Annotated in this window: 48 protein-coding genes (2 of these 48 running past the window's edge); 42 read left to right on the top strand and 6 right to left on the bottom strand. The window is 49.2% G+C overall.

Translation table 11 applies throughout. The features are described 5' to 3' along the window. The 4 genes from BN6628_RS14065 to BN6628_RS14050 all read left to right on the top strand — a co-directional run. A protein-coding gene (locus BN6628_RS14065; protein WP_148449279.1) for an S-layer homology domain-containing protein crosses the window boundary here: on the top strand, nucleotides 1-2,877 show its final stretch. 3,354 nt of this gene lie to the left of the window's left edge; 2,877 of the gene's 6,231 nt are visible here — the last part of the coding sequence; its start codon lies beyond the left edge, outside the window; it ends in the stop codon at nucleotides 2,875-2,877. Between the two features lie 155 nt (nucleotides 2,878-3,032). Further along, nucleotides 3,033-3,566 carry an RNA polymerase sigma factor gene (locus BN6628_RS14060; RefSeq protein ID WP_068618440.1) on the top strand — a complete coding sequence of 178 codons (534 nt, stop codon included), beginning with the start codon at nucleotides 3,033-3,035 and terminating at the stop codon, nucleotides 3,564-3,566. Continuing rightward, complete coding sequence (locus BN6628_RS14055; RefSeq protein ID WP_068618438.1) at nucleotides 3,553-4,689, top strand: DUF4179 domain-containing protein; 1,137 nt, start codon at nucleotides 3,553-3,555, stop codon at nucleotides 4,687-4,689. The genes BN6628_RS14060 and BN6628_RS14055 overlap by 14 nt, the downstream gene beginning before the upstream one ends. Then, a complete protein-coding gene (locus tag BN6628_RS14050; RefSeq protein WP_068618436.1) occupies nucleotides 4,686-5,261 on the top strand; it encodes a VanZ family protein in 576 nt (191 codons plus the stop codon). Before BN6628_RS14055 ends, BN6628_RS14050 begins: the two co-directional genes overlap by 4 nt. 79 nt (nucleotides 5,262-5,340) lie before the next feature. On the opposite strand, the gene BN6628_RS14045 is transcribed toward BN6628_RS14050, so the two are convergent. After that, nucleotides 5,341-5,664 (bottom strand): hypothetical protein, encoded by a 324-nt coding sequence (locus tag BN6628_RS14045; RefSeq protein ID WP_068618434.1) that lies wholly within the window; start codon nucleotides 5,662-5,664, stop codon nucleotides 5,341-5,343. Between the two features lie 188 nt (nucleotides 5,665-5,852). Here BN6628_RS14045 and BN6628_RS14040 point away from each other — a divergent pair, with 188 nt between their 5' ends. The 12 genes from BN6628_RS14040 (at nucleotide 5,853) to BN6628_RS13985 (ending at nucleotide 27,453) form a co-directional block, all read left to right on the top strand. Then, nucleotides 5,853-6,896 (top strand): ROK family transcriptional regulator, encoded by a 1,044-nt coding sequence (locus tag BN6628_RS14040; protein WP_392397663.1) that lies wholly within the window; start codon nucleotides 5,853-5,855, stop codon nucleotides 6,894-6,896. Nucleotides 6,897-6,914: 18 nt separating this feature from the next. Then, nucleotides 6,915-8,141: an MFS transporter gene (locus BN6628_RS14035; protein WP_068618431.1), complete on the top strand. Its 1,227-nt coding sequence runs from the start codon at nucleotides 6,915-6,917 to the stop codon at nucleotides 8,139-8,141. Between the two features lie 21 nt (nucleotides 8,142-8,162). After that, nucleotides 8,163-8,465 carry an ArsR/SmtB family transcription factor gene (locus BN6628_RS25935; RefSeq protein ID WP_068618428.1) on the top strand — a complete coding sequence of 101 codons (303 nt, stop codon included), beginning with the start codon at nucleotides 8,163-8,165 and terminating at the stop codon, nucleotides 8,463-8,465. 203 nt (nucleotides 8,466-8,668) lie between these two features. Continuing rightward, complete coding sequence (locus BN6628_RS14025; protein WP_068618426.1) at nucleotides 8,669-9,844, top strand: MFS transporter; 1,176 nt, start codon at nucleotides 8,669-8,671, stop codon at nucleotides 9,842-9,844. A gap of 127 nt (nucleotides 9,845-9,971) precedes the next feature. Then, nucleotides 9,972-11,474: a hypothetical protein gene (locus tag BN6628_RS14020; RefSeq protein WP_068618424.1), complete on the top strand. Its 1,503-nt coding sequence runs from the start codon at nucleotides 9,972-9,974 to the stop codon at nucleotides 11,472-11,474. Nucleotides 11,475-11,811: 337 nt separating this feature from the next. Further along, nucleotides 11,812-13,257, top strand: a complete 1,446-nt coding sequence (locus BN6628_RS14015; protein ID WP_068618423.1) for an exonuclease/endonuclease/phosphatase family protein — start codon at nucleotides 11,812-11,814, stop codon at nucleotides 13,255-13,257. 14 nt (nucleotides 13,258-13,271) lie between these two features. Beyond that, nucleotides 13,272-18,143 (top strand): DUF6603 domain-containing protein, encoded by a 4,872-nt coding sequence (locus BN6628_RS14010; RefSeq protein ID WP_068618421.1) that lies wholly within the window; start codon nucleotides 13,272-13,274, stop codon nucleotides 18,141-18,143. Between the two features lie 15 nt (nucleotides 18,144-18,158). Further along, nucleotides 18,159-20,567, top strand: a complete 2,409-nt coding sequence (locus BN6628_RS14005) for a hypothetical protein (RefSeq protein ID WP_068618420.1) — start codon at nucleotides 18,159-18,161, stop codon at nucleotides 20,565-20,567. Continuing rightward, a complete protein-coding gene (locus BN6628_RS14000) occupies nucleotides 20,560-24,345 on the top strand; it encodes a hypothetical protein (protein ID WP_068618418.1) in 3,786 nt (1,261 codons plus the stop codon). Before BN6628_RS14005 ends, BN6628_RS14000 begins: the two co-directional genes overlap by 8 nt. Before the next feature lie 5 nt (nucleotides 24,346-24,350). Next, nucleotides 24,351-26,153, top strand: coding sequence for a head GIN domain-containing protein (locus tag BN6628_RS13995; protein WP_068618416.1), 1,803 nt, complete (start codon nucleotides 24,351-24,353; stop codon nucleotides 26,151-26,153). A 169-nt stretch (nucleotides 26,154-26,322) separates the two neighbouring features. Continuing rightward, the gene (locus tag BN6628_RS13990; RefSeq protein WP_068622302.1) at nucleotides 26,323-26,685 is read left to right on the top strand and encodes a VOC family protein; all 363 of its coding nucleotides are present in this window, start codon (nucleotides 26,323-26,325) and stop codon (nucleotides 26,683-26,685) included. Between the two features lie 30 nt (nucleotides 26,686-26,715). After that, nucleotides 26,716-27,453, top strand: coding sequence for an aminoglycoside 3'-phosphotransferase (locus tag BN6628_RS13985; protein WP_068618413.1), 738 nt, complete (start codon nucleotides 26,716-26,718; stop codon nucleotides 27,451-27,453). Nucleotides 27,454-27,497: 44 nt separating this feature from the next. Here the strand turns inward: BN6628_RS13985 and BN6628_RS13980 are convergent, their stop codons facing one another. Beyond that, entirely contained in the window at nucleotides 27,498-28,265 is a 768-nt protein-coding gene (locus BN6628_RS13980) for an alpha/beta fold hydrolase (RefSeq protein WP_068618411.1), read from the bottom strand. Between the two features lie 384 nt (nucleotides 28,266-28,649). Between BN6628_RS13980 and BN6628_RS13975 the strand changes: the two genes are divergently transcribed. The 16 genes from BN6628_RS13975 (at nucleotide 28,650) to BN6628_RS13900 (ending at nucleotide 45,718) form a co-directional block, all read left to right on the top strand. Continuing rightward, nucleotides 28,650-30,353 (top strand): Hsp70 family protein, encoded by a 1,704-nt coding sequence (locus BN6628_RS13975; protein WP_068618409.1) that lies wholly within the window; start codon nucleotides 28,650-28,652, stop codon nucleotides 30,351-30,353. Then, nucleotides 30,353-33,043, top strand: a complete 2,691-nt coding sequence (locus BN6628_RS13970) for a J domain-containing protein (RefSeq protein WP_068618407.1) — start codon at nucleotides 30,353-30,355, stop codon at nucleotides 33,041-33,043. The genes BN6628_RS13975 and BN6628_RS13970 overlap by 1 nt, the downstream gene beginning before the upstream one ends. Continuing rightward, a complete protein-coding gene (locus tag BN6628_RS13965; protein WP_068618405.1) occupies nucleotides 33,027-33,683 on the top strand; it encodes a DUF1266 domain-containing protein in 657 nt (218 codons plus the stop codon). The genes BN6628_RS13970 and BN6628_RS13965 overlap by 17 nt, the downstream gene beginning before the upstream one ends. A gap of 263 nt (nucleotides 33,684-33,946) precedes the next feature. Next, nucleotides 33,947-34,879 carry a nucleoside hydrolase gene (locus BN6628_RS13960; RefSeq protein WP_068618403.1) on the top strand — a complete coding sequence of 311 codons (933 nt, stop codon included), beginning with the start codon at nucleotides 33,947-33,949 and terminating at the stop codon, nucleotides 34,877-34,879. 547 nt (nucleotides 34,880-35,426) lie between these two features. Continuing rightward, nucleotides 35,427-36,878: an amino acid ABC transporter substrate-binding protein/permease gene (locus tag BN6628_RS13955; protein ID WP_068618402.1), complete on the top strand. Its 1,452-nt coding sequence runs from the start codon at nucleotides 35,427-35,429 to the stop codon at nucleotides 36,876-36,878. Beyond that, the gene (locus tag BN6628_RS13950; protein ID WP_068618400.1) at nucleotides 36,871-37,599 is read left to right on the top strand and encodes an amino acid ABC transporter ATP-binding protein; all 729 of its coding nucleotides are present in this window, start codon (nucleotides 36,871-36,873) and stop codon (nucleotides 37,597-37,599) included. Before BN6628_RS13955 ends, BN6628_RS13950 begins: the two co-directional genes overlap by 8 nt. A 108-nt stretch (nucleotides 37,600-37,707) precedes the next feature. Next, nucleotides 37,708-38,229: a hypothetical protein gene (locus tag BN6628_RS13945; RefSeq protein ID WP_068618398.1), complete on the top strand. Its 522-nt coding sequence runs from the start codon at nucleotides 37,708-37,710 to the stop codon at nucleotides 38,227-38,229. Nucleotides 38,230-38,509: 280 nt separating this feature from the next. Then, nucleotides 38,510-39,067 (top strand): biotin transporter BioY, encoded by a 558-nt coding sequence (locus BN6628_RS13940; RefSeq protein WP_316245805.1) that lies wholly within the window; start codon nucleotides 38,510-38,512, stop codon nucleotides 39,065-39,067. Further along, nucleotides 39,067-40,590 (top strand): class I adenylate-forming enzyme family protein, encoded by a 1,524-nt coding sequence (locus BN6628_RS13935; protein ID WP_235847645.1) that lies wholly within the window; start codon nucleotides 39,067-39,069, stop codon nucleotides 40,588-40,590. Before BN6628_RS13940 ends, BN6628_RS13935 begins: the two co-directional genes overlap by 1 nt. 4 nt (nucleotides 40,591-40,594) lie before the next feature. After that, nucleotides 40,595-41,746, top strand: coding sequence for a thiolase family protein (locus BN6628_RS13930; RefSeq protein WP_068618393.1), 1,152 nt, complete (start codon nucleotides 40,595-40,597; stop codon nucleotides 41,744-41,746). After that, the gene (locus BN6628_RS13925; protein ID WP_068618391.1) at nucleotides 41,743-42,114 is read left to right on the top strand and encodes an FAS1-like dehydratase domain-containing protein; all 372 of its coding nucleotides are present in this window, start codon (nucleotides 41,743-41,745) and stop codon (nucleotides 42,112-42,114) included. The genes BN6628_RS13930 and BN6628_RS13925 overlap by 4 nt, the downstream gene beginning before the upstream one ends. Nucleotides 42,115-42,120: 6 nt before the next feature. Continuing rightward, nucleotides 42,121-42,480 carry a MaoC family dehydratase gene (locus BN6628_RS13920; protein WP_068618389.1) on the top strand — a complete coding sequence of 120 codons (360 nt, stop codon included), beginning with the start codon at nucleotides 42,121-42,123 and terminating at the stop codon, nucleotides 42,478-42,480. After that, nucleotides 42,462-43,268 carry an SDR family NAD(P)-dependent oxidoreductase gene (locus BN6628_RS13915; RefSeq protein ID WP_068618387.1) on the top strand — a complete coding sequence of 269 codons (807 nt, stop codon included), beginning with the start codon at nucleotides 42,462-42,464 and terminating at the stop codon, nucleotides 43,266-43,268. Before BN6628_RS13920 ends, BN6628_RS13915 begins: the two co-directional genes overlap by 19 nt. A gap of 14 nt (nucleotides 43,269-43,282) precedes the next feature. Continuing rightward, a complete protein-coding gene (locus tag BN6628_RS13910) occupies nucleotides 43,283-44,083 on the top strand; it encodes an energy-coupling factor transporter ATPase (RefSeq protein ID WP_068618384.1) in 801 nt (266 codons plus the stop codon). Next, complete coding sequence (locus tag BN6628_RS13905) at nucleotides 44,068-44,928, top strand: ATP-binding cassette domain-containing protein (protein ID WP_068618383.1); 861 nt, start codon at nucleotides 44,068-44,070, stop codon at nucleotides 44,926-44,928. The genes BN6628_RS13910 and BN6628_RS13905 overlap by 16 nt, the downstream gene beginning before the upstream one ends. Then, nucleotides 44,918-45,718 carry an energy-coupling factor transporter transmembrane component T family protein gene (locus tag BN6628_RS13900; protein WP_068618381.1) on the top strand — a complete coding sequence of 267 codons (801 nt, stop codon included), beginning with the start codon at nucleotides 44,918-44,920 and terminating at the stop codon, nucleotides 45,716-45,718. The genes BN6628_RS13905 and BN6628_RS13900 overlap by 11 nt, the downstream gene beginning before the upstream one ends. A gap of 14 nt (nucleotides 45,719-45,732) precedes the next feature. Here BN6628_RS13900 and BN6628_RS26430 read toward each other — a convergent pair whose 3' ends face one another. Continuing rightward, on the bottom strand, nucleotides 45,733-45,999 hold the full coding sequence (locus tag BN6628_RS26430; RefSeq protein WP_068618378.1) for an MFS transporter: 267 nt from the start codon (nucleotides 45,997-45,999) through the stop codon (nucleotides 45,733-45,735). Nucleotides 46,000-46,051: 52 nt separating this feature from the next. Then, nucleotides 46,052-46,942: a DHA2 family efflux MFS transporter permease subunit gene (locus BN6628_RS26425; protein WP_235847734.1), complete on the bottom strand. Its 891-nt coding sequence runs from the start codon at nucleotides 46,940-46,942 to the stop codon at nucleotides 46,052-46,054. Between BN6628_RS26425 and BN6628_RS13885 the strand changes: the two genes are divergently transcribed. The 6 genes from BN6628_RS13885 to BN6628_RS13860 all read left to right on the top strand — a co-directional run bounded on the left by BN6628_RS13885 (nucleotide 46,872) and on the right by BN6628_RS13860 (nucleotide 53,094). After that, nucleotides 46,872-47,453 carry a TetR/AcrR family transcriptional regulator gene (locus BN6628_RS13885; protein ID WP_082926911.1) on the top strand — a complete coding sequence of 194 codons (582 nt, stop codon included), beginning with the start codon at nucleotides 46,872-46,874 and terminating at the stop codon, nucleotides 47,451-47,453. The two genes, BN6628_RS26425 and BN6628_RS13885, sit on opposite strands and share 71 nt — an antisense overlap. Before the next feature lie 505 nt (nucleotides 47,454-47,958). Next, nucleotides 47,959-49,392, top strand: coding sequence for a DHA2 family efflux MFS transporter permease subunit (locus BN6628_RS13880; RefSeq protein WP_089153553.1), 1,434 nt, complete (start codon nucleotides 47,959-47,961; stop codon nucleotides 49,390-49,392). A 98-nt stretch (nucleotides 49,393-49,490) separates the two neighbouring features. Next, the gene (locus BN6628_RS13875) at nucleotides 49,491-50,369 is read left to right on the top strand and encodes an NAD-dependent epimerase/dehydratase family protein (protein ID WP_068618370.1); all 879 of its coding nucleotides are present in this window, start codon (nucleotides 49,491-49,493) and stop codon (nucleotides 50,367-50,369) included. 81 nt (nucleotides 50,370-50,450) lie between these two features. Continuing rightward, a complete protein-coding gene (locus tag BN6628_RS13870) occupies nucleotides 50,451-50,978 on the top strand; it encodes an SRPBCC family protein (protein ID WP_204249256.1) in 528 nt (175 codons plus the stop codon). Nucleotides 50,979-51,145: 167 nt separating this feature from the next. Continuing rightward, nucleotides 51,146-52,534: a multicopper oxidase family protein gene (locus BN6628_RS13865; protein WP_235847644.1), complete on the top strand. Its 1,389-nt coding sequence runs from the start codon at nucleotides 51,146-51,148 to the stop codon at nucleotides 52,532-52,534. A gap of 38 nt (nucleotides 52,535-52,572) precedes the next feature. Beyond that, a complete protein-coding gene (locus tag BN6628_RS13860; protein ID WP_068618366.1) occupies nucleotides 52,573-53,094 on the top strand; it encodes a TetR/AcrR family transcriptional regulator in 522 nt (173 codons plus the stop codon). Nucleotides 53,095-53,256: 162 nt separating this feature from the next. Here the strand turns inward: BN6628_RS13860 and BN6628_RS13855 are convergent, their stop codons facing one another. Beyond that, nucleotides 53,257-53,643, bottom strand: a complete 387-nt coding sequence (locus BN6628_RS13855) for a winged helix-turn-helix transcriptional regulator (protein WP_068618363.1) — start codon at nucleotides 53,641-53,643, stop codon at nucleotides 53,257-53,259. Nucleotides 53,644-53,857: 214 nt separating this feature from the next. Between BN6628_RS13855 and BN6628_RS13850 the strand changes: the two genes are divergently transcribed. Continuing rightward, on the top strand, nucleotides 53,858-54,442 hold the full coding sequence (locus tag BN6628_RS13850; protein WP_068618361.1) for an NAD(P)H oxidoreductase: 585 nt from the start codon (nucleotides 53,858-53,860) through the stop codon (nucleotides 54,440-54,442). Nucleotides 54,443-54,615: 173 nt separating this feature from the next. On the opposite strand, the gene BN6628_RS13845 is transcribed toward BN6628_RS13850, so the two are convergent. Next, the gene (locus tag BN6628_RS13845; RefSeq protein ID WP_068618359.1) at nucleotides 54,616-55,377 is read right to left on the bottom strand and encodes an SDR family NAD(P)-dependent oxidoreductase; all 762 of its coding nucleotides are present in this window, start codon (nucleotides 55,375-55,377) and stop codon (nucleotides 54,616-54,618) included. Nucleotides 55,378-55,490: 113 nt separating this feature from the next. On the opposite strand from BN6628_RS13845, the gene BN6628_RS13840 reads away from it, so the two are divergent. The 3 genes from BN6628_RS13840 to BN6628_RS13830 all read left to right on the top strand — a co-directional run. Then, on the top strand, nucleotides 55,491-55,847 hold the full coding sequence (locus tag BN6628_RS13840) for a MerR family transcriptional regulator (RefSeq protein ID WP_068618357.1): 357 nt from the start codon (nucleotides 55,491-55,493) through the stop codon (nucleotides 55,845-55,847). Between the two features lie 122 nt (nucleotides 55,848-55,969). Continuing rightward, entirely contained in the window at nucleotides 55,970-56,941 is a 972-nt protein-coding gene (locus tag BN6628_RS13835) for an NAD(P)H-dependent flavin oxidoreductase (protein WP_068618355.1), read from the top strand. 47 nt (nucleotides 56,942-56,988) lie between these two features. Then, on the top strand, nucleotides 56,989-57,671 hold the 5' end (the start) of the coding sequence (locus BN6628_RS13830) for a protein adenylyltransferase SelO (protein WP_068618353.1). Its footprint extends 793 nt past the window's final position; the window shows 683 of its 1,476 coding nt (coding positions 1-683); the start codon lies at nucleotides 56,989-56,991; the stop codon falls past the right edge of the window.

The following is a 57,671-nucleotide window of genomic DNA, read 5'->3' as shown; positions in this document are numbered from 1 at the left end:
AGTGCGAAGTTAACCGTCAAGGTGCAGGACCCGACAAACGACAAAATGAAGATCAGCTTCTATAAAGGGTTCAAATATGACGCTAACCGCACTGAAGGATTTACGGGTTATAAGAATGCGTCCGTAACCGAGCCACCGAAAGACAAGATTCCAGCAGGAGAGCAGGCCATGACGGCTGAAGAATACGCTCAAATCAGCAAAGTGGATGGTAAGTATCTGATTAATGATTCTGATGAGCAATTTCCTTACCAGCGGTTTGAGGTTAAGCTTGATCCTTCGGTGAAGCCTAGCGATCAGGTAGAGATCGAATGGAAGGGCAAGTCGTTCGAAGGTCGGAAAGTGAGCTTGTATGCCTGGAGCAAATCTTCCGGCAAATGGGAGCAGCTTGATCATGTAATTGCCGGAACTGAGGATTTCCAGCTTAAAGCTACAGTTAACGCCGGCAAATATGCTGACGGGCAAGTCATTCAAGTGTTGGTGCAGGACGAGATCGCCTCCCCAGCCGCCGCTAAATCAGGACCTATTTCCGAAGATCCGTATGATTTCTCGTTTGTATGGATGTCCGATACCCAATATTACTCCCAAAGCTTCCCTTATATTTATCAGAAGAATGTAAAGTGGATTGCGGACAATAAAGACAAGATTAATTTGAAATATGTGATCCATACAGGGGATATTGTTGATAAATCGTATCAGGAATATCAATGGCAGGAAGCCGACAAAGACATGAAAGTGCTTGAAGATGCCGGAATTTCCTATGGAGTCCTTGCGGGAAATCATGACGTGAACCATCAGGAGAACGACTATACGAAATACTGGGAGTATTTTGGTGATGCCCGTTTCAAGAATATGCCTACCTTCGCCGGTTCATACGAGAACAACCGGGGTCACTATGATCTCGTGTCTGCTGGAGGAAATGATTTTATTATCGTCTATATGGGTTGGGGACTTGGAGACAAAGAAATTGAATGGATGAATGAAGTCGTATCCAAGTATCCAGAACGAAAGGCCATTCTATGTCTGCATGAGTATATGCTGGTCTCGAACAACCGGGCACCTATTGCGGATAAGATCTATGAGAAAGTGGTTATTCCGAATAAAAATGTGTTTGCGACGCTATCCGGACATTATCATGATGCCCAGCTTAAAGTGGATGAAATTGATGACAACGGGGACAAAGTGCCCGACCGCAAAGTCTATCAAATGCTGGCCGATTATCAAGGCGCGCCGGAAGGCGGGCTTGGGTATATTCGCCTGATGCAGTTTGATATGAAGAATAACAAGCTTCACATTAAGACGTATTCTCCGTATCTGGATAAATATAATTTCTATGATCCGGCTGAGGATCCAAAGTATCAAGGCAAGGATGAATTCTCACTGGACCTGGATCTTCAGCCGCGTACCAAACGCGTGGCTACCGATTATTTTGGCGTAAGAGTCTATACGGACCAGCTGATTGGAAGCAACCAGAATGTAGAGAGCGGTAATCAGACTTCGGTGATTTGGAACGCTCTTAACCCGAACAGCTACTTGCAATGGTACGTAAAAGCGGAAGATGATCACACGGGTAGTACGCTGTCTGATATCTGGGGATTCTACAGCGGTACCGCGAATGATGCTGGAGGACAACCGAGCAATCCTGGGAACAGCTCATCCGAAGGCAAGCCGCAGGTTCCGGTTCCCCCTGTAAAGCCTACCACGCCTGAAGCTAAGCCAGGTGTAATTGAGGTAGGGCCAGCAGCGGACGGGACTTACACCGTTACTAATGAAGCATTGAAGAAAGCCGCAGTGGAAGCAGCTGACGGGAAAGTTCAGATTCAGTTGAAAGGTACATCTGGTGCACTTCAGAGTTCGAAATTACAAGTGGATTCGGCGGCGATGCAGGATGTCAAAGACCGTAAGCTGACCATTGAGATCCTCTCACCTTTAGCCGTAGTAACACTGCCAAGCTCATCCTTGCCTGAGAGCATCGCGGGAGCCGATAAGCTAGTCGTAAACATTGACACTACCGTGAATCCAAGTATCAAGACTAGCTTGGAGCAGGCATCCGGCAGCCGTGGGGAGTTCACTTCTAACGGACTGGTCTTCACTCTGGGAATGACGCTGATCAAGGGACAGTCCGAGACCGTGCTCCGTGAAATGAGAGGACCGATTACGATCATACGGACGTTGACCGATGAACAGAAGAAACAGCTGAATCCGGATTATGCTGGTGTATACAAGTTGAATGCTGGAAAAGCCGAATATATCGGTGGTCAGTTTAACGGATCCACCGTAAGCTTCTCAACCGAACAACTTGCTGAATTCGTCATTATGGAATATCACAAGCAGTTCGTAGATTTGACCGGTGGCTGGGCAGATGGATTCATCACCAAACTGGCAGCCAAACATATCATTACCGGCATCGATGAAACACATTTCGGGCCTAATCAAGATATTACCCGTGCGGATTTTGCAATTCTGGCGGTACGGTCATTAACGAAGGAAACCTCCCAGGCTGGCACCACTTTTGCAGATGTAGCGTCAAATGCTTACTATTCCGCATTTGTTGCCAAAGCAGCAGAGCTGGGAATTATGCAGGGCAGCGGCGGTAAGTTCCGCCCTGGTGACCGCATTACCCGTGAAGAAGCGGCAGTTGTCCTGGTCAAGCTGGCAGCGCAGATGAAGAAGACATCGGCGACAGGAGTGAGCCCGGCAGCTTTTGCCGACGCAGCTCAAGTCTCCGACTGGGCTGAAGCTGCCGTAGGCCAAGCCAAAGCGCTGGGCTTGATTAACGGCAAGGGTGGCAACCGCTTTGACCCGAAAGGTCCAGTAACCCGTGCAGAGCTGGCTAAAATGCTCTACAAATTGCTTGAACATCCGGTAATTACAAACTAATATCATAGAGTGCAAAAGAGACCCTGCGGGGTCTTTTTTGTTTGTATTTTATCGTGAAAAAACATTTTCTTAATGAATCAAGTGACCAAACTGATACCTGGGCGGTCTAATCCATATACAACATCACAGAATAGAGGGAGGAGGAAAGGATCGGTATGGATATCACCAAGGAAATCAAGCTGGCACAGCAAGGAGACCGGGATGCTTTCATCGGCCTTTTCCGGCAGATCGAGTCCGGGCTTTACGGTACTGCACGAGCCATGGTCAAGAAAGAAGAGGATATTGCGGATGCGCTCCAGGAGACAATCATGAAGGCTTATAAATCCTTGGATACACTACGTGAACCGGAATTCTTCCAGACCTGGGTTTACCGGATTCTTATTAACGAGTGCAGCAACATACTAAAGAAGAGAAGCCGCAGTGTAATTATGGATAAGCTGCCGGAGGCCACAGCTGCGCCTCATGCTTCAGATTCCGTTGAGATGCGGATGTTGGTCGATAAGCTGGAAGAGCAGCTGAGGATTGTAACTGTGCTGTATTATTTCCAGGACATGCCCCTGAAGCAGGTTGCGGATACACTGCAAATTACAGAAGGTGCGGTCAAGACCAGGCTCTACCGCGCCAGAAAATTATTGATGGAGGAATTAACCTGCTCGGAGGAAGGGAGTATGAAATATGAATCACTTTGAGATAGATAAACAATTAAAAGCCGAGAAATACAATGAGCCGCCAATTTCCAGCTACGTGAGAGGAAGATTGGAGGATGCGTATGCGGCCCTTCCAGCGAAGATCACGGAGCCCACGGCAGAGACTAAGCGAGGATGGAAGAAGCGGAGAGTTTGGGTTCCGGCTGCCGCTGCGCTTCTCGGAATCAGCATATTTGGCTCTGGATTTGTCTCACCTGTTATGGCAGACTCGATCCGCCAGATTCCTGTGATCGGCAGCTTGTTCAGCTCGCTTGAAACCGATTGGGGCTTAAGGAACGCGGCACAAGAAGGTCTTACCCAAGCAGTGGACAGCCATATCGCTTATCAGGATGTGAAGCTTCAGGTGTCGGAAACGGTGTACGATGGAAGGCGTGCTGTTTATGCCCTTCATATCTCCGCCCCGAACTTGAAGGATGGGATGTATGATACAGGCAAGAAGAAGGTTAAACTGAGCAATGCTATAGAGGATATCCGATTCCAGGTGAGTACCATGGATGGCCGCAATACAGGCGAATCCCTTAATCAGGGCTTCGGTCAATATTGGGGAGGGGGCAAGGATCATCCCGATACGATAATATATGAGCAGACGTTAACCCAAGCTTCCGGCAATACACAGTCGGTGCCGGATACTTTTGCAGCCCGGGTGGAAGTGAAGCTCGCTGGGTTGGATCATACTTTTGAATTGGATGTGCCATTCACCAAAACGACGGATAGCACAGTTCATCTACAGCCGGGTGTCATCAAGACAGCGGGTGAACTGAAATTTAAAGTGAAACAGATTGAGGTAACACCTGTTACCAGCACATTGACTTATTCACTGGAGAAGTTAGGGGAAGCCCCTTTAACGGAGAAGGGGCAAGACGAACTGATCCACACCAATATCGCCGTTTATGATGATCAGGGACACCTGCTTGACCGTTTGAGTGGGCAAGGGGAAATTAAGGGGAACACCTTTGAGAATACGGCTCATTATGCTACGGTAAGCATGAATACAAAATATCTTGTTTTGAAGCCATATAATAGTAATGGAGATTCGCCGGATGAAGTGAGTCAAGACCAGCTGGTTCGCGGGCTGGAAGTCCGGATTGATATTCCGGGCAGATGAGTGATCTCGATATCCGGTTTACGATCGGACCGTTCCCTGCGCTCATCCTCTTATTCGGAGTTCTACTTGCTGTACTTTTATTGAAATACAGATTTTCTGCCGCAAATCTAAAGTCTTGGAGGCAGCTGTTGTTCTCTACCTGCCTAAGTTTGTATTTAACAGGTGCAGCTTATTTTGTATTCTTCCCAATCGATGTAAATATAGGGCGATATGCATCACAAAATCCTTGGTATAGCTCTATAAATTGGATTCCTGTCCTCACCATCGATATCAAGTCCTTTGTTCTAAATATAATTCTCTTTATACCTTTCGGGGTTCTGGCCCCGCTGGCCGCAGGGAGATTGGGAAGCTGGAGAGGTATGGTCAAGGCGTCCTTACTCCTAAGCTTGTCAATTGAAGTTATCCAGTTTATTGTTGGACAGGCATTGGGAAGCTACAGAAGCACTGATATTAATGATCTTCTTGCGAATACCCTTGGAGGGGGAGCCGGATATATGGTGCTATTTCTTGTGGTCAAGAACACATCATTCAGAAGGCTGCTATTTAGAAAGGACAGCAGTATGAATTCTTAGAAGGCCAATATACATTAAAAGGAGTGCCCCATCTGCCAAGGGAGCTTGGCTCGGTGGGGCACTTCTGTCTTTGTTTGGATTATTGACGGTGCAGGTTAGGGAAACCCATGGAGTTGTTCTGGTTATCCATGAAGCTAGATACAGGTTGGGACATGGAGTTGGCCATTTGCTGTGCCAAGTTGGAGATCTGCTGAAGCTGCTGCAATGCAGTCTGATGGCCTTGAAGGGCATTCTGAATCATTTGTGCCGCTTGATGCTCACGCTGAGCGATTTGCTCCAACTGCATGGCGTTGTTCTGCTCCTGTTTAAGCAGTTGTTGATAGGCAAGAGAAGCTTGATGGGTTTGTTGGGTCAGTTGATGGATAATTTGGTTAATTTGCTGGCTTTGGGAAAAGTGATTCATGTGTATAACCTCCTAATTTGTCCATATGGGTTGCCCTGAGGTATTATGGCTGAAAGCTGACAGTACTATGCAACCATTCGGCATCAGTTGGATTCGGCCAATTTATATTGCGTAATTGGTAAAAGTCTGATATTCTCTCAGTGACTTATTAAACACGTTTAATAAGGTCGGGAACGAGGTGATTTCACATAAACCACAAACAAATTACTGCGCCTAAAGAACTGAGAACTGTCATTGTCCGCGGCATCCGGTCGGCTCTTCTAGAACTGGGCAGCGCAACAAAGGCAGAACTCTGCCAACACTTGGGAATCAGCTTTCCTACGGCAAGTAAATTTCTGGCTCAACTGCAGAAGAGGGGGGAACTGATTGCTGTAGGATACGACGATTCCAGCGGCGGCCGAAGAGCCAAGCGATACGCCTATCATGCGGATTATATGCTGGGTCTTGCCATATTTATGGAGAAGACGGAGACCAATTATGTTATCTTCAATTGTCTGGGCGAGATTAAAGACGAAGGTACTACAGCAGGCGCTTTGGAGTCTGATGCTGAGCATTTAACTCAGCAAATTGCAGGGATGATAGCGAAATATCCCAAGATTAGTTCAATAGCGATTGGAGTACCGGGTGCGGTTAATAACGGCAGGATTATTTACATACCAGGTTATGAGCACTTTCGTGATCTTAATTTAAAGCTGCACCTTGAATCAAGGTTTGCCATCCCTGTTGTCGTTGAGAATGACATGAATGCGGCCGTACTTGGTTACAGCAGGAACGGAGCTGCCGGAAATTCTTTGCTGGTTTATATATGTTTTGGTCAAAATGGACCGGGTGCCGGCCTCCTCATCAATGGCGATGTGGTGCGGGGGAAGAGCTTCTTCACCGGGGAGGTTTCATTCCTTCCCCAATATGAACATCTTAACTTTGGGCAGGCATTAAGCAGACAGGGGCGGGATAAGGCCAGTAGCCTGCTTACCGATGCCCAGGTTGACGCAATCAGCCGCTTGGTAGCTGCCTTCACCGCAATCATTAATCCGCACACGATCATATTCAGTCGTGATGAGGTAGAGATATCCTCATTGGAGCGGATCACGAACAGAAGTGCGGACTATATACCGGGTGAGCATTTGCCGAAGCTGAGCCTAGGCAATCTGAAGAAGGACTACTTGGATGGCCTGCAGTATCTTGGACTCGAGCTTATGATTTCTGGAGCAGGAGAATCGCCGTTACTATAACATTGGGGGATAGCGCAGATGGCAACATTTTTTCTAATCATTATTTATTTGGCATTTATAAGTCTAGGCTTGCCGGATTCATTGCTCGGCTCGGCATGGCCGGTCATGCAGCCGGAATTCCATGCCCCGCTGAGTACAGCCGGCATGTTATTTATGATCGTCGCGGCGGGCACGATTGTATCCAGCTTGGCCAGCGGCAGGATGCTGAACCGGTTTGGGACCGGAAAAGTAACTCTGATCAGCTGTATAATGACCGCTGGGGCTCTGCTTGGTTATGCAGTGTCCCCTTCATTAATATGGCTGATCTTGTTCGCAATCCCACTTGGTCTTGGGGCGGGATCTGTAGATGCGGGATTGAACCATTATGTAGCGGCGCATTACAAAGCTCATCACATGAGCTGGCTGCACTGTTTCTGGGGAGTTGGGGCTACACTTAGCCCCCTCATTATGGGGCACTTCATTTCGGGCGGGAACGCCTGGAGACAAGGTTACCTTACTGTAGCCGGAATTCAGTTTGGCCTGGTGGTTATTCTGTTCCTGACACTTCCTTTGTGGGATAAAGTGGCGAAGATCAGCCAGAGAAGCCAACAGGAGGAACCAGAAATCCTGGGTTCTGGTCATCTTGAGGAAGCGGCCCAATCAGCTAGACCTTTGGGGATCAAAGGGGTTAAGCTTGCCTTGTTCTCCTTCTTATTCTATTGCGGTGTGGAAGCAACGGTCGGATTGTGGGGAAGCAGCTTCCTTGTGAGCATGAAGGGGCTTCCAGCCGCAACTGCGGCTCAGTGGGTTTCGTTCTATTATGGCGGGATTACCGTTGGGAGATTTATTACCGGCTTTATCACATTTAAGCTCAGCAACCGGACGTTAATTCGGGGAGGGCAGCTGCTGGCTCTTGCAGGAGCCGTTCTGCTCGTTCTTCCTCTGCCAGCCGGTTTTTCTCTTGCGGGGCTGCTGATCACAGGCCTTGGCTTGGCACCCATATATCCATGCATGCTGCATGAGACACCAGTGCGTTTCGGTAAGAAACACGCTCAGACCATCATGGGCTATCAAATGGCTGTGGCCTACACGGGCAGCACGCTGATGCCGCCACTTCTTGGTTTCCTTGCTTCATCTATATCGATCAGTCTATTTCCATTCTATATTGCGGTTTCTGCCGCGGCCATGCTCCTGCTGTCCGAGAGGCTGAATCGTGTTCTGACAAGAAGAGCGGCGATTTCAAGTTCATCCATTGACATATCGTAAATTATCAATATAATAAACAGTATGAAACCCATTGAAGTATTTAAAGCATTGTCGAATGAGTCGAGAATACAGATTTTGCAATGGTTGAAAGAGCCAGACGTTTATTTTACACCTCATGAAGGGATTGATATGACCGAGACAGGGGTATGCGTAAGCCAAATTACCGATAAGTTGAATATGACCCAGTCCACGGCATCCCAGTATTTATCCATTCTGCAAAGAGCGGGGCTTATTACAACCAAACGAATTGGCAAGTATACGTATTACCAAAGAAATGAGGAGGCTTTGCGGAGTCTGGCTCAATTCATTGAAACTGAAATGTAGTTTATGAAAGACTGAATTTCTGTTTAAGAATTCAGTTTTTCTTCCCGTAAACAATTCGATAATTCGCGATTTATCTGTATATCGTTCTGCTTATTATTCAGTTTATCATTTTATGCAGTTTTTTCACTTAATCATATCGGTAATTCGCGAATTATCTTTATATAGATCTAAAACATAAATTAATTACAGGAGTGATTGAAAACATGTCTTTTCGCTGGAAAGTATATATTTTGGCTCTAGTCTCCTTCTTGGTGGGGACCTCTGAATATATAATATCCGGAATTCTTGATAAGGTAGCAGTATCCTTCGGGGTTTCCATAGCTGCGGCAGGTCAGTTAATTACCGCCTTCTCTCTTGTTTATGGAATCTTTACACCGATTACCATGGCTTTGACGGCCAAGATGGACCGGCGCAGGCTATTGCTGGGAGGTTTGGGCTTGTTCGCCGCAGCCAATCTTTTAGCATTTGTGCTGCCTGGATACGGCTTGTTTGTTGCGGCTAGAATGATTATGGCGCTTGGTGCTGGTGTGGTTGTGGTGACAGCGCTTAATATCGCAGCCAAACTTACCCCGGAAGGCAAAAAGGCGAGTTCCATTGCTTCGGTAATCACAGGTTTCACCGCATCCTTGATTATCGGTGTTCCGCTTGGCCGGATGATAGCGGATGTGCTTGGCTGGAAGTCCATTTTTGCTGGAATTGCACTGCTCTCCATTGCGGCCATACTTATTCTTAGACTGACCATTCCACAGCTTCAAGGCGATAAGCCTATCCCGCTTCGGGAACAATTGGCTTTGCTCAAACGGCCGGAAATTGCGCTTGGTTTGTCGATTACATTTTTCTGGCTGGGCGGATATTCGATTGCCTACACATATCTGTCTCCGTACCTGCTTAAAGTTTCGGGACTTGGCGACAGTTATATCAGTGCGGCGCTGCTGATTTTCGGTATTGCAAGTATGATCGGTTCGAAACTTGGCGGGTACAGCACAGACCGCTGGGGCGTTCACCGTACTTTATTCGGGGGAATGACTCTCCATATCGCCATGCTGCTGCTGTTGTCTTTTGTCGTAAATGCCTGGGTGGCCGTGTTCGCTGTATTGCTGTTCTGGTCCTTGGCGGCATGGTCCACGGGCCCTACGCAGCAGTATCATATAACCACGCTTGCTCCTGAAGCATCCGGAGTTATGCTTGGACTGAATCAGTCAATGATGCAGCTTGCGATGGCGGCGGGAGCCGGGGTTGGGGGAATAGTGGTTCAGCGGATTTCACTGTCTTCTATAACCTGGTTTGGAGTAGCTGGTGTTGCCATTGCTATTCTCGCGACTTTGCTGCTCTATCGTCTAGGAGCGGCCCGGAAGCTGGAGGTACAGCAGTCCATGTGATTTAAATGATTCATAGAAATGCATCGAACCTCATAGGCAGATTGAGCTGATTGTACCTGTTAGAACTGATGGGTATCAGGGACAATGTTCATGATGTTTCACCAATTTAAAGGAGTGATGCAGATCTATGATGATTTTACGGAAAAAAATGAAAATGCTCATCTTTCTCTGGGCAGCGATTGGCCTCTGGACAGCTCAGTCTCACACTAGCTCCGCAGCGGCCCCCTTATCCGGTCTTGAGAAGGAATGGTCCCGGCTGTATGGGAATCCCACGAATTACAATGAACCTCGGAGTATTGCGCCAACAGCCGATGGGGGCTTGGTTATTCTTGGAGAGTCAACGCCGCGTGACGGGTATATTACGAAACTCCACGTGATCAAGACGGATAAAGAAGGACGGGTGGAGTGGGAGAATGAATATTTTGATGATAAATATGATACAGAAGCGCTTCATGCTTATAATATACAGCAATTAGAAGATGGCAGTTACATGATTGGTGGTGCTGTCAAGGATGATAGCGGGGGCAAGTTCGTCTATCGCGCTTACCTGCTTAAGCTAACTTCTGCAGGCCAGGTTGAGTGGGGCCAAATGTACGGCAATTCGCTTGATAACCCGGTCAATCATGTAAAGAGAACAAGCGACGGAGGTTTTATCGCAACGTCATCCACCTACAACGTTTCGGGGACCGCACGAGCTTACATCCTAAGGACGGACCAGAATGGTGCAAAGTTATGGGAACACTATCTAGCATATAATGAAAATGTCCCATTCAGTGACGACCAGCGGTATTACGCTGCGGTGGAAGCTTCAGATGGAGGGTTCTGGGCAGTAGGCAGCACAAGTAAATTCGAGTCTTCCAAGTCATATCCATTATTAGTTAAATACGATCGTTCAGGAAAGGTACAATTTAAGCGGATCAAGGACACGGAAGATTGGGGAATGCAGACTTATACTCACATCGTGCAGGCATCTGAACGAGACGGGTATGTGATGCTGAATGCGTCTGGTCTGTGGAAGGTTAACGAATCGGGACAGACTTTATGGTCCAAGAAACTGGCGGACACCACACCTGAGCTGGCTAACATCGTCTTATATGATCTCAGGTACGCTTCGGACGGTTATTTGATCCAGGGAAAAGTAAGAGATACGGGGACATTTGTAACCTTAAAGGTAAATTCCAAGGGGACTATCCTTGATACCATTCGTCAGGAGATTCCCGGTTATCCTGCATCCGATAAGAATACAGCAGCGAGGCAACTGCCGGATGGGAGTATTGCTGTGTTAAGCGGGACGGTCAATGCCGAGCATTTGGAGCTTTCCAAATGGGGCCAAGAATCAACAGAGAATCCAGGGGGAAGCGAAGGCTCTTTAATTCTGGATTCAGATGAGTACTCTCTCACTATGAATGACACCATTGATATAAATGCTTATTTTAAGACTAAGGACGGTTCAGTTGTTCCGGTTACCGCGGAGACTAAGTTCACCACTCTGCATCCGGAAGTTGCCTCGGTTGATACCTTGGGCAATGTTACCGGCCTGGCTCCGGGACTGACCCAGCTAATTGCGGAGTATCAGGGGTATACCTGCTCGGTGCCGCTGCTTATAGTACGTCCTTACGTACCTAATTAACGGAAATACATGAACCCGATGTACATGATTAGATGATGTGCATCGGGTTATTTTCATATAAACAAATCGACACTCTTTAACCCCCGGTGATATAATTACCATTAGATTACTTCTAAGGGATTTATATGCCCCAAATCCAATGAGACACTGATGCATTTCCTCTTACTACTCTTCATCTAGAATGCAGCCGCCAACATTTAAATTAACTTGCGTACCGTATTGTGATCCGCTGCTAGACCCATTTCTCTACTAATTCTGCTAGTCTTCACTTACCCCACTGTACACGCATAATCCAGCCAATCTGTTAAAAATTGAATCTATAGGAGGGATACTCCGGATGCCCAATCTCCGCATCATGAACTGGAACATTGAAGTACTCAGCTGGACTAAAATTAATGTTCCAGGGATGGCCGCGGCAATCGCCCGAACTATTGTCAGCCAGGACATCGACATCGTCATTATTGTGGAAGTCAGACTCACCCGGGTCTATCGTGTTATGTCTCTGCTCTCGGCCGCACTTAATAACGAGGCGGTAGCCATTAATCCCCTCCGTGTGAATGACTATAAGGGGTTCTTCCTTTCCTACAGCACAGGTTCAGAGCGTTACGGCTTCATTGTAAAAGATCTGGATACCATTCGGCCTGTGGGACTGGTAGCCGGGAATGGGCAGGACGGAAGTGCTAACTATCCGGTCTCCAATCTTAAGAAGAACAGCTGGACGGTGTGGCCGAGTAATGATTGGACAACTACAGCTTATCCGGTACAAGCTGGCAGACCTATGATTCCGCTAGTGGACTTATATGCTGTTTCTCCGCGCCGTAATAACCCAGCCCGCTTCAGAGGACAGGCCCAAGGAAATGGACCAAACGGAGGCAGCGGGTACTCTCTTGGAAGAGGGTTCCGCATGCCATGTCTGGCCATGTTCATGGTACATACTGCCGCCGGAGAATACCTTCTCCCAATTGTGTGCTGCCATTATGCGGCCGTCCGGTCAGGACGGAATTTTCTTGGACAAGGGCAGGTGAACCAGTTGATGTTCCTGCATATTTGTCAAATGTTTGATGACACAGTTGCGGTGCTGGCCGGAGGGCCACACAGCCATTTCATTGAGGTGGATGGCAACGCTGTCAGGGTTGAAGAGCTATTTTTTACCGGTGATTTTAATATGGATTTCTTAGAGAACGACCCTAACGGTACTAATATTCAGATGACCAACCATTCATCATACCGTGCACTCACGCCTACCCTTGAGCAGGGGGGATCCGCTGCTCCGGCCGCTTTGCCCGCACCCCCAGAAGCGCCTGTGCCTGCGGTTCCTTACACGCCTCCCTTTAGCAATGGCCCCTTAACCAACACGATCAATCAGCAGCAGCTAAAAGCTGCGGTGACCACTCAGGGAACAATATTAAAGAAATACAATGCAGGTGTGGTTCCTGCTTCAACCGATGCTCTAAAAGGTGCCGCTTTTGACAACTTCTTGTATGGCGGAACGGTTGCAAGCACGGCTGCTATTAATTTTGGAACCGGAGGTGTAGATGCCGGAGATGTTATTGACGTACCCGCAAACATAGTCCAGACCGGCGGAGTAGCTAACAATTCGGATATCGATGTATCCGGCGTGGCCGCTTATTATGCTGCCCGCACGAAGAAAAAGGCGCATCTTGCGCCGAGTCTGCAGGCGAATCAGGCTGTAGGGCCAGCTCTAACGGTGAATGACCGGTTAATTGGCGCCAGGCTGATCAGCGATCATCTGCCAGTTATTATTGATTTCATCTGTCCATAAAAGGGGGATAAAATATGGATTTTGCCAGCTTGAAGCAGTTCGTGCAGCATGCGCTGGAAACCTCTCCGTTTGAAATCTCCGGAGGAGAGCTGATCTCGAGGGCAGTAACGGCCATGCTCAGCCGCAGCTTTGGTACAGATAAGTTCAGCTTAAGCGGAGCCAAGGTCAGCGGACAGACGGACAGATCTATTACTGTTCAAGGTGCTGTCCTCGAATCCTACTCGGGATTTAGCGGACTTCAGGGGGAGATTGTTTTTACCGCAGCTGAAGAAGCTGTTCAGGTGGTCATACGGCTCTCCGGATTCCAGCCTGGCTGGAAACTTTCCGATCTGTACCCTCAGTTAGCTGGCGGCGTATTCGATCTGTTCAATTATTCAGGGCCGGTTATTCAACTGGATTCGATGGGCGGAGCGGCATTTCCAGACAGCTATCCCGAGGTGTATGGATATGTGCCAATCTCTGACACGATGAAGAAAGGGCTGGCACAAAGCATAGGCTTTGAGGCAGCGTTAACTTTAGCTAAGAAGGCGAGCGGACTTGAATGGCTGCTTGCTGCAGAAAGCTGGGGACTGTCGGGGCAGATTGCCAATTTCCAAGATCAGACGGCCGCTGTGCTGGCTTCTGTCCCGCAGAAACCTCTTGAAATCGCAGGTTTCAAGCTTCCATTCAAGCTTAACCTAGTCTCTGTCATCCTGGAACCGGTCAGCCCTGGTGATCCCTATACCACCGCGTGCTTGCTTCAACTTGAGGCAGATATTGAAAGAGACATCGGCAGAGCGCAGCCGCTAGTGATTCCCGTGTATATCCGCGAATACTCCGGCCGGATGAATATTGTGGCTGTCGAAAGCCGCCTTTCAGGACCGACGTCGATCCGAATGAGTGAACTCCCCAGTCTGATAGGCAGCGGCAGCTTGGATACACAAGTCCCTGGCTTGCTGCCCGCTTTGGATGATATTCAGTTGGAGCAGGTCGCTCTGACCCTCTCCGCAGCCAACCGCGAGCTGCTGAGCGCCAGCGCCACCATATCCTATAAGAATGACAGAGGCTGGGCCGTTCTTGACAATATCCTTGTGTTCAAGGGCATGCAGGTTACGTTCGATTATGCACCCGGCCAGGAAATGGCACTGGAGACCACGGTAGCGTGTACTGCCGTATTGTCTGGAGGAACTTTGGATGCATCCATTCTTCTGCCGGATCTGATCTTTACGTGTGAATTAACTGATGGTGTTATTGATATCGGCAGCATGATTGAGCATGCGGCTGGGGACCTGAAATGGCTGCCTCAGATTCAATGTTCTGATCTTAAAATCTTCGGGAACATCAAAGAGGGGAGCTACCGCTTCCAAGTCACGGTAGACAGTGATTGGAGCTTTCAGATAGGCCAGAAGAAGCTTGTGTTTACGGAAATCAGCTTGGATATTTCGAAGACCAGCCAAGCGGTCAGTGGTGAAATTACGGGGAAGTTTACCGTTGCAGAGCTTCCGCTCTACGTGATGGCGGAATACGAGACGGGTGCTGGCGCGACTTTGACAGGAGGGATAGGCGGCAGAGCAATTGGACAAGGTCTTTCCCTTACGAAGCTGACAGGTGAGATTCTGTCCTTGTTCAGTGTTTCTCTACCGGCACATGCTCCTGAGCTTACCCTAACAGGGCTGAATTTGAGCTTTAACACCAAAACTCATGATTTCAGTTTTATGTGCTCAAGCGGGTTAACCCTTGCCGAAATCCACTTTGACCTCGTAGTGGAAGTTAGCGTCGTTCATCAAAATGATAACCCCGATGTTACGTTTAAAGGTTATTTCTGGGTTGAAGATTCTGAATTTGAGCTTGATTTCATGTCAACGGAGATGAGCAAAGTCATCCAGGCCAGCTGGAGTCTGGCGAAGAAGCCGCATGATGATGCTGACGGGGATCAGGCCAAGCCGCTTGGACTCGATACACTCGCGCGTGCTTTTGGGCTGGATGCTGAACTTATTCCAGAAGGGCTGGATTTGGCCTTGGCCCGTGCATCGTTCCGTTATGATCTGTCAAGTGGTGATTTGGTATTAACAGCGGAATCAGCTCATTACGGCAATGCCGTATTTATTTCCAAGAGAATATCGGACACATCTTCAATTCAGGGCTTTCAGAGTGGTCAGAAGGAGCAGAACGGCCAAAGCGAGCAAGATGAACAGGATAAGCAGGATGAATTCAATCCTCTGAATGGACTGAATGAGCTGAATTCGCCGGGAATGATCCGGGTGTTCGCGTTCGGTCTTGACATCCCAACGGCTGTACGGCTCGCGGATTTGCCGCTTGTCGGCAGCAAGCTGCCGGAAGCGGAGCAGCTTCAGATCCGGGACTTCGGTTTCTGGTACGTGTCTCATGCTGTATCCAAGCAAGTTGTGGAGCAGTTAAACGGGCTCGTTACACAAAGCGGAACAACCAGACTTCCGAAGCTCCAAGATGCGGAGCTAAGTGCTCCAATCTGCTTGCAGGCAACACTTCAGCTTGGCGAGGACAGCACGCTGCTGCAGCTTCCGCTAAGCGGGCAATCGGTCAAGAAACCTAAACCTGTGTCCCATACTCAGCCCCTTGCTGCTGACATCCCGGGAACCAGTATTTCAAAGACCAGTAATTATCCTGCTCCAGCTAAAACAAGGGATACCCTAGCCCCTGCTGTTGATCCGACCAGCTGGTTCTCTATTCAGAGGACCTTTGGCATCTTTACGTTTAAAAGGATCGGCGTCAGATACGAGGGAGGCTCATTGACCTTTGTCCTGGATGCCTCCATTGCTCTTGGCCCCTTGAGCTTCTCCTTGGATGGATTGTCCATCTCTTCCCCATTGACCCGGTTTGCTCCTGTGTTCGGACTCAGCGGTCTTGGCCTCGAATATAACCAGGCTCCAATTGAGATATCGGGGGCGCTAATGAGAGTTCCAGGCAGTCAGCTGTCCGAGGACGTCAAGTTTATGTTCAATGGAACGGCTGTAGTCAAAGCGGAGGGATTTGCCCTGGCGGCGATCGGGTCCTACGCCCAGATGACCTCGGGTGATCCATCGCTGTTCATTTTTGCGGAGCTGGATGCGCCTTTAGGTGGACCTCCGGCTTTGTTCGTAACCGGACTTATGGGTGGATTTGGCTTCAACCGGATGCTTGAGGCTCCGGCCCAAGATGAGGTGTTGGGATTCCCGCTGCTTGCCCTTACCGAGCCTTCCCAGCCGGGGCGGGGTGATTCCCCCCGGGACCCTATGCATATTCTGGATGTTCTGCAAGGCAACGCCCCTATTGTTCCAAACGGCGAGAAGAAAGCTTGGATAGCACCTAAACCAGGAGAATACTGGTTGGCGGTGGGTGTTCAATTCACATCTTTTGAACTGGTCAGAACCAAGGCCCTGCTCATCGTTGATTTCGGCCGCGAGCTCCAATTTCTGCTTCTCGGGTTATCTTCCATGCAGCTGCCTCAACCGGAAGTAAACTCGCAGACTTATGTGAATCTGGAATTGCAGTTAAGGGCGGTGCTTCAGCCGAATGAAGGCTTCTTCGGATTGTCGGCTGTACTCGGCAGCTCTTCATATGTACTGTCCCGCGATTGCCATTTAACCGGAGGTTTTGCATTTTATTTCTGGTTCGGGGAGAACGATCATGCTGGACAATTCGTGTTGACTCTGGGCGGGTATCATCCAGCCTTTAAACCGCCGGAGTTCTACCCTCAGGAGCCTAGACTCGGGATTAACTGGGCGGTAAGCGACAAGGTATCCATCAAGGGCGGGGCTTATTTCGCCTTGACTCCTTCTTGTGTCATGACCGGGGGCGGACTTGAAGCGACCTTCCACGATGGAGATCTGCAGGCCTGGTTCACTGCTCATGCGGACCTGCTTGTGAACTGGCACCCGTTCAGCTTCCTTGCCCACATTGATGTTGGAATCGGCGTAAGCTACAGGCTGAACCTGTTGTTCTGCCACAAAACGATTTCCATTTCACTTGGGGCGACCGTTGATATGTGGGGGCCGCCAACAGGCGGGGAAGTTCATGTGAATCTCTCGGTAGTTTCGTTCACCGTCCATTTCGGCTCATCAGGAGCCGATCAGAGGCAAGACCCGCTGTTGTGGGATGAATTTACGAAGCTGCTCCCCAAACCAGAGGATATATGCAAGATCACGATTGCAAACGGGCTGTTTAAAACGCTGGAAAATGACGGGGAAGAGAGTGGACAGACTTGGGTGGTACGAGCGGGAAAATTCCGCTTTTTCACTCAATCAGCTATTCCAGCAAGTGAACTGCGCACAGGCAAGAATAGAGTCGAAACCACGGTTGAAACGCTGCATCATGCTGAATTAGACAACGGAGCCGTAGATCAGCCAACAATTTCTATAAGGCCAATGGATCTGACGGGGATTTCGTCGGTTCATACATTGAATGTTACCCATGTGGACTCGGGAGCACCGATGGATACCTGGGCATGGTCGCTTGTCCCGCGCTATCGGAACGTTCCTGAGTCGTTATGGGCTGTTCCACCCGAGCCATTTACCCAGGTGCCGGGTAGGCCGGAGGCGAAGGTGCTTAAAGACCAGCTGGTCGGATATGATGTTCAGCCTCCGATCTCACAGCTTGGATTCACCCGGGGTGCAGCGAATCTGGAGGTGCTTGGCGGGGAACAAGTGGCTGCTGGAGGATACCCCTTATCCCCGAATGCGGTGGAGGCTGGCACCTATAATCCGGCTGCTGCAGTAGATACGGTTGCTCAAGTGGCAGCGTTAATGAAGGATGAGGTCGTTCTGTCAAGGAATGCACTGCTGCAAGCGCTGCGGTCGTCAGGTCTGTACAATGGACCGTCCGGGTCGCTTGACCGGTATGCTGCGGAAGCCGCACATTCATTCAGTGATCCGCCCATGAGGCAATCTTGAGAGGAGGGGAAGATATTGCCGGAGATTAACACGAAGGCTGCAGGGGACGGTCAGATCATATTCTATGATAACTACACGCCTGGACTTGAAGCAGGACTCTGGAAAATCGAAGTATCCCACCAGCTGACCCACATGAATAAAGCTGTGAATACGGATCAACTGGGAGCAGTTCAGACCTTTGTGGTTAGCGCCCCACAGTTCTCATTAGATCCCTCACACATTGCTTCTGTCTATCCACCGGATGGCAGCAGCGGAAGATACGGGGAGGTGCTGCCGCATATCGTCCTGAGCGATCCCCATCTTCCTTGGGAACGCCGAATGCGGACCAAGGCATTACAGACCAGGAACGAGGGGGGGACCGATGTCGTCACGGATTCGAACGACCCCAAGGTTCCCTGGCTGGCTCTCCTTGTTCTATCTGAGCAGGAGCTGACAGCGGGTGTGGATGTCCATCTGCAGAACACTCTTACCCCCAATTTCAGCATAACGGCAACGGTGGGGGATTTTCTTAAAGAAGAAGCGGGTGTTCTCAAGCCCGCCATCGTAAAAGAAGCGGATGTTAGCCTGGCGGAGTCCTGCTCCTATATCCGGCTCCCTGTGCGGGTATTTCAGGACATTGCACCGAGGCTTGATGAGCTGCGATACTTCAGCCACTGCCGGCAGATCAGCGGAGTCGCACAAGGCTCCCCGGTTCAGAAAGAGGGAAGTGGGGATATGGTATCGGTCATTTGCTCGAATCGGTTCCCTGCCATGCTTCCACCTGAGTCGGACAGACCTGTAAGAAGTATCGTACACCTGGTCTCTATGGAGGGCTGGGAGGGGAAGTTGGCTGACGAAGCAGACTTTGCGGGCTATGACTACGTCTCGTTGTTATCGCTGGCGAGTTGGAGCTTTCAAACTCTTCCCGACCATTCGCAAGACTTCCATGGTCTGATGAACCACATTGCCGGGGTGGCCCCGGGTGACATGTGGCTGCGATTGCCACAGCCGCAAGGTGACGGTCCCGCCGGGAGTTCGGAAGAGAAGGAGATGACCCGAAGGATTCAGGAAGGCTTTGTTCCGCTTCCTTACCGGACGAGATCAGGGGAGGACACCTTTGCCTGGTACAGGGGGCCTCTGACACCACTGCTGCCGAAAATATTGGAGAAGCCATCTCCCTTCTTCACGGCTGACTCTGCCATCATTTATCAGGAGGCATTTGGTGTGTTCGATATGTCTTTGGCCAGCGCATTTGAGATCGGCCGGGCGATGGCTCTTTCAGATAAAGTGTTCGGTGCTAAGCTTCTGGATTTCCGAAGACGCGTTCACCGGCTGAGTGACAAGCAGTATTACCGGCTGAAGAGCAGCCTATTTGACAGGAGTCAAATCTCAACTGCCCGGCACGACAAGACACTGCAGGATACCTTGCTTGGAGTGCTGGACAATCAATTGGCCGGTCATATTGCGGAAGGTGTGCGTTTGACACGGGGGCTGGAACCTGAGGAGCTTGCCGAGCTACAGGAGATGGTTCCGTTACAATCGATACAGCAGTTCATGGCAATGCCGGAAGCGAAGCAGGCGATTGAAGATCAGGTCAGCAATGACCTGCTGCCGGTTGCCGAATGGCTTGCAGATCTTGTGCTGCTTCAGGGAATTCCTTTCGATTACCTTGTAGCAGACGAACGGATGCTGCCGGTTGAATCCCTGAGGTTCTTTTATATAGACAACAATTGGATAAGCGCAATGCTGGACGGGGCGTTAAGCATCGGTCTGGAGTCCAGCCGTCACACCAACTTCCATGATTTGACTCAGGACCTGATTCATGGGGCTGCTTATGAAATCACAGGCCGCTCCGCAGCTGATAAAGCCGGGACGCCAGCTGACGGTTCTTCATCTGAACGGATCAGCGGAATGCTGCTCCGCTCGGCTGTGGTCTCAGGCTGGCCGAATCTGGTCGTTCAGGCGTTCCATACAGACGGGTCTCCAATGAAGCTGCTGCGAATGGAAAGGTTATCGGCGAGTGTGCTTCTCTGCTTGATTGGCGGAATACCTGCATCCATCCAGATCAGTGAGCCTCGTGAGGGATTTGGCTTTGGTACGGATGACGACGGATGTATTGCCCTTCGCAATCTGCTCTCTCCACAGCATGATAGCGATCCGCAGCTTGGACAGCAGTTCGAGCAAGCGCCATTGTTTCAGGTAAGAGATCTGAAGGGAGAGAAAGCCTGCTGCATGAGGGGTTCAGACAGCCATGTGCTGAATTTGTCCCCGGAATCCGGGAACGGACTGCTCGGCATGTTAAAGGCCGGACTGCAGCCTTATATGAAGGGGCCGATTAATGCATTAGGACCGGCTGATTTTGCGCTGCTTATGATGAAGGAGCCGGAGTATGTCAAGCTAATCTGTCAACCGCAAGAGATGAAGGAGGAATCCCGGCGTGGCTGAGACTGAAATTATCGTGCCGGTGGAGCTTGATGCGCTTCTTGTCAACAAAGGTGTGTTGGCAAGAGACGGGTTCCGCCGCTGGCAGTATGACTACACGGCACTGGAGAAATTCCATAGTCCGGAACCTTTGGCCGGAGAACGCAATATCGGAGGAATGCAGGCAGGTGTGTACCTGCACTGGACACTTCCCCGTTCATTGAGGCATGGCGTGCAGCGGCAGGGGGAAGGGATCAGCTATCCGTTGGTGCCGAACCGTTGGCTGATTGTTCGCTTGAGCGGGCAGGAGCAGAGAAAAGCGGCAGCATGGGTGCTCGAAAGTGACTGTCCCTACACAGCTCATGTGAAGGGTGTTGGGACGGAGCAGACGAGCATGTACCTGGCGGATTCTAATTTGATCCGTATGTGGCAGAGCAGCCCGGACCCCTACCGCAGCAGCATTTCACTTACTCCAGATGCGGACAAGCCGCAGGTAGCCAATATAGGGATTCCGTTTCCTCTGGATTCAGGCTGGAGTGAACGGGCGGCGGATGCCATGTTTCTGACCGCTGTGGCACCAGGGAACTCTTTATTCGCATCATATGTTTCTCATAATGCAGGTGTATTCTCGTTCTATGACGATCTGGCGGGAATTAACCAGGATACTCTGAGTTATCAGGTTATTGGATGGTATTCCGACCCAGCCAAAGACATCATGGCATCCTGGAAAGAATCAGCTGGCTCGAGTTCCGATGAAGCATATGCCTCTTTATTGGACCAATTGGAGTGGACGTATAAAGGGTGTGGGGATCAGACCTCGCCTAGGGGCTCAGTCAGTCTTTATGAGGGCATGGTATTCAGTCTTGTCTGGGACCGCGACGGAGAGCCGCCGAAAGACGATCCCCTGAACGCGATCCGGGAGACCGGTAATCTTAACGTGGCCGTTGGCAATACAACCGCAGATGCTTTCTCGGCTCTGCTCTCTGTTCAGCTGGCCGCAAAGGGCTATGATACGAGAACAATCCCGCTCCTGAGAGCTCTGCAATATGACATGCTCCCTGCGCTCAATGAAGTGAACGGAGATGTGCTCTTAATGAACCGGATTCATGGGTCCTGGTTCGGTTCCAAATCTGGAGGATACAATTGGGCTATCGTTCAATCAGCCTCTGGTGAAGGCACAGAAGCGGAGCTGACACCGGAAGAGGCGGCTTGGCTTAGCCAACTGAATGCAGATCAAGCGGAGCTCGATGAATCGCTTCAAGCCTTGTACCGGCTGCAATGGGAGCTGAATGGGCTATGGCTCAAGAGAGGCCTTGATCCAGACAGCATGTGGCCTTCCTCTCCTCCCGGAGTCACGAATGCCAAGCTCGATCAGGAGCTTGATCCAGCCAATCCGGACAGCAAGGCAGGGCAGGCGGCTGCCCTGCTGCGAAAGGCAGCAGGCTTGCTCACCAAGGTGCCCGGACCATTGACCGGTGAGATGGGAACTGCTCAAGAAGCTTATCAGAAAGGTATCCAGCTCTTTGCCAAGAAGAAAGGGCTTGGCAGCGGCAAGATGCTGCTTGCGAAGGCTGCACCGAGGTTCTGGCTGGCGAATAACCCCGTGGTTGTCCTGTCAGGTGTGGAACCGCCGCCAGCCTTTGATCCTGACAAATCGCTTGTTGTCAGACTCCCGGAGGAGATTATCAGCGGGTTTCATGTGAAGGGAAAGCCCGTGGACAGCCGCACGGCCCGCTCGGCTGTGCCTCAGCTGAGCACGGGGGCGCTGCCTGCGGTCGTTCCTCAGCTGCTTGAAGAGTTTGTCTTCCTCGACCCGGCATCGGCTGCGGCTTTGGCGGCTGCCTGCGGGATTTCAGAAGCCGATGTGTTGGCGGTAATCAATAAGCGGAGCACTTCGGATTACACGGGGACGCTGCCTGCTCTGGCCGCTATGTGGCGTCAGCCCTGGAATCCGATGCTGATGGAATGGAAGGCCAATTATACGCATGTGCCTTATTTAAGCGGACAGACAAGGAACTGGATATTTGACGGACGTGAGTATAAGTATTCACCGGCAGCCGTTCAAACTTCACAAGTGGAGAACCGGGATATCGGAGGAATTTCCCTGCTTAGTCCGCATGCTCAGCTTATATTCGGCTCCAAGCTTAAGGATTTTATTCAGCATTATGATGACGATCATCAGTTAACGGAGCTTTATAATGAGATCGGCTCGGTTAGTGGATGGAAATATCTTGCCCAGGAGCTGACCGGATTCCAGGATATGATTGCGCTGCGGGATGGACGTGCATTCCGGCGTCCCACCACGAAGGACATACTCGGCACTGGCCCGGTCCAAGTGGGGGCCGGTCAGCTGATGGGCTACGAGGATATGTCGGTGCTCCCCGGCCCGTATTCCGGGCAGATTCATGATGTTCCATTCCTCCCGAATGGAACCACGCCCGGATTTCATGGTACAAGGCAGGGGGAGATGTACTTCGAGGAACTTCTGCTTTATGACAAGTTCGGACGAGTATTGCAGGTCATAGCTTCGGGCAAAGGTTCCGGGCTGTATAACGCGCAGAATTTTCCGCTTCTTAAAGATCAGGCGATGAGCGGGGACAACAAAATTAACAAGCAGATTGCTTCCGTCGTATCGCTTCCGCCCAGACTGCTGCAGCATGCCCGTCTTAACGCGCGGCTAGTTGATGGCATGTCAAGCAGCAAATCAGCCGCAGCTGCTGAACGATCTTCCTTGGGGTTAGCGAATCCGGTCTGCGGATGGGTCATCGCGAATCATCTTGACCACAGCCTGCTTCTCTATTCGCCGGAAGGTCTCGCACTTGGCGAATACAGATTGTTGGTTGAAGGGCAGGGAAAACGGAACGGGGAATGGTTGGCGCCGCCGCACAATGAAGTTGCGGTGCTTGATGATGTGGCCCGGTTCGCCCCGCACATTTATCAGATGATCACCTCGCCACAGCTTGCTGAGGAGGCGAACTTCAACGCTTTTCTCCGCGCCATTGATTCCACACTTTGGACTGTAGACCCACTAGGGAATCGGGATGACCAGAATCTGACCGTTCTGATCGGCCGGCCTTTAGCTCTGGTTCGGATGTGTCTGCAGCTGCAGCTGGAAGGTCCGCCTATCAGGGATGCAAGCTGGACTGCGACCTTTGATACGGCTGATCCTGAGTTTGTAGATTTCCCGTTCGATGTCCGGCTCGGCGATTTGGAGACAAGGCAGGATGGGGTTATTGGTTATTTCTTGGAAGACGATTACAGCACGTTCAACAGCTCGGCTGATCCAGAGGAGGAAGAATCAGATGAGCCGCAGTCTTATCTTCGACATATTGGAGCCGATCTAACGAATGGAACAAAGAACTATTTACAATTAAAGTTTCAATCGGGTAGTGAAGCCTTCGTCAGTCTCCTGGTTGATCCCAGGGCGGCTATTCATGTCTCGACCGGAATCCTGCCTGTGAAGGAAGTGACGATCCCGTCTGCCTTCACTGACCCAGCTCTTAGCAGCATGGAGACCACATTTCGCGTTGGGCCACTGCTCAGCCGGATAATACAGACTCCAGCCCAAGCAGAAAAGCCTCCTGTCTTCCCGCTGGCGGTCCGTTATCATTCGCCGGTTGAGCAGAACGGCTCCTGGTCATGGTGGGAGCGTAGTTCTGACAAGGATTGGAACGGTTACGAGCTGTTAAGTGCAGGAGATGAGGCCCGACTCGAAAGCGGGGCTGTTACCCTGCGCGACGGCGTCCTGCAGCTTGCAATCAAGCTGTCCGATCATCAATTCAATACCCCAAATAAGGAGTGACGATAATGGATAATCTGAATAATTCAATGGATCAGCCTTTCTTGGTGGATGAAGCGTGTCTTCTCACGTATCGCTTCTCGACGAATCCAGCTCCGCTTCAGACATCAACAGTTCAGTCCGCAGCTGCAGCAGTCATCAATCTAGGGGTATTCCGGGAGAACAGCTCCATCTATTGCAGTGCGATTGATATCGCCGTGCCGATAGGGGCAGCTTCGACTGATCTGTCGGAGAAGACACCCAGCCCATCTGTCAATACGGGCAAATGGACAGTAAATAGCACTGTGATTGTAACCGGGAGGGAGCTAGGGCTGGATGATGAAGGCAATTATGCCGTCTTCTCCTTTCAGTGCAGGGAGGCTTCTGATTATGATCTGGACTATAACTTGGTTCTCGGACTGGAAGTTATGGTCAATCAGCAGCCCGGGAACTTCGAATATTTAATCCGGGAGAAGTCTGGGACAACCAATAATCCTAATCAATTTACACCCAAGTCCAGCTCCTTTGTTCTAATGAAGAGTCCGCCGCAGTTTTATCTGCAGAATTTCATAACCACCGCAGCAGGATCTCCTACTGTGCCGACCACGTCTTTTGCGAATGGCAGCAGCATCCGGTTTGCCTGGGAGAGCAGCGGCACGTTCTTTCAGCTATTCCAAAGCGGTAGAACAGAACCAGTGTATAGCGGAACAGCAACAACCTGTACGCTGCAAAACGGTGTTCATACCGATACCACCTTTGTACTTGTTGCCTCAGTGACCGCTAATCCGGGGCAAGACAGTCCGGCGGGAGGTTATGAGCCTATCTACTTGTATGATGCCATCACTGTGACGGTAAGCAATCCGGACTTAACACCGAATACGCTTAAGGCCGCTGGGAATATTGCAAGCGACGGTCAAATCCACGGAAACTCTCTGGTTGTGGATAGCACTTCTGTTCTGACGGGAGCTGTAACAGTAGGAGACCCGAACCACCCGGCTATGGTTACCGTTAATGGAAGTGGATATGTGGGCGGAACTTGGGACGTCAGAGGGAGCAGTACTACGAGAAATTTGACAGTGTCCGGCACACTCAGTGTAAGTGGAGGTACAGTACTGGAGAATGTCAACGCCAATGTGATCAGTGCTGCTCAAGTATCTGCGGTAGGCTCGCTAACAGCAGCCGGCATCTCCGCTTCCGGTTATGCTCAGAGCTACGGGTTCACTACAAATGGAGGCCCCGTATATGTTAATAATGTAGGAAATAATAACGGCCTGCGTGTCTTCAATAACTCGTCGCAGTACTACTGTGCTGGATTTACGAATTCTGCTCAGCGGAAGGACAACTATATTACCGGGATTATTTCGAGGGTACATAACAGTAAGGACTACGGATTTGGTACCAATGGCCGTTGTGTAAGCCTCTCGTCCAGCGCGCTTCAGACCCACCTCCCTACCCGTCATGGATATAAGGTCGTAACTTCGCCCCTTTCTCCCTATGCCGAGGTGCATCTTAACGGGACCGGCAGACTTGAGAATGGGAAAGCTGTGATTTGGATCGGAGAACAGGAATCAGATATGGTCTTCCATGCTGAGGAAGCTACCTACCGGGTTCTGTTAACACCTACTGAGGGCTGTAACGGCTTGTTTGTCAGCAGCAAGGCCCAGGATTGTTTCACTGTTGAAGAATTAGGGCAGGGCCGCAGCAGTGCGGAGTTTGACTGGTTCCTGATTTCACGCAAGCCCGAAGGGCTGGGATCAGGTATCATGGAAGCATTACCAGAGGAACTGCCCCAGATGGCAGATGGAACGGAGCCAGAGGGGATTACAAACTAATTTATGCGCAAGCCCAAATATCCTGGAGAACAAAGCTTTTGTTCTCCGGGGTATTTGATTTTAGAGGTTTAATCTCTTTTATATCCCGCCTGTAGCTGTTATGTTAGGGAAGGGTTCGTATTTTTTAAAAAAAAGGGGAGCATGTTCAGTGAACAATGATCTGCTAGTTATGTCCCATTGTATATTTCCGGCTGCGGATATTTCAGCTACTGCCAGCTTTTATGAACATAAAATGGGTTTTCAAGCGGTTTCCTATTTGGATGCGGCGGAGCCTCATTTCTGTCTGTATCGTGACGCAACTGAGATTATATTAACTCAAACTCAGGGACAAAAGGTCATTCCTAACCGAGAGCAGTACGGATATGGGTATGATGCCTATTTTATAACCAAAAACCAAGTTGAGCTACAAGAGGAGTTTGTCAAATCTGGAGTTAAGATTATTAGGCCGCTAACGGTTACAGATTACAATAATCGTGAGTTTGTAGTGGAGGACATTGATCGTAGATGGATAGCTTTTGGAATTAAGGATTAGGGACTAGAGAGTAATCTGGGAGGAAGAATTATGAATCGAACACTGGTTTCTTGGGAAAATATCGGAACAGTTCCGAGCAGCATCAGATCGTATCTGAAGGGTGCCCAATTTTATGACAGCAGCTGCTCAGAGCAAGCCCAAACTCTGTATATCGAGGGAACCGAGCGTTTGTTCCTGAAAATAAGTAAAAAAGGCACGCTTGAGCGGGAGCGCATCATGACGGATTTTTTGCACAGCCACAAGCTTGCCCCTCAAGTCATTGCGTTTGATTCCGACAAAGATAAGGATTACTTATTACTAGAAGCACTGGATGGAGAAGATTGCACCGCAGAGATCCATCGTAAGCACCCGGATCGGTTAGCCGGAGCATTGGGCGGTTATTTAAGGAAGCTGCACGAACTGCCGCTGGCAGGCTGTCCTTTTCCAGAGAGAACGGCTGAACTGATTGGAGAAATGACAGATAAAGGAATATCCGCAGATGATCTCGATAAGTTCGGTTATATTCCAGAGGACCGTGTTGTAATTCACGGGGATTACTGCCTGCCGAATGTAATTATTATGGACCAGTTTGAATTGCAGGGCTTCATTGACCTGGGCAGCGGGGGGATTGGGGACAGGCACTACGATATTTATTGGGGACTGTGGACACTGAGGTATAACTTCAACACGGAGCGTCTCGAGGATCTGTTCCTGGATGCCTACGGGAGACAGGATGTTGATCCGGACGGCCTGAGGTATTTTGCCAAGTTGGTTGAACTTACAGATTAAATGCTCGGAAGTCGTAATAGTTAAAAAACAGGGGTTGGTCTATCTTATACAGACAGATCAGCCCTTGCCTGCTTTATACACTCGGTAATCGCTTTAGTTACAATATCAGGTTCAGAGAATTGTGGGAAGTGACCACTGCCGGCTGCAATGAGGTGTGTGGATTGTCCGCTTAGCTTAAGGAAATCCCGTTGATTAATTCTTCTAATTTCAAAAGCGCTCTCCGGCATGAACGGTGGTTTCTTACCACCTGATACAACGAACAAAGGCACCTGCGGAAAAGCCCCTGCTTTGGCAATTTGTTCAGCGGTTTCCTCAACATAATGGACTTCATTCCATTTACGGTGGGCCGGGAAAGCATCAAAAGCACCCAGCAGTTTGTTAATTCCCCGGATGATCGGGCCCTGTGCCGTATTGATGGATAAGTCCAGAGGATGGCTGGAGTCCAGTAGTACAACCCCAGCGGTCTGACCGGGATACAGCCGGGCGAACAGGTTCGCATACAAGCCGCCAAGGGAATGTCCCACCAGGATAAAGGGGGGAGCAATGTGAAGTTCTTGTAACAGCTCCTTTAGAGTGCTCACAACCGCCCGCCCATGCTGGGGAGCCGTTGGCTTGTCGCTGCCCCCAACTCCTAACCGGTTATATGCGACAACCCGGGTCATCTCCGCAATATCGTGGTAGATCCGAAGCCAACCCTCGATAGGTCCGCTGCCTCCATTAATTAGAACCACTGTAGGTGACCCCGCCCCAGACAAGGAATATTCCAGGGTTCCATACTTGGTCTGTACTTTGTTTTTTGAAAAAGACTTCATCTATACACCCCATTCGTTACGAAAATCTCCAGTGATGGAATTCAAATTGCTTTTCTAGTAAATATCTATGATCAATATAACTGACTAGGCTTTCCTGCGATCGAACGAAAAATAACTTTTACCTTAATCTTTACAGGAACATCGTGGAGATAGTTAAGAGAGTGGAAAGGTTTGATAATTCTACATGTTCCAGAGTAATTAATTACTTTAAAATCCATAAGCGTTGAAAGCGATATAGATCTTTAGAACTAGGCTGGATTGTCCGATATCTATAGGTATGCATACTAAATATGGAATTAAAACCAAACTATTCAGCTGAATCCAAGCCAATCAAACATCCGGCTGGATCACGGGTGCACGCATACTTATCGGGAGGTTCATACATTGACGATGATTGGGATTGATCTAGGAACAACTAACAGTGTGGTTGCCTGCTATACCAGTGATGGGGCCAAAATTATACCTAACGCGCTTGGAAGGAACTTGACTCCTTCGATCATCAGTATAGATGAGGATGGCCAGATTATTGTGGGAGAGGTTGCGAAGCAGCGGATGATTACTCATCCGCATTTGACAGCTTCACTATTTAAAAGATACATGGGCACCAACAAAATGATTCAGCTTGGTGAATATCGGTTCAGCCCTGAAGACTTGTCCTCCTTTGTGCTGCGCTCTCTGAAAGAGGATGCCGAAGCCTATCTCGGCTCATCAGTGACAGAGGCTGTCATTAGTGTTCCGGCCTATTTCAATGATGCCCAGCGCAAGGCAACCAAGCGGGCAGGACAGCTTGCCGGTTTGAAGGTAGAGAGACTGATCAATGAACCAACCGCCGCTGCGGTCGCATACGGACTACATTTAGAGCAGCCTAATACCCGCTTTCTTGTATTCGATTTAGGAGGGGGAACCTTTGACGTATCCATCCTTGAGAAATTCGAGGACTTGCTTGAGGTTCAAGCTGTGGCTGGTGACAATTACCTCGGGGGCGAAGATTTCACAGATTTGCTGATTCAAGAGTTTATGGCTGTCCAGAAAGCCGGTGCTGTAGATAAAGAGGATAATAAGCTCATGGCCGCAATTCGCAAACAGGCTGAAAGCGGCAAGCGAGAGCTTTCCAAGGGAAGGACTGTGGATCTGAATATTCATGCTAATGAGACGCTAAAGCCTGTTCGCATTACTCCAGAACGATACGAATCAATGGTTAAGCCGTTGCTGACGAAGCTGCGCCAACCGGTAGAAAGAGCCATCAGGGATGCGGCGGTCCGTCCTTCGGAATTGGATGCGATTCTATTGATTGGCGGCGCTACCCGGATGCCTGTCATCAGTTCATTTGTTGCACGGTTATTTGGGAGACTGCCATCCGCCCATATTGATCCGGATGAGACAGTGGCGATTGGAGCAGCCATTCAGGCCGGAATGAAAGCAAGAAACCAAACGCTGCATGATATTGTATTGACCGATGTATGTCCTTATACGCTGGGTATAAGCAGTTCCATAGAGATCAAGGATGGCCAGTACGAATCAGGACATTTCTCGCCGATTATCGAACGGAATACCGTAGTCCCTGTCAGTAAAGTAGAACGCTTCTGGACACTTTATGATCTGCAGCGTGTAATCCATGTCGAGGTCTACCAAGGGGAAAGCCGGCTGACGAAGAACAATATTCTACTTGGCGGACTTAAGCACAGCGTCCCACCAGCTCCAAAAGGTCAAGAGGCTATTGATGTTCGGTTTACATACGATATAAATGGCATTTTAGAGGTTGAGGTTACGGCTGTCAGCACAGGGGAAATATCCCGTATTGTGATTGAGGAGAATCCTGGTCAATATACAGCAGAGCAAATTGAGCAGCGTTTCTTAGAATTGTCTGATATCAAAATACACCCACGCGACCGGATGGAGAACAAGCTGCTGCTTGCGCGTGGTGAACGGATTTATGAGGAGAGCCTGGGAGAGACAAGGCATAGGGTTGCTTATTTGCTGAACCAATTCGAACAGGTGCTTGAGAGACAGGACGTGAAAGAAGTTCGGCTTGCCGCAGCTGAATTTAAAAAAATGTTAGAGGAACTAGAGAGGATGTCTGAATTCTGATGTGGATTTGGAGCCTGCTTGGAATAGAGCCAACGGATGACCTTGCAGCAATAAAACGGGCTTACGCGGCCAAGCTGAAAATCTACCACCCTGAAGACGATCCCGAGGGCTTTCAGAACCTCCGTCAGGCTTATGAACAAGCTATCCACGAAGCTAAACAGTTCCTCATTCGTGGAACAGTTCAAGCTGAGCCCGTAATAATGTGGGAGTTAGACGAGATGGAAGAACCAGAGGATCTTGCCCAATCCGAGGTAGAGCCCTTTCCGATCGTTTACCCGGATTATGAGGAGGATGAGGAGGGGGCTATTGAAGAGGCTCCTGAGGATCTCGAGTCACAGGTTATAACTCCTCCATGGCATATGCCAAGAGTGCTGGCCAACCAATTTCTGGCATGTGTCGCCCACCTTTATGATGATATTAAAACCAGGGTGGATCTGGATCAGTGGTCCATCCTGCTGCAGGATAATACTTATGAAGGTATAGAAACCCGCCAGCTGCTTCAAGTTGAAGTGCTGGGACTGTTTAAAGAAAGGGCATGGGCACCCGCTCCGGTATGGAGGCTCTTTAATGAAGCTTTTTCATGGGCAACTATTGAAATTGAGCTTCAGCGGATTTTTCCATTGGAGTATATCGAATTTATCCGGAAGCAGATTGAGCCTTATTGGGATCTGGAATATAACACTTTAGTCCGTTCGGATATCTCATTACAGGATATCGAGCACTTCTTGAAGTCAAGATTTACAGCGCAGATGGCATTAGCTGAAGGTGACTTGGAGGAAGCGGGCCGGTGGATAGGCGAGGCCAGAGAGATTATAACGAACGATCCGGATGCCAATCGCTTGAGCGGGGAGTACTGGATGCGTCTCGGTAATTATGAGGCTGCCCTACAGGCTTATCAGCAGACGGACCCGGATCCAATTACAGGGCCGCCGGATTTAAATACAGAGATTCATAAAGCTCAGGCCCTTCTTCAGCTGGGTTACGTTGAAGAGGCATTAGCTGCATTTGAGTTCGTTCTCACCTACCTTCCTGGGGATATCCACGCCTTTAGAGGCCAAGCCCAGTGCTTTGAGCAGCTTGATCGGTATGAGGAGGCCAAGCAAATTTATTTGCGTATCCTTGCGGAGTGTCCTTGGGATCTTGATGCCGATATCCGTTTGATTGTGCTTGAGAGAAGAATTGAACAACAATTGCAGTTGGAGGCACAGCATCCGGATAGTGCAATCCAAATCAAAGCCTTGCATGAATTAGCTGAATTATTTGCGGACAAGGGCAGACATATGGAGCTTGTCTCGGTATTGCAGCATCTGGAAGAGATATCACAGCTTACCCAGCGGCAAAGCTATCTTATGGCATATGCCCTTCACCAGCATGAGCAGTATGATCAAGCGGCTCCTTATTTCAAGACGGTGGTTGAACAGGAATGTGTTGACGACGGGGGATTAGCTGCAGAAGTCTGGTATCACGCCGCTACCAACGCGTTTATGCAGGATGACTATCATCTGGCCGAGCAGCGATATCACCAAGTGGTTCAGCTGGAGCCGGATCATTTAGATGCTCTAAACCGGATTGCAGACGTTTATTATAAATTAAAGAAGTATAAAGAAGCCATACACTATTACAAGCTCTTTCTTGAGCTCGAAGAAAGCCTGCAGATACATGCAGCGCTTGGGAGCTGTTATTATTATTTGGATTGTTATGAAGAGAGTGTGCATCATTTCTGCCACGCTAATCTCGATACCTGGGAAAGCTGCTATTACATTTATTATGAATATTATGGATACTCTCTTCGGAGATTAGGCAGGTTAAAGGAAGCGATTCTAGTACTTGATATTGCATGTGAATCCACTGAGCGCCCTTACGTTTTTTACAATAAGTGCTTTGCTCACTATGGTTTGAATCAATATGAACAAAGCTTTCAGAATGGCAGCAAGTTTTTAGAATTAGTTAACGATGAAGACGATCCATATATTTATATGATCCAAGGTCTAAACTGTATGAATCTTCAAAGATGGACAGAGGCAGCTGATTACTTTGCTGAAATGATCAACCGCATGGATTCGGAGACAAAGCAAAATGCCATCTATTACAAGCTGTATGCCGCCGCTTTATTGGCTGCACGCAGATTCCAGGATGCGCTTGATCCATTGAATGAGGTCCTTAAGCTGGACCAGAAGAACAAATGGGCGTATCTGCATATCCTGCGGGTTTTTGCTGAGCTGCAAGATTGGAACAGGCTGCTCAGAGCGGTGAAAATGTACTTGGAAGTGTTTAATAAAGTACTCGATGAGCGTTATGTAGGCTATTATGCCGGTATCTGTTTCTACTATTTGGGCGGCTACAGGAAGGCATCGGAATTCCTGGCGTATGCTTATGGGGAGGGACTGCGTGGAGACACGAGCAGCTACTACAGTCTCACGCTATGCAGTCTGGGGGAGTATGAGAAGGCTCTGACTTTATCCCGTGAGCTAATGGATAGCCATCCCACCCATCCACAGTACAAGTCTCGCCTTGAATATGTGGAACGACAAGTAAGCCGAAGTAAAAATTTGCTTAAAAGACTGGGGTCATCTTTATACAAAGATCCAAAGCCAGAGGCCATAAACCTGGACTTTCCCGATGTGTTAGATGATCCTCAACTGCGTGAAGAATTACCAGGGGTGGTGATTTCAAATGATACATCAACTTAGCATAGGACAGAAGTGGGCTCTTGCCATTGGCGAGACCTTGTTAAGCTTGAATGGCTATAGCTTTAATAATAACTATTATTTCATTATGGACGAGGAAGAAACTGCATCGGCTGCAGATAGACTCTATGATTATTGGGATATTAATGATAAAGAGTCGGCCTGGTCTACGCTGAATATCTTATATGAGGGCGGCCATAATACAAGATTTTTTAACTTGCACCGGGATAGGCTGTCCATCATGAGTCCAGATAAACAGGAGCAGTATATTTCCACATTTACTGAGCAAGAAAGTAAAAATGAATTATTAATCATCCAGCGCTATTATGATTGCTTGCCGCGATCCGGTATTCATGCTTGGGATTTGGGCAGGGCTTCATATGTGTGTTACACTTGCTTGCAGCTTAATTATATTGAACATGATAAGGCATGGTCGTATCTGATGAAGAATGCTGAGCTGGCCCAGCAATCCTACGCGAGCTGGCAGGAATTTGGCACAGCCTACATGGTTGGACGTCAGCTTTGGGCCGGGGAGCTGGATCAGGAAAGAACTGAGGAGCATCAATGGCTTATTCGAAATCAGTTCTCGGATCCGAATGGACCGTGGCTAATCCTGCCTTGGGATACGGACTTAAGAAATTGAACAGTAAGGATCAGACTGCCGGGAGCTTCCCGGCAGTTTTTGTGCGGGAATGATGCCTGGAGTATGGGGAATTTGATGGCTGTTGCCCACACGCTCCCCATAATGCGGCTTTGATGGATTGATTTATTGAGGGTAAGCAGCTTGTTAGTGCTGCCGCCTTTGACAGGAAGAGGTCTTCCTTCATGGAGGTTGTCCTATTGTCATCTGATAGAATATACTTGAAGTGTTTTATCTACATACATTTAAGCCAAGGAGAAGAGCTTATGAAGAAGATTATACTTGATGTAGACACTGGCATTGATGATTCACTCGCAATTGCCTATGCTGTACATTCACCGGAGCTTCAACTCTTGGGAATAACCACGTGTTTTGGGAATGTAAGTGTGGAAGAAGCTACGCGCAATACTCTGGTGGTATTAGAGCACCTAGACAGCACCGTGCCGGTTATACCGGGTGCCGGGAAGCCTTTTGCCAGGGAACCGATTAAAAAGAAAGCTGTCCATATTCACGGGGAGGACGGAATTGGAAATACGCTGACCTTGGAGCCAAACACCCAGGCACAGCGGGACCAGGCCGTGAATTTTATGATTCAACAGGTGAACAAGCAGCCGGGTGAAGTCACCCTTATTATGGTCGGACCACTTACCAACCTTGCGCTTGCCTTGAAGCAGGAGCCGGAACTGGTGAGCCGTGTGGAAAGAGTGGTTATTATGGGAGGGGCTGTGACGGTTCGTGGAAATGTCACTCCTCATGCAGAGGCTAATATATATGCAGATCCGGACGCTGCGGAGGCAGTATTCCGCTCAGGCATTCCAATCACTTTAGTGGGACTGGATGTTACGATGAAGACCCTGCTGCCGCTTGAGGAAGTAGTCAAGTGGAGGGAGAAGGGAACCAAGCTGGCCGATCTCCTGGCGGACATGACGGAATTCTACATTGGTGCCTACAAGTCCATCTATCCATCCATCAAGGGCTGTGCGCTGCATGACCCGCTGGCCGTGGCCGCTGTTACTGATCCAAGCTTTGTAAAGACCGTACCGATGCGGTTGAGTGTTGAGCTCCAAGATACCGAGTCGCTGGGTCATATTGAGGGAGTCCAGCTAGACGGGTCAGGCGAGGAACAAAGTGTGGACGTATGTATTGAAGTGGACGCGGAACGTTTCCTGGAGCATTTTTTAAGCAGAGTTATATTATAAATAACAGGAAAGTTGCTCATTCATACTGGTACCGGAACTGTCCGAGCGGCTCCTCTCCGGGTTCGGACTTGTGGTTTCCACGTATGGCTTCCTGTTTTCGCAGCTCTAGCTAACCGGCTTCTCGTTATACTTGAAGCAATTAATCTAATAGCAAAGCGTAAGCCTTGTCATCAGAGATGACAGGGTTTGCTTGAGTTGTTGTACGATGTCCAGGATAAAGATGCGGTTTGGGAACGAATTAATGAGGTAGAATAATGGAAAGCAGCTGAGCGCTGCGGATGGAACTAGTTTCAGCGTTACCGGCCAGGGACTGATCATGGTTGCTTAACAGGAATACATAGGAGCACCGTGCTGCGGAACCGGAATTCAAAATTTTGGATTGGTAATAAATTTAATAATATGATATATAAATTCGGGTGAAGGCAAATTTGTTTGTTGTCATTATCATAAATCACAGATTAAAGATTTAATTAACAGCTGTTTAAGAAAGAATGCTGAATGGGTAACTTTCTTAAGATGTTGTTTTATAACAAGAGGAGGACACCCTATGAGAAAACTGAGGACATTTATGTTTATTATGTCCCTGGTATGCTTATGCTTGGCAGGCATGCCCTATTTGACGACTGCGGTTCATGCGGAGCCCGCTTCGGTGAAAACATACCAGATCGGGACTGACGTGACGTTCGCCCCGTTTGAGTTTGAGGATGAAAACGGTAAATTCGTCGGAATTGATATGGACCTGATGGATGCCATTGCCAAGGATCAGAACTTTAAATACGTCATTAAACCGCTGGGATTCAATGCAGCCGTCCAGGCTCTGGAGGCTAATCAGGTGGATGGCGTTATCGCCGGAATGAGTATTACGGACGAGCGCAAGGCGAAGTTCGATTTCTCTGAGCCTTATTTTGACTCAGGTGTCGTTATGGCTGTTCGCAAAGGGCAGAACGAAGTTAAGTCATATGACGATCTGAAGGGCAAAAAGGTCGCGGTGAAGACCGGAACCGAAGGCTACAGATTCGCGGAATCGATTTCAGCCAAGATCGGCTTCACTATTGTGCCATTCGATGATTCCGCACAAATGTATGAGGATGTGAAAACCGGAAACTCGGTTGCTTGTTTTGACGACTTCCCGGTACTTGCTTACGGGGTGAACCAAAACAACGGCCTGGAGATCGTTACTCCTAAGGAAAAAGGGGCTTCTTACGGTTTTGCGGTCAGTAAGGGGAAGAACCAGGAGTTGCTTCAGAAATTTAATGCCGGCTTGGCCAACTTGAAGGCGAGCGGGGAGTATGACAAGATTACTGCTAAATATCTCGGTGAGAATGCCGCAGGACCAGCTAACCAAAGCCGTATAGGCTTGATGCTGAGCTCGCTGCCTTCCTTGCTCAAGGGACTGGGTTACACGGTCATGTATGCTATAATCTCGTTATTCTTCGCGTTCATCTTGGGACTGATCTTTGGGTTTATGAAGGTGGGACGCAACAAATGGCTTCGCGGCATTGCCACTGTATTTGTGGATCTGTTCCGTGGTATTCCGCTGATTGTGCTTGCTTTCTTCATCTATTTCGGAATCCCGCAGGCATTTGGCTTCACAATGCCGCTGTTCCTTGCTGTAATTCTGACGCTCAGCCTGAATGCGGGTGCTTATGTGACCGAAATTATCCGCGGAGGAATCCAGTCAATTGACCGCGGCCAGATGGAAGCAGCACGCTCACTGGGACTTCCTTACCGGAAGGCGATGACCAAGATCATTATCCCTCAGGCGATTCGGATCATGATTCCAGCATTTATCAACCAACTGGTGATCACGCTTAAGGATACGTCCATTCTGTCCGTTATCGGTCTGGTGGAGCTGACCCAATCCGGTAAAATTGTTATTGCCAGAACGTTCGCATCCTTCGATATCTGGCTTGAGGTTGCTATCTTATATCTGATCGTCATTACGGTTCTCACCAAAATTTCGAGCCGCTTGGAAAGGAAGGTGACACGCCATGGGTAAAGTCCGGGTTGAAGGTCTAAAGAAAAGCTTTGGAGCCAATCAGGTACTGAAGGGCATTGATATGCAGGTTCAAGAAGGCGAAGTGGTCTGTGTTATCGGACCCTCGGGCTCAGGGAAGAGTACGTTCCTGCGCTGCTTGAACCGGCTTGAGGATATCACCGAGGGGACTGTCATCGTTGATAACTTTGATATTAACGATCCAAAGACCGACATTAACAAGGTCCGTGAGAATATCGGCATGGTGTTCCAGCACTTCAATCTGTTCCCTCATTTCAGTGTGCTTAAGAATATCATGTTCGCACCTATGGAACTGGGCAAGCAGTCTGCGGAGGAGGCCCGCTCCACGGCGCTTCGGCTCCTGGAACAGGTCGGCCTGAAGGATAAGGCTGACGCGTATCCAAGCATGCTATCAGGCGGGCAGAAGCAGCGGGTTGCCATTGCCAGAGCACTCGCCATGAATCCGGATATCATGCTGTTCGACGAGCCAACTTCGGCGCTTGATCCTGAGATGGTCGGTGAAGTGCTTGGTGTTATGAATGACCTGGCTCACAAAGGTATGACTATGGTCATCGTTACCCACGAGATGGGCTTCGCCCGTGAGGTAGCAGACCGGGTTATTTTCATGGACGGTGGATATATCGTGGAAGAGGGCACGCCAGAGCAGGTATTCGGCAGTCCGAAGAATGAGCGTACCATCAGCTTCCTGGAGAAGGTTCTTTAATCTATCTCAGAGTACGATGGTTAGCTTAACAAAAGTCCCCTCAAAGCGGACAGTGACTTGAGTTCATGATAAAATGAATCAAGTGCTGATCGCTGGAGGGGATTTTTTGTGGAGAACGTCAAAGGAAAGCTGCACGCCGCCCTTATATGGGTGCTGATGGCTTTAGTTGTTGTTTCTGCTTTTTGCTACGTCTATAAGTTCCCCCAAGAGATTGACATGCAGTATCCCGCTGTAAAATATAAGGTGGGCCAACCGGCTACCGCTCAGCAGATTACGGTTAAAGCTAAAGGAACTCTGTATCGGCCCTTATTCAGGGACCCTTATTTCAGCGGTAAAATGATCATTGACACCTACGAATATACAAGCAAATATAATCTGTTGGATATCGTATTCCACCAGGATATCCAGCATGGGTATGGCGCCGTCGTTTATGAAACCGTGGAGAATGGAAGGCCTATTCTGGAAAGCCTCGGAGCTATGTGGATGAAAAATGACTTAGAACAATTCAATATTATTGCCTTTGAACCTATAGGAGAAGACAAAAAGATAGGTGGAGATTTAAGAGTGTCCGCACCTGCCCGCACGTATGAGGAAGCCATGATCATAAATCATGATTTATACAGGGAGTAGTGAATTATGAATGAGCGTCTGAGGTCCGTGCAGCAGCGGGCCTTTTTCTATTTTATTGAGGGAAGGAAGCCGGACGCCAAGCATTTTCACGGAAAAAATAAGCCTATTCAGCATACATAACTTCTTTGCAGTCAAGTTTACTGAGAGTGTATTTTAATGAATTGTAAACCTGAATTAAAATTTTGGGTTTACAATAAGAGGGCGCAAAGATATAATGACTTTACGTTAGATGTCGACACTAATAGTAAATCATAGATATGATCTATTGCGGAGGTAATTTGTGTTGAGAACTAAAGAAATGGTGCTTGCCGCGTTATTTGCGGCATTCATAGCGGTACTAGGCATGATCCCGCCCATCCCGTTAGGATTTATTCCCGTGCCTATCACCGCTCAGACTATGGGGGTTATGCTGGCCGGATGCTTTTTGGGCAGGAAGACGGCTACTCTCAGTATCATTCTATTTATTGTGTTGGTAGCTTTAGGACTGCCGATTCTGTCGGGAGGACGCGGCGGGCTTTCTGTCCTAGCCGGACCTACTGTAGGATACTTATTAAGCTGGCTGTTAGCCGCTTACTGTATCGGCGCATTAACGGAGAAGGTATGGCCAGCGCTAAGAGTATGGAAACTGGTAGTGATCAATATTATCTTTGGTGCAGTGCTGGTGAGCTTGATCGGTGCACCAATCATGGCCCTGATTACACATACACCGATCTGGGTGGGGTTGGTGAAAGCAGCCGCGTTTCTGCCTGGGGATTGTATTAAAGCAATTATTGCAGCGGTCATTGCGGTGCAGCTTAAAGCGATCAGCCCTATCGAGGATAAGGTGAACAACTCTTAATGGATACATATATGAGACAGTCTGGTGAGAATCCGGATCTGAATCTAAATGTCGTCTCCTATATCCTCCGCCAGGCAGCCGATAGGCCGGGCTTGGCAGCCTTGTCCCACAGCCAGGGCAATCTTACCTACTCAGATTTAGCCGAGCGAATCAAAAGAATCGCTCAAGGGCTGAAGCAGGCGGGGATAAACCGGGACAAGGTTGCAATCTTATCCACGAACCGGGTCGAATTCGTAGAGGTTTTCCTAGGGACCATTTATGCCGGATGTGTACCGGTACCTTTGGACCCGAAATGGAGTTCGAGAGAAGTTCATGCTGTACTTCATCAGTGCAAACCGGGCATTATCTTTACAGAAGCTTCCTTGGCGGATAGATTAAATATACTGAAGAGTGAGAGCATAGTTCTCACTTTTTCTGCTGATCACGCAGGCACGGGCTCGTATGACAGCTGGCTGGCCCGGTTCACCCCCGAAACCGAAATGGAGCCTGCGAATGAACTGCTGTTTATCGGCTTTACATCAGGCACAACGGGGTTGCCTAAGGGGTTCATGCGCTCGCATGCCTCCTGGATTTCAAGCTTTAGAGCAACCGAAGAAGCCTTCCGGCTGAGTCGAATGGAGCACATTACAGCGCCGGGGCCGTTTGTTCACTCGCTGTCCCTGTTTGCATTGATGCAGAGCCTATACAGCGGAGCAACTTTTCACATTGTCCCGCAGTTTGAGGCGGACGAGGTCCTCCGGCTGTGTGAGCGTGTTCCGGACATGATTCTGTTCGTGGTTCCAACGATGATTGAAGCTATGCTGCGGCTGGCCAAATCAGGTTCAACGAACATTCAGGCCATAATCAGCTCAGGCGGAAAATGGACCGAAGCCTCAAAGGAAGCCTGCAAGAAGGTATTTTGCGAGGCCAGGCTGTATGAATACTATGGTTCATCTGAAGCGAGCTATATCAGTTATATGGATGTTTATGACGATATTAAGCCAGGGGCGGTGGGCAGGGCCTTTCCAGGTGTTGAGGTCTCCATCCGGGACGAGCAGTTTAGCGAGGTTCCTATAGGCGTGGTTGGGCAGCTGTATATCCGCAGCCCGATGATGTTCCTGGGATATTATCAACGGCCTGAAGAGACCGCCGCCGTTTTCCGGGACGGATGGCTCGAACTGGGCGACTATGCGTCTTTGGACGAGGATGGTTATTTGCATCTGGCCGGCCGTTCCAAAAATCGAATGATCACCGGGGGACTGAATGTATTTCCCGAGGAAGTGGAAGCCGTTCTCCAACAGCTGCCTGATATCCAGGAGGTAATGGTGTTAGGTGTACCGGATGACTACTGGGGGGAGAAAATTACCGCGCTCGTCAAGTGGAGAGGAGAGGGACGTCTCAGCCTTGAAGAAATAAAAAGCTACTGCCGCCGTTATCTGGCCGCGTATAAAGCACCAAGGCAGATCATTACCGTGGATGAGTTCACTTATACAAGCAGCGGCAAAATCTCCCGTTATGTGATGAAGCAAATGGTGAAAGGGTGAGGTTATGACCGAAGCGGTCATTGTCATAGCGAAACGAACACCTATCGGCAGATTGGGTGGGCACTTAAGCACGCTCGAACCGGAAGGATTGCTGGCACCGCTAATCCGGCACATTGCCGCAGAAACCCAGCTGCCGCTGGACATGATTGATGATGTTATCATCGGCAATGTCGTGGGTCCTGGCGGCAATATCGCCCGGGTGGCGGCACTGGAAGCCGGGCTTCCCGTAACGGTGCCGGGGGTGACGGTTGACCGGCAGTGCGGCTCCGGCCTGGAGGCCATTAATATCGCGGCCCGGCTCATCCAGAGCGGGGCCGGCGAGGTGTACCTGGCGGGAGGCGTTGAGAGCACAAGCCGTGCACCTTGGAAGATGTACAAGCCGCAGAGCTTGGCCGGTACGCCGCAGCTGTACACACGAGCCCATTTCACGCCCGCATCCTATGGGGACCCTGACATGGGAATTGCGGCCGAGAATGTGGCCCGTAAATTTGCGGTTTCCCGTGAGGATCAGGACCTCTACACCCTTGAGAGCCATCAGAAGGCCGTTCATTCCCAGCAATCAGGGCGTTTCGAACAGGAGATTGTGCCTCTTCAGGCGAATGGAAAGTGGGTGCACGAAGATGAGTGTCCGCGGACAGATACGAGCCTGGAGAAGCTGCACCAGCTTCGGCCGATTTTCATGGAGGAGGGCACGGTAACTGCCGGGAATGCTTGTCCACTCAATGACGGAGCGGCGATCGTGCTCATCATGTCCAGACGGAAATGCCAGGAGCTTAAGCTTCGGCCGGTCCTTCGTGTAGTCGATGCCCAGGCAGCGGGAGTCGACCCAGAGTACTTGGGGATTGGCCCGGTTCCAGCGGTTCAGCGGTTGCTTCGCCGTCAGCAGCTTTCGGTGGACGATTTGGATGTCGTAGAGTTCAATGAAGCTTTTGCCGCCCAAGTGCTCGCCTCATTAAGAGAGCTCCGGATTCCGGTGGATAAGGTGAACCGCGGGGGCGGGGCACTGGCGCTCGGGCATCCCTACGGCGCATCGGGCGCTGTCTTAATGACGCGCCTCTACTCCGAAATGCTGCAGCAGCCATACCGTATTGGGCTTGCTGCCCTCGGCATAGGCGGTGGCATGGGCCTGGCCACCCTTGTGGAGGCTGCTGAATGAAGATAGTGAAATTCCGTGTACATGTCACGGATTCGTTAATAACCCAATTCGCAAACAGCATTGACGCGCCTTTACGCACCCAAGGCGGTGTTCTGACTGCTCCGCCCACCATGCCCGTTATTTTCTGGAAGATTGATGATGCTCCATGGATCGACACTGAGAGGACTTGGATTCATGGATCGCAGCGTTTCGAGTATCAGGCACCGATCGTGTCAGGCATGACCTTGGATTGTGAGCTGATCCTGACCAAGGTGGAGACAAAAAGAGGCAGACAAGGGGAGCTGACTTTGTATACTCATACTCTGGTCTGTTCGTGTTCCGGCAGCCTTATCGTTACAGCGGAAACGGTATTAATTTCAGGCGGGTGAGAAGATATGAGAAAACAAATCACGGCAGAAGATATTCGAAGGTATGCGGCCGCCTCCAAGGATATGGCGGACATTCATCTGGATGACGAGGCCGCGCAGAGAGCGGGCTACAAGCGGCCTATTGCCCATGGGATGTATATCATGGGATTGGCCCAGTCCATTTACGCCAAGGAGCATAAGGGAAAATGGATTCAGAGCTGCGGCATGAGATTTCAGGCGCCGTTACCCGTTGATACAGCTGTCGATTTTGTGTATGAAGAGCAAGGCGGGAGCGTCCTGGTTACAGTGACGACAGAGGATGGCGAGCGGATTGCGACGGGAACTCTTACGGTGAAAGAGGGAGTAACATGGCTAGATCAGCTTTGATCACCGGGGCCACCCGGGGAATAGGGCGCAGTATCGCTCTTGAACTCGCACGAAAAGGTTACCGGCTGATCGTTAACGGCACCAAGCCGGAGTTAATCGACAGCCTTGTACATGAAATCCGTCAAGCGGGTGGCATAGCGGTGGGTATCTGCGCTAATATCGCGGACCCCTCGGAGGTTACCCGAATGGTGGAATATGGTACAGCCAAGTATGGTTCTATTGATGTGCTGATCCACAATGCCGGTAATTTGCGTGACCGGAAATGTGTGGAGATGACCGATGAAGATTGGCACTCCGTCCTAGATGTGCATTTAAACGGCGCGTTTTACTGTGTTCAACGGGTTCTGCCCTACATGACGGAGGGGGGCGGCGATATCCTCCTAATGACCTCGACAGCCGGACTTAGCGGTTCCGCAGGTCAGTTGAATTACAGTGCTGCGAAGGCGGGTCTCCTTGGCATGGTCTGGACACTGGCTGCCGAGCTGCGGGGCAGCCTCATAAGGGTGAACGGCATAGCACCGGCAGCTTTAACGGATATGACCAGGCCTGTGATTGAGCATCTTGCCGATAAATACGCCAGACGCCAAGAGCCGTTTCCCGAGTTCTGGAAGGTGGGGAGCGCCGAGGATGTTGCCCGGTTCGTTGGCGATCTGCTGGATCAGCCGGACCCGGAGCTGACAGGTGAAGTATTCGGGGTGAATGGGCGCAAGATCACCCTGTGGCAGAAGCCGAGTCCTGTCTTCTCGGAAGACGGCGCGGAGTCGTTCTTCTCGGCTTGGAAGCGTTAGAGGAGCGTTAATCAATGTTAACATTCAACCAGGTCCATTATTATTATAAAAAAGGGCATCCCCTTATCGACAACATGAGCTTTACTATTCAGCCGGGTGAATTTGTTGCCATTATTGGTCCTAACGGTTGTGGGAAGTCCACGCTGGCGCGGCTGATGAATGGTCTGATTCTACCGAAGGAAGGCCATGTGCGGTTTAAGCATTTGGACACCTCAAAACCTGCGGATCTTGCAGAAATCTATAAGAGGATCGGCTTGATATTCCAGAACCCGGAGGACCAGTTCATCACCACCACTGTGATGGATGAGGTGCTGTTTGGCATGGAGAATATCCGGGTGCCTAGAGAGGAGATGGCAGCCCGTTTGCAGCATGTTCTGCGGGCGGTTCACATGGAAGAATATATGCATGCGTTGCCCCATGAGCTGTCCGGCGGTCAAAAGCAGCGAGTTGCGATTGCCTCGATCTTGGCGATGCGGCCGGAATGCATTATTTTTGATGAAGCCACGTCCATGCTTGATCCTCAGGGGCGCGAAGAAATCATGTCCATGATGCATGAGCTCCACCGTCAGGGTATGACGGTGATTCACATTACCCATCACATGGAGGAGGTACTGCATGTGCAGCGCGTACTTCTTATTCAGGACGGACGAATTGAGTTCGATGGGGACCCGCTCCATTTTTTTGAAAACGTATCTCTGGAGGATTATCAATTAGAAGCCCCTTTTGCCGTAAGACTGCATAAGAAGCTTGGTCTCAAGTCATCATTGATGGCCAATTGGAAGGAGATGATTCGTTCCCAATGGTCCTCGAGCTAAACCATGTGAGTGTGAACCTCGCAGGCAAGAGTGTTCTGAAGGATATCAGCTGCACCATCCATGATAACCGGTGGATCTCGATCATTGGACAGACCGGGGCTGGCAAATCCACATTTGTGAAAGTGTTGAAAGGGCTGATACCAGATATTCAAGGGGAAATTAGGATTAATGAGCAGCCTGTGCCGACTGACCGTAAAGGATTCATTCAAGTGAATCCGGATATCGGTTTCGTATTTCAGTTTCCGGAGCATCAAATCTTTGAAACGACGGTGTATAAAGAGCTTGCTTTTGCCCCCAAGATTCGGGGTTATTCCCCTAGTCAGATTACAGAGGCAATCCATCAGATCCTTCCCCAGGTCGGGCTAAGTCAAGAGATTCTGCAGTACGCCCCTTTTCAATTAAGCGGGGGACAGCGAAGACGAATCGCCATCGCTTCGGTGCTGCTGATGAACCCTAAGGTGCTCATCCTGGATGAACCTACCGTCGGCCTTGACCCTCAGAGCCGGGCTGCGCTGCTGCGCATGTTCAAGACCTGGCAGCAGCAGGAGGGACGCACCATTCTGTTCGTCTCTCACCATATCGGCGATGTGGCTGACTACTCGGACGAGGTGATGCTCTTCCACGAAGGCAAGCTTTTGGAGCATCTGGACGCCCGCACTTTGTTTCTTCAACGGGCCGAACTGCTGGAGAAGGCCGGACTGCCTCTTCCGGAGCCGATATCGCTGCTGAAGCTGCTTGAAGAGCTAACGGGCAGAACTATTGAGGTCGAAAGCTGCCGGGAGCAGGACATTTTTACCAGGATATTACCCATTTGGAACGACCGGAGAAATACATATGACCAATAATATATTATTAGGACAATATATAGAGACAGGATCGATACTGCACCGGTTGGACCCGCGAACCAAGCTCGCAAGCCTGTTTGTCATTATCCTGGGCTTCTTTACGCTGGATTCCTTCCTGAGTTATGTCTTCGCGGCCGCCCTTGTTGTTGCCCTCATGATTTTGTCGGAAATACCGCTTCGGTTGTTCGTCCGAGGCTTAAAACCGATCCTTTTTATCCTGATGTTTACGTTTTTCTATCACGCTTTCGTGACAGAGGGCACTGTGATCTGTTCATGGGGGGCCATCCACGTGACCGTGGAAGGCTTGCAGAATGGAGCGAAGTTTGTTGTCCGCATAGTTCTGCTGATCTTGCTCGCCTCTGTGCTGACGCTGACAACGAAGCCTTTGACCTTGGCGCGTGGCTTGGAGAAGCTGCTTGCGCCTCTCTCAAAATTGAAGGTGCCTGTGGAACAATTCTCCTTAATGATTGTGATTGCGATTCGTTTCATTCCAACGATCATGCAGGAGCTGGACCGGATTCTGTTGGCCCAGAAGGCCAGGGGATACGATGTCCAAGCTCTCAGGCTGCCAAAACGTGTTTTTGCCTACATTCCGATTCTAATTCCCCTGTTCTTCACTACGATTCAGCGCGCGGAACAGCTGACCCTGGCCATCGATGCACGGGGTTATGGCAACGGCAGGGGAAGAACGGCGTACCATCAACTTAGCTTGAGCCGTGCAGATTATTTTGCGGGCCTGAGTGCTGTCTTTGCCTTGGTGATTCTCCTGTTCATCCGAATAGCGGAATGATGTGGTGGACTATATTATGATTTTTTATTAGGCAAGAAGGCTATAAAAATAAGTGAGATTAAAGTGAAGCCGACTGTCCACATAAATGTATGATTAAAAGCCGTGTTCCGCATCGAAATATTAATAACAGATGTAGAGGTCAATTGATTTTGCAGGATGATGGCAAGCACCGAAGCACCAAAAGCTCCACCGATTTGCTGTAGAATCCGAGTGGCGCTGCTGGCATGCGGGACCTGTTCCTTACTTAATCCTTCATAAGCTGTTGCCATAATAGGGAGCATAACACCTCCAAGTCCTCCACCACGCACAACGAGGGCGACGGCAAGCAGAAGTTCACTGGTATGGGTTCCGCAAAAGGCAAATGGGAGGGTTCCGAGTATGGTTAGAAGGGTACCGAAGAGCACCGAAGAGCACAATCCATCGAGAGCCAATTGTATCTGTAAGTTTGCCTGCTAATGATCGCGTCAATAACATCCCTATACCTTGAGGAATCAATAATAACCCTGAAGCGAGAACACTCTCTCCGCGAACCTGTTGATAATAGAGAGGTAATAATAACATGCCACCATATGAAGACAGACCTGATAAGAACAAAAGACAAGAAGATGCGGTAAAGGACGTGCTTTTAAATATGCGTATGTCTATGACGGGATTGTGGGATTTTCTTAATGCATATAGGCAGAAGACCATTAGAAATAAAACTCCTATGACAATAGGGAGGATGACTGAGCTTTGAAAAAAGCCGTGATCTGAGCTGACTTTGGTTAGCCCATAAATAATCAGCACGATACTAGGTGATACTAAGAATAAACCGAGGATATCCAGTTTTTGAGACTGATTTGTGACTTTATCTTTGGGTAAACCCCATGCGGCTAGAATTAGAGCAATTAAACAAATAGGAAGATTGACATAAAAAATCCAACGCCAGTTAAGATAATTAATGATAACCCCGCCTAATACAGGTCCAAGAATAGGCCCGATAAGTACAGGTAAACCCACAATAGCCATTAATTTACCTAAGTTCACTCCGCCAGCCGCCCGCACAATCATGGTCTGCATGATGGGCATCATCAAACCACCGCCCATTCCTTGAACTACTCTAAAGACGATGAGACTTCCCACATTCCATGACAAACTTGATAAAACAGACCCAATGAAAAATAAACTTAAAGCCAATATCCATATCTTTTTACCGCCAAAACGATCAAGTGCCCATCCAGAAATAGGAATAACAATACCGAGGGCGATTAAGGTTGGTTTTCCAAGTCTAACTATAGAAGGGGTTGCTGCTCGGGCACAAACAAGTAAACCGGTTATTTATCGGCGTTGGCCAAATCGCGAGGAGCTTGTCTTGGCAGCAATTCAGAGAATTTTACCGGCGCCGCCGAACGAAGTACCTAATACGGGCGATCTGCGAAGCGATGTCATCATCGTACTGAATCGTTTGAATGAAATGCTCCGTCAAATTGGGCCAGAAACGATTAATGGATTAATGTCTGTTCTAACAGGTATCCCTTTATCTGAACTGATCAGTTTTCGAAGAACCAGTACCATGCAAACTATTCTGAATCGGGCAGTAGAGCGTGGAGAAGTTAGGCGCGAAAAAATAACCCTGCGAATTTCAAGGCTGCCTGTTGATCTTGTCAGACATGAGGTGTTGATTACCTATGAACCTGTGTCACAGGACACAATTGCTGAAATTGTAGATGAGATTTTTTTACCCCTAATAAGATGAAGGGATTCCATAACAAATAAGCTTGAGCGAAATCAGGTAAGTACTTGGGTCCGAATCTGGTGCTGCATGATTGCTGTATAATTTCGGAAACTGATATTTCCGTTTGTTGAATGGTGACATGAAGGGAATTATTATTCCAAGATGGCCATGCTTCTGCTTGTTGAATCCGGCGGAAGCTTGGGATTTTGTGATGTCGCACAATTGCCGGAAAAGATCTGTCTGATGTTGGATATTTATACGGATTCGGACCGGGAATAAGGTGATTGAAGGAGCACTGCACTTTTTTAAAGTTTGTTATTGACCAATCAATAACAAACTGATATAGTGAAATCATCAAGTTAGTAATTGATCAATCACAATTGATGAAAGCGGTGGTGAAAAATGCTCGACCTGTTGGTCACAGACGCGAACAACAATAGTTAGAGGAGCTATACTTATAACAGTTGCAGGGCGGATTTTCTTAAAAGGGTTGTAATTGATCAATCAATAATTGGAGGAGATTCTTATGAGTTCCATGGTTCAATCGGCAAAAGCGAATTCTCGTGCTATACCGTATCGGTGGTGGGCGCTGATCGCACTGGCGTTAGCTCAATTCCTAGTCGTTCTTGATGCATCCATCGTTAATATCGCGCTTCCCTCTCTTGGCTCAGAGCTTCACTTAAGTACCAATACGCTGAGCTGGGTCATTACGGCTTATGTACTGCCTTTTGGAGGTTTGCTGCTTCTAGGCGGAAGGCTGTCGGATCGATTCGGGCATCGAAAATTGTTCATGACTGGAGTCGCTGGATTTGCACTTGCTTCAACCGCAGCAGGAATGGCTACCACGGGAGCCTGGCTGCTCACAGCGAGAGCGATTCAAGGAGCCTCAGCTGCTCTGCTCGCACCGGCAGCGCTCGCTCTCGTTACCAAGTTGTTTGCAGATCCACAAGATCGTGCTAAGGCGCTCGGCATATGGGGCGCAGTTGCGGGTACCGGCAGTGCAGCGGGCGTCTTGCTGGGAGGTATGCTGACGGCTTCGTTTGGCTGGTCTGCGGTGTTTTATGTGAATGTTCCTATAGCAGGATTAATTCTAATTGCGGTTCCTTTCCTCATCGGCAGGGATTCACTCGGCGAACGCGTAACTCTGGATATGTCGGGCTCGGTAGTGGTAACGGCAGGCATTGTAGCTCTTGTAGCCGCGCTTTCCGGAACAGAGCAGGTCGGCTGGACGTCCCCGCAGACGCTGATTCTGGCAGGATTGGCGGTTGTATTGCTCGGGTCGTTCATCTTCCTTGAGAAGCGTGCTTCAAATCCGCTTATGCCGCTGAGCATCTTCCGCAACAAGTCGGTTACGGGTGGGAATCTCGCGATGTTCCTCATCGGAGGAGCGACGACGGGGCTATTCTTCGCACTATCGGTTTATATGCAGCAAGTGCTTCATTACGATGCATTAAAAGCAGGGCTCACCCAGCTCCCGCTGGCCGGTGCGCTGGTCTTAATCGCCGGAGTAGTTCCCGCACTGGTTAAGGCAATTGGTCAGAGCAGGACACTGGCGACATCGCTGATCCTGATGGCCGGAGGGCTAGTTTGGCTATCTTTATCGCCTAGTGACGCAACGTTTGTAGCCAATTTGTTAGGACCGTCCATCTTGATCGGGATCGGATTAGGAGGCGCGTTCATTTCCGGAACGGAGCTGGCGGTTCACGGTGTGGCGGACGGGGAAGCAGGGCTTGCGAGCGGCTTGGTTAATACAAGCCAACAGATCGGCGGAGCGATTGGACTTGCAGTACTGACAACGGCGGCATCGTCTCGAATCGATCACTTGTTGAGTCGTGGTGCTGCCGAAGCGCAAGCATTAACCGGAGGATTCTCCTGGGTATTCCTCGGGGCCGCCGCATTTGCGATTATCGGAGCGATAGTGGTTCTTGTGGTTGCAAGGCAATCTCGTCGCTATAAGTAAGTGACTAATCAATCACAAAAAAATACGGCACCGTTACAGTTAGGCACCAAGTCAGGCAGTCTTAAGAAATCGAAAAAACTAAATTTAGGGTGATTAGAATGCTAAGAGCAATGGTAGTGAGAGCAGGGAGTGGATGGGGTAAGGCGCTTGTCGAGCAATTAATCGGGGCGAATGTCGAAGTTGTTGCCTATTCGGGGTCACAACGGAAGCTGGAATCGCTGGAAAAGGCCTTCTCATCTTCTTCGCTTCTACGAACAGCGAGAGGAAATGCCAGGAATCGTAGCGAGCTGTTAACTGCCGCGGAAGGCGTTGACGTGATTTTCTGCGGAGTTTACTTAACCTACGATGACAACCCGGAGAAGGTGGGGCAGATGCTAGAAGCTGTTCGAAGCATTGCCGCAGTGACCGGAGCCAAGATGGTTACCCTCGAAGGGGTTTATCTTCCCTCCAATGAGATGGAAACAGTGAACTCGATCCACTCAGGTGCCACTTCCATGCGAATCTTCAGTCCAGAGTTGTACGGCGGGACCGCTTCGAACACACTGATTCATTACGCGCTTCGCAAAATCGTTCAAGGGAAACCCGTCAAGCTGCTCATTAATCCATCAGTCAGAAGAGACTATCTATACGTGGACGATGCCGCCCGGTATGTAATGGAGCTGGCTCTGATGGAGTCTGCTTATGGGAGCGATTGGTATCTTCGTGGCAATGGACTAATCTCGCAAGCGGAGCTCCTTGATCTGGCCGGTTCAGTCGTTCAAGCTGTGCCACGCTTCGAGCCAATCGGAGGCTGGCAGCGTCGCCTGCTTCAGTGGTATGAGCCGAGGGCAAAGAAAATACTGGATCGCTATGAGCGGCTCGGCAACGAATTTGGATCAAATGGCACTGAGTATGGTGGCGTATTGTCAACTCCTTACCAAGAAGGAATAGCTTCAACGGTAAAACGAATGTTGGCAAAGCAAAATAGTGTTCATTAATTATTTACTCACAAAAAGTATAAGAAGTTTAGGTTAGTAATCAAACAATTAATTAAAATCCAACGAAACGAGGTCAATGAAATGGAAAAGTCGATAGTAAATGGGGTATCCGGCGTGACAGGATCGGAGAACGGGAAAGAATTGCTTGTACAAAAGGGCATGGTCGATGTTGACCGAAATGCACAGGTCATCGTTGACCTATCTATTGAGATTGAAGCTTCTCAGGAGACTGTGTGGCAGATACAGACTGGCATCGAACAGTGGCCGACCTGGCAGAAGGATATCACGCAAGTGAGATTATCCGGTCCGATCGCCTCTGGGAGCATGTTCCAGTGGGAAACTCATGGGCTGCAAATCAACTCAACCATCCTTGAGGTTGCCCCCATGAAACGAATCGTATGGGGAGGTCCGGCTCATGGTATCGAAGGCGTTCACGTGTGGAGCATCACGCCCATAGCTAAAGGAGTACTTGTGCACACTGTGGAGTCCTGGGACGGCCCGCCTGTTGCAGCTGACCCCAACGGCATGAGAGCCGCACTCGAGGCATCACTGAAGGCTTGGCTTGCCGCCCTTAAATCAACAGCCGAGAGCTTGACAACCGAAGAATAGTAACTGATTAATCAATCGTATTACGAGGGGGAGTAATTCTGAATAGAAGAAAAATTGTAAAACGCCTGATTTATTTCGTCCTTCCTTTGACTTTGGTGCTTCTGATCGGAGCGGTGCTTGTTACTTATTTTTGGCAGATGCGGCTTCAGAAGCCTGAAGAGATTAACATGGCTTCCCATCAGATGGCGGCAGGCATGACCAGTATGGCTAACATGGGGGATATGAAGGACATGGAGCATATGGAGGGTATGGAAAATTCGTTGTCCAAAGGAGGAATGGTGCCTTGTGACTCTATCACGATTCCCGAGTCATCGGCTCCGATTCGCAAGTTCGATCTGACGGCCGCCCGGACAACATTGAAGCTGGACAATGGCAAGAACATCGAAGCTTGGACCTTTAATGGCATGTCTCCGGGGCCGGAACTTCGTGTAACGGAGGGGGACCGAATTGTTATTACTTTGTATAACAAGGACATCGAGGATGGCGTTACGATCCATTGGCACGGAATCACCGTTCCGTGCTCACAGGATGGTATTGCGGGAGTAACACAGGATGCCGTGGCTCCAGGGGAACAGTTCACGTACACGTTCATCGCAACAAATCCGGGCACCTACTGGTACCACTCCCATCAAATGAGCTCGATTCAGGTAAGCAAGGGACTCTTAGGCGCACTCATCGTTGAGCCCAAGAAGAGCTCCAAATCCGATACTTCAATGTCAGAGGCAACGGCTCTTTATCAACAGCTGGATTCTTCAATGCTGGTGAACGGAAGCACAAGAGGACTGACAATTCCAGGTAAAACAGGCGAACTGATTAGGCTAAGGCTGATTAACTCGGGCAATGAAACGATGGAATTCAGTGTCGATGGAGCACCCTTTCGGGTCATGGCGATGGATGGCCACGATTTGCATGAACCTGGTCTGCTGAAAGAGACGATGGTTCCGATAGGGGCGGGCCAGCGTTATGATCTGCTTATCCAAGTTCCGGAATCGGGTAAAGTCGTCATCAGCAGCCCCTCGGCTGTGGACTTACCGATTACGATAGGGAGCGGAAGCCAGCCACAGCATAAGGAAGGCGGACAGCTGTTCTCGTATTTCGATTATGGAAACCCAGTACCTGATGACCCCGTCCTGCAGCTCAAGCCCGATCGGCATTTTGAGCTTAAGCTCGGCCAAACTCTGTTTACCAAGTCAATTAATGGGAAATCGTTCCATGAGATTCCCACGATGACCGTGAAGGAGGGGGACCATGTTCTCATCACCGTCTCCAATGAAGGCGGAGGTGATCATCCCTTTCATCTTCACGGACATGTATTCCGGGGCTTGAGTAAGAATGGCTCAGCCCTGCAAGGCAGCCCGGTATATCTTGATACGCTTCTGACGAAGGAGGGCGAGACTTACGAGCTGTACCTGGAAGCTGATAATCCGGGCCTCTGGATGATACATTGCCACAACCTCAAGCACGCTTCAATGGGCATGAGCATGATGTTGAATTACGAAGGTATTACGACGCCATACCGGGTAGGAACCAAGTCCGGCAATCTACCAGATCTATAATGTTAGCATTCCTGTTATTTAAAAAGGAGCTTAAATTCATGACCAAAGACGCGAAAACATCCCTCAACCGCCGAGCCGACATTATCTCTGCGGCGATCGAGGTATTTGCCGAGACCGGTTATTACAAAGCCACTACAGCACAAGTGGCACAGCGGGTTCAAATCTCACAGCCTTACGTGTTCCGCTTCTTCGCGACCAAGGAACAGCTGCTTCTGTCAGCACTTGAGGTTTCATGGATGCGAATCATCAAGTCCTTCCGCCAAGTGATCGAATCCGCGTCTTCGGAGCGGCTGGAAGCCGAACTGATCGAAATCTACGAGGAAATTTCGGAAAGCCATCGCAATGAAATGCTTCTACAGATGCAGGCACAGGTGATTCAAGAAAATCCGATCCAGGAAGCCATGCGTTTTGGGTTCAGGGGGGTACATCGAATGGTACTTGAAGCTTTCCGTCAGGCAGGGGACTCGAATCCTAAAGAGAGTACGATGCTGTTCCTAGCCCGAGGGATGCTCTGCAACCTTGCCGAAGCCATCCGCTTGCCGGAACTGAAGGAAAGGTAAAGAAAGCAGTTAGGCTCCGATTAAAAGAATAAATTCGTTGTTTGAAATTGGAATTTACGGAGTGACATTTTGGATGAATAGGGGATACTGGGTACTTGCTGCTTGGCCTGCCAATATCTCCTATTAGCAATCCTAATACCTGATCTTTTAAGTGTGGGAAAATTAGTTTGTACTGCCCTCAAATTCTTCCAAGACCTTCGATTTGTCGCCATGAACCTTTTCCAGGTGATCCTCTCCCCAATAGCATAAATGGTCTAGCGCAGGCTTTAAGCCCCAGCCGTAGGACGTTAAAGTATACTCCACTCTAGGCGGAATCTCTTTATAGACCTTTCGTGCAATGATCTCGTCCTTTTCCAGACCTCTTAGCTGAGTGGTCAGCATTTTTTGCGTAATGCCAGGCACTAACCGTCGAAGCTCAGAGGTCCGTTTTGGCCCTGTCATCAAATGATAGATGATTAAGGGCTTCCATTTTCCCCCCATTACTTCTAATGCCGCCTCAACTCCAACTGTATATTTCTTTCGAACACTATTTTTCTTCATTTCCGCCATCTCTTATTCCTCCGCTAAAAAAGGCTGTGTTTTTGCTAGGAGCCTAACTTCCAGGGCACTTGTCTAGGGCACTTCTATGTTCCTAAGGTACATTTGTGATCCTATAGAACTTGAAAGTGCGTACTTCCAGAGCGTTTTTGTACTGTTTATAATAGCATCAGCCATTGATCATGGCTACAAATCAGCTGTGGAGAAAGGTAGTGGTGATACAAGTATGAAAGTATTAACCGTTGTGTCTCACCCGAGACAAGATTCCCTGACCTTTAAGGTTGCAGATTGTTTTGTACAAGGTCTTGCCGAGGCTGGTCATGAATATGAAATATTGGATTTACACGGGATTGGCTTTGATCCTGTTTTAAAAGGGGTAGATGAACCTGATTGGTCCGCAGCGGAGCAGACCTTCTCCCCTGAGGTGGAAAGGGAAATAAGGCGAATGCGGGAGCATGATGCCTTGGCTTTTATTTTTCCAATTTGGTGGTGGCATTTGCCAGCGATGCTGAAAGGTTATATTGACCGTGTATGGAACAACGGATTTGCGTACGGTGCGAACCAGCTTCATCATCAGCATGCTTTATGGATTGGATTGTCGGGCGTGTCCGAAGAACAGATGAAAAAGCGTAATTATGGCGAAATGATCACTCATCTGCTTAATGTGGGAATTGCGGATTACTGCGGTATTTCAAGCTCCAAGGTTGAATTATTATACGAGACCTTGGATTCCAACCCTGAGCATTATGAGATGCTGCTTAACCAAGCTCATCAATTAGGGGTGAATTATGCCAAGGAACAGCGGCATTAAGTTATTCATGGGAAGTAAATGATTGAAGCGGGAGTCAATCGGGGCGGAGGGGGCGTATGCAGATTAGCGACACAAGGAAAGGGCAGTTTTCGCTGTCCTTTCTTGACCGATATGAGGATAAATGCATGCGTGATGCTTCTGAAGTTCATCAGTGGCTGCAGACCGACTCTATATTATTTTCTTGTTCTTGTCACATAGGGATAAATCGGATCTCTTAATTCGAACTCATACGTTTCGCCATCCACAATGCCTACAACCTTTTGGCTATCATAGAGCTCTAACAGAAATCCAGCCATTTCTTGTGCTGTATGAAACTTAGGGACTGCACCTTCATATCTAAATTCATCTATATCCAAAGAACGTTTAGCAAATTCTGTTTCTGTTGCAGCCGGAGCTAACACTTTCGCCTGCATAGCAGCTCCTTTGTTGCTCAATTCTTGAGCTAGGCCTTCTGTAAAGGCACTTACATAGAACTTAGTTGCACAATAGGTCACAGCATCGGCAACGATCGTATAACCGCCCCTGGATGAAATATTGATAATTTGTGTTCCTTCAACCTCTGCATAATCCCGTACATAAAGAGAGGACAAAATGGTTAGAGCCTCTATATTTAAGTGAAGCATCGTCTCAATTTTATTTAAATTTTGTTCCCCTACAGAAGCATAGTTTCCAAAACCAGCATTGTTGATCCAAGTCTCAATTTGATAATTCCGAAGACTTTCGTAAAATTCATATACATTTGCTGGGACAGATAAATCAACCGTGCGAATGATCACATCCAGACTTGAGTTAATTTCGGCCACTTTTGATTTTAGCTCTTCCAATTCCTCCGTTCTGCGGGCTGCGATGATCAAGTTTTTACCACGGGACGCAAAAGCAATAGCCGATTCATATCCAATTCCCGAACTTGCACCTGTAATAACTGTATACTTCATATAATCTCCTCCTGAATTTAAGCTATTTCGTTTTGTTGAGAACGAACATTGAGTAGATTATACTGATTAGAGTGAACTCTAAGTCAAGTTATAAATTCAGTCGGAGGTTGCGCATGTTCACCATTGGGGAAGTCGCTGAAAAGTTAGGAATAAGCACTCATACATTGCGGTATTACGAAAAGGAAAACATTATTATTCCCGTTCGGGATGCAAGCGGGGACAGAAGATATGACGATTCTCATCTGAAATGGCTGCAATTTGTTATCAAGTTAAAAGAAACCCAAATGCCTATCGCGCAAATTAAGAGGTATGCCTCATTGGTCTTGGAAGGGGAGCATACCACTCAAGAGCGTTTAAACCTTTTAGAAGAACATAGAAACTCTATTAAGCAACAAATCGGAACTTTACAGGCTGCGGATGAGATGCTTGAACATAAAATTACCGCATACAAAGTTTTTATGACTAAGTGAAAGGTTACAATAACTTGCCGTTACGATAGTACAGGGAATAGGGAATCTTGATTTATTGGGAAGGAGAAGGTCTGAACTTATTCAGTTATACTAAGTAAGTCTGTTAAAAAGGAGAGTTACCTATGACGTGGAACACACGGCTGACCGAGCTGCTGCAAATTAAGTATCCGATCATTCAAGGAGGACTCGCTTACCTGGGCTACGCGGAGCTGGCTTCCGCCGTTTCCAATGCGGGAGGGCTTGGCCAAATTACGGCGATGAGTCTTGCCGGCGCTGAGGAGCTGCGAAGAGAAATCCAGCGGACTCGAACATGGACAGACAAGCCATTTGGAGTCAATTTTGCCATGGGTATGCACAGCGCGGATTTTGAAGAGCGGGTACAGGCCGCTATTGATGAGAAGGTTCCAGTTATCTCGATAACTGGCGGTAACCCTACGGGGATCTTAGAGATGCTTCAGCCCGCTGGAATCAAGTCATTGGTCCTCGTCTCCTCCCGGAGGCAGGCGCAGAAGGCTGAACAGTTGGGCGCTTCTGCTGTCATTGTTGTGGGACAGGAGGGAGGCGGCCACTTGGGACGTGACGATGTTGGCACGATGGTGCTCGTTCCCCAGGTGGTCGATTCCGTTAGTATCCCTGTGGTGGCCTCAGGCGGGATTGGTGATGGCCGGGGATGGATGGCTGCCCATGCGCTGGGAGCGGAAGGGATAGAGATGGGTACTCGTTTTATCGCGACAAAGGAGTGTGTAGATGCCTCAGCATCCTATAAACAAGCACTAGTTGATAGCGCCGAGACAGATACAACAGTAATCAAACGTTCTATCGGTGCGCCAGGCAGAGTATTGCGTAATGCGTATGTGAATCAGATTTTGGATATTGAACACAGGACTCCTACATATGAAGCTCTAAGAACTTATATTAGCGGAGAAGCCAACAAACGTTGGATTTATGAGGGCCGCCAGGAAGAGGGCTTTGGTTGGGCCGGGCAGGTGACAGGCATGATCCACGACATTCCTACAGTTGGTGAATTAATCGGCAGAATGGTTAATGAAGCAGAGGGAATACGGAGGAAATGGGCAGCAGGGAATAATTCATAGGGATATGCGGATCTTAAATATAAAACGTGTAGGAAAAAGGAGAACAGATGACAGAACATCAAACAGAGGCCGAATTCGGATGGAACTTTGATAACAGTTACGCTCAATTGCCAGAGATATTTTATAGTAAAGTCAACCCCGTTCCTGTCAAATCCCCGAAGTTTGCTGCGTTTAACCAGTCGTTAGCAGCATCTCTCGGGCTGGACGGTCCAGCGCTCCATAGTGATGAAGGAGCTGCGGAATTAGCGGGAAACAAGATACCTAAAGGTGCTCTTCCCCTGGCACAAGCCTACGCAGGACATCAATTCGGTTACTTCACGATGTTAGGGGACGGCAGGGCGGTTCTGCTCGGTGAGCAGATTACCCCCTCTGGGGACAGATTTGATATCCAGCTTAAGGGTTCCGGAAGAACTCCCTATTCGCGGGGCGGTGACGGACGTGCGGCACTAGGACCTATGCTGCGTGAGTACATTATCAGTGAGGCCATGCATGGTCTTGGTATACCAACTACCCGCAGTCTGGCCGTTGTGACCACCGGACAGGTTGTACAGCGAGATACGGAGCTGCCGGGTGCTATTCTGACGCGGGTTGCTTCCAGTCATATCCGGGTAGGTACCTTCCAATATGCTGCACAATGGGGATCTAAGCAGGACCTTCAAGACCTGGCTGATTACACTTTGCAAAGGCTGTATCCAGGATTTGAAGGCGCTGAGAACCGCTATTTGTACCT

Source organism: Paenibacillus tuaregi (assembly GCF_900086655.1).
Classification (GTDB): domain Bacteria; phylum Bacillota; class Bacilli; order Paenibacillales; family Paenibacillaceae; genus Fontibacillus; species Fontibacillus tuaregi.
Note: the sequence above shows the minus strand (reverse complement) of the source record. Positions and strands in the feature narration are given on the sequence as shown.

Bases quoted from the DNA above. Each gene is read 5' to 3' on its own strand.
- BN6628_RS13880 (WP_089153553.1), top strand. From the start codon at position 47,959: ATGAGTTCCATGGTTCAATCGGCAAAAGCGAATTCTCGTGCTATACCG.
- BN6628_RS13950 (WP_068618400.1), top strand. From the start codon at position 36,871: ATGGGTAAAGTCCGGGTTGAAGGTCTAAAGAAAAGCTTTGGAGCCAAT.
- BN6628_RS13930 (WP_068618393.1), top strand. From the start codon at position 40,595: ATGACCGAAGCGGTCATTGTCATAGCGAAACGAACACCTATCGGCAGA.
- BN6628_RS13955 (WP_068618402.1), top strand. From the start codon at position 35,427: ATGAGAAAACTGAGGACATTTATGTTTATTATGTCCCTGGTATGCTTA.
- BN6628_RS13860 (WP_068618366.1), top strand. From the start codon at position 52,573: ATGACCAAAGACGCGAAAACATCCCTCAACCGCCGAGCCGACATTATC.
- BN6628_RS13865 (WP_235847644.1), top strand. From the start codon at position 51,146: ATGGCTTCCCATCAGATGGCGGCAGGCATGACCAGTATGGCTAACATG.
- BN6628_RS13870 (WP_204249256.1), top strand. From the start codon at position 50,451: ATGGAAAAGTCGATAGTAAATGGGGTATCCGGCGTGACAGGATCGGAG.
- BN6628_RS14050 (WP_068618436.1), top strand. From the start codon at position 4,686: ATGAGTGATCTCGATATCCGGTTTACGATCGGACCGTTCCCTGCGCTC.
- BN6628_RS13935 (WP_235847645.1), top strand. From the start codon at position 39,067: ATGGATACATATATGAGACAGTCTGGTGAGAATCCGGATCTGAATCTA.
- BN6628_RS13995 (WP_068618416.1), top strand. From the start codon at position 24,351: ATGGATAATCTGAATAATTCAATGGATCAGCCTTTCTTGGTGGATGAA.
- BN6628_RS14015 (WP_068618423.1), top strand. From the start codon at position 11,812: ATGCCCAATCTCCGCATCATGAACTGGAACATTGAAGTACTCAGCTGG.
- BN6628_RS13875 (WP_068618370.1), top strand. From the start codon at position 49,491: ATGCTAAGAGCAATGGTAGTGAGAGCAGGGAGTGGATGGGGTAAGGCG.
- BN6628_RS13920 (WP_068618389.1), top strand. From the start codon at position 42,121: ATGAGAAAACAAATCACGGCAGAAGATATTCGAAGGTATGCGGCCGCC.
- BN6628_RS13905 (WP_068618383.1), top strand. From the start codon at position 44,068: ATGGTCCTCGAGCTAAACCATGTGAGTGTGAACCTCGCAGGCAAGAGT.
- BN6628_RS14025 (WP_068618426.1), top strand. From the start codon at position 8,669: ATGTCTTTTCGCTGGAAAGTATATATTTTGGCTCTAGTCTCCTTCTTG.
- BN6628_RS14010 (WP_068618421.1), top strand. From the start codon at position 13,272: ATGGATTTTGCCAGCTTGAAGCAGTTCGTGCAGCATGCGCTGGAAACC.
- BN6628_RS14020 (WP_068618424.1), top strand. From the start codon at position 9,972: ATGATGATTTTACGGAAAAAAATGAAAATGCTCATCTTTCTCTGGGCA.
- BN6628_RS14035 (WP_068618431.1), top strand. From the start codon at position 6,915: ATGGCAACATTTTTTCTAATCATTATTTATTTGGCATTTATAAGTCTA.
- BN6628_RS13845 (WP_068618359.1), bottom strand. From the start codon at position 55,377: ATGAAGTATACAGTTATTACAGGTGCAAGTTCGGGAATTGGATATGAA.
- BN6628_RS14060 (WP_068618440.1), top strand. From the start codon at position 3,033: ATGGATATCACCAAGGAAATCAAGCTGGCACAGCAAGGAGACCGGGAT.
- BN6628_RS13960 (WP_068618403.1), top strand. From the start codon at position 33,947: ATGAAGAAGATTATACTTGATGTAGACACTGGCATTGATGATTCACTC.
- BN6628_RS13850 (WP_068618361.1), top strand. From the start codon at position 53,858: ATGAAAGTATTAACCGTTGTGTCTCACCCGAGACAAGATTCCCTGACC.
- BN6628_RS14045 (WP_068618434.1), bottom strand. From the start codon at position 5,664: ATGAATCACTTTTCCCAAAGCCAGCAAATTAACCAAATTATCCATCAA.
- BN6628_RS14055 (WP_068618438.1), top strand. From the start codon at position 3,553: ATGAATCACTTTGAGATAGATAAACAATTAAAAGCCGAGAAATACAAT.
- BN6628_RS13985 (WP_068618413.1), top strand. From the start codon at position 26,716: ATGAATCGAACACTGGTTTCTTGGGAAAATATCGGAACAGTTCCGAGC.
- BN6628_RS13900 (WP_068618381.1), top strand. From the start codon at position 44,918: ATGACCAATAATATATTATTAGGACAATATATAGAGACAGGATCGATA.
- BN6628_RS13970 (WP_068618407.1), top strand. From the start codon at position 30,353: ATGTGGATTTGGAGCCTGCTTGGAATAGAGCCAACGGATGACCTTGCA.
- BN6628_RS13855 (WP_068618363.1), bottom strand. From the start codon at position 53,643: ATGGCGGAAATGAAGAAAAATAGTGTTCGAAAGAAATATACAGTTGGA.
- BN6628_RS13840 (WP_068618357.1), top strand. From the start codon at position 55,491: ATGTTCACCATTGGGGAAGTCGCTGAAAAGTTAGGAATAAGCACTCAT.
- BN6628_RS13965 (WP_068618405.1), top strand. From the start codon at position 33,027: ATGATACATCAACTTAGCATAGGACAGAAGTGGGCTCTTGCCATTGGC.
- BN6628_RS13925 (WP_068618391.1), top strand. From the start codon at position 41,743: ATGAAGATAGTGAAATTCCGTGTACATGTCACGGATTCGTTAATAACC.
- BN6628_RS13910 (WP_068618384.1), top strand. From the start codon at position 43,283: ATGTTAACATTCAACCAGGTCCATTATTATTATAAAAAAGGGCATCCC.
- BN6628_RS13980 (WP_068618411.1), bottom strand. From the start codon at position 28,265: ATGAAGTCTTTTTCAAAAAACAAAGTACAGACCAAGTATGGAACCCTG.
- BN6628_RS26430 (WP_068618378.1), bottom strand. From the start codon at position 45,999: ATGCTCCCTATTATGGCAACAGCTTATGAAGGATTAAGTAAGGAACAG.
- BN6628_RS25935 (WP_068618428.1), top strand. From the start codon at position 8,163: ATGAAACCCATTGAAGTATTTAAAGCATTGTCGAATGAGTCGAGAATA.
- BN6628_RS13915 (WP_068618387.1), top strand. From the start codon at position 42,462: ATGGCTAGATCAGCTTTGATCACCGGGGCCACCCGGGGAATAGGGCGC.
- BN6628_RS13835 (WP_068618355.1), top strand. From the start codon at position 55,970: ATGACGTGGAACACACGGCTGACCGAGCTGCTGCAAATTAAGTATCCG.
- BN6628_RS13885 (WP_082926911.1), top strand. From the start codon at position 46,872: ATGAAAAATAAACTTAAAGCCAATATCCATATCTTTTTACCGCCAAAA.
- BN6628_RS13990 (WP_068622302.1), top strand. From the start codon at position 26,323: ATGTCCCATTGTATATTTCCGGCTGCGGATATTTCAGCTACTGCCAGC.